This window comes from Pseudomonas sp. F9001 (assembly GCF_013385435.1).
Taxonomy (GTDB): domain Bacteria; phylum Pseudomonadota; class Gammaproteobacteria; order Pseudomonadales; family Pseudomonadaceae; genus Aquipseudomonas.
The window spans coordinates 113103-167939 of the sequence record NZ_JACAPX010000004.1 but is presented as its reverse complement, the minus strand read 5'-3'; the positions used below and the strand labels follow the sequence as shown (position 1 = coordinate 167939).

The following is a 54837-nucleotide window of genomic DNA, read 5'->3' as shown; positions in this document are numbered from 1 at the left end:
GGAACCAATCTCAGCCATCACCAAAATAACGGATATTCACCCACCACCGGCCGTGATAAACCGCCGCGCCAAAAACCCATACAACAGATACCCAAACGCCAACACCAGCGTCGCACCAAACACCGCCTCCTCACCACACGCATAAATCGCATACAGCGAATACCCCACGGCAATCAGCAACACCGTGGTATTGCGCGCATACACCACCGCCGCCACCCGCGCCTTGTGCATCATCACCAGCAGCCCAGTCAGCGCAGTGACGTAAGGAATCAAATTGGTCACCACCGCCAGGTTCACCAGCTTGCCGAACTGCGCACTGGCTGTGGGCGAGATGGTCGACAAGGCAATCAAGCTCTGCAACGCCGCGCAGGCAATCAGCCCCAACACCGGCGCGTGGGCGCGGCTGACCCGGCTGAAGAAGCGCGGAAACAGACGCTGGTCCGCCGACATCTTGGCCGTTTGCGCCAGGGTGAATTGCCAGCCCAACAGCGAACCAATACACGCCACTACCGCCAGGGCCATGATGATATCGCCCACCAGCGGCGTGAAGATCTGCGCATACACCAGGGCAAACGGCGCGGAAGACTCGGCCAGTTCGGCGTTAGGCACGATGCCCTGGATCACGCTGGTGGACAGCACATACACCAGCGCCGCGCCGAGGGTGCCCAGCAGGCAGGCCAGCGGCACGGTGCGCTTGGGGTCTTCCACCGCGTCATAGCCCTGGGCCGCGGACTCCATGCCGAGGAAGGCCCAGAGGGTCAGCGGGATACTCGCGCCAATCGCATCCCACAGTTGCAGTTGGTTGGGGTTCCAGGCATCGCTGAACACCTCCGTCTTGAAATAGAACCAGCCGATCACGCTCAAGCCCGCCACGGGAATGATCACGCCCCACACCGTGATCACGCCGATCCGCCCGGTCAGGCGCGGCCCGCCGAAGTTGGCCACGGTGGTCAGCCAGATCAGCCCGAGGGTGCCTATAAACAACGGGATCGGCCCGCTGCCCAGCCACGGGATGAACGACGATAGATAGCCCACCGCCGAAATCGCAATCGCCACATTGGCGATGATCAGCGACAGGAAATACAGGAACGAACACAGGAAGAAACCCGACTTGCCATGGGCCTCTTCGGTGTAGGCCGACATGCCGCCGGTGCGGGTGCAGAAGAGGCCGCACTGGGCAAAGCAGTACGCGATCGCCATCGAACCCACGGCGGTGATCAGCCACGACAGCAGCGAAATCGCACCCAATTGCGCCATGCTGGCGGGCAGCATGATGATGCCCGAGCCCATCATGTTGATCGCCACCAGGGTGGTCAGGCCCATCAGGCTCATCTTTTTGCTTGGCTCGGCCATCGGCAACTCCTTGTCGTGGGGCGTGCGATGGCAGGCTAGCACGTTGTGGTCAGCGTGCCTTCGGGCTCCGGTTTTCTCCGAGGATTCGCGCGGCATCGCGAGCCGGTGGAAGGCCGAACACCCGGGCGTAATCGCGGCTGAACTGGGTGGCGCTTTCATAGCCGACTTCGAAGGCGGCGCTGGTGACGTTCCTGGCGCCGCCCACCATCAGCGTGCGCGCCTGTAGCAGGCGCACGCGCTTCTGGTACTGCAACGGGCTCAGGTTGGTGACGGCCTTGAAGTGGCGGTGAAAGGCCGACACGCTCATTGCGGCTTTCTGTGCCAGGGCTTCGACCCGGATCGGTTCGGCGAAGTCCCGGCGGATCCACTGGATGGCCTGGCTCACCCGGGCCATGGCGGTGTCCGGCGCGGCGATTTCACGCAGCATCCAGCCGTGGGGGCCTTGCAATACGCGGTAGAGGATCTCGCGCTCGTATACCGGCGCGAGGGCTGTGATCGCCTCAGGGTTGCCCATCAGCCGCAGCATGCGCAGCCAGGCGTCCATCAGTTCGGGGGTGACGGCGGCCACCGAAAAACCCGCATCGTGGTCGTAGCGCCCGGCAGGTTTGGGCAAGTCGCTCAGCAGCGTCGCGAGTACCGTCGGGTCGAGGGTCAGGCTGACCGCCAGGTAGGGCTCGCCGGTCACCGCCGGGTGCACGGTGCCCACGGCGGGCAGTTCGATGGACATCACGAAATAGGTCGCAGGGTCGTATCGCAGCGTGCGATCACCCACCGTCATGGATTTGCTGCCCTGCAGGATCAGGTTGATCATCGGGTCGTACACCGCGGCCAGCATGTGCTCGGGAATCGCGCCCTGGACCATGGCCACCCGCGGGATGCCGGTTTCAGTGCGGCGGTTTTCAGCCTTGGCGGCCAGGGTACGCAGTTCGATCAGTTGTGTGTTCATGCCGGGCATGCTGAGCGCCCAGGTGTGCCCTGTGCAAGCAAAAAGCAGAAACAGGCAGGTTTCGAGCAGGAACGGCTGCGTCGGCGCAGGCGCGCAAGCCTACTGTGGTGACTCATTTGAGCAAGCAGTGGAGCCACACATGGGCGTTATCCTCATTACCGGCGGCAGCCGTGGCATTGGTGCCAGTACCGCAGAACTGTGTGCCCGGCAAGGCATGGGCGTGATCCTGACCTACAACAATCATCCAGAGGCCGCCCAAGCGGTTGTGCAGCGAATCGTATCGTCGGGCGGCAAGGCGGTCGCGCTGCCATTGGACGTGGCCGACATCAGTTCCTTCCAAGGTTTTGGCGAGGCGGTAAAGCAGGCGTTATCGGCCACCTGGGGTGTGAGTGGGTTGAATGGCCTGGTGAATAACGCCGGTTATGGACTGTTCAATCCCCTGGAATCGGTCACCGTGGCTCAGTTCGACGGCCTGCTGAATGTGCACCTCAAAGGGCCGTTTTTCCTGACTCAAACCCTGTTGCCGCTGCTGCAAGCCCACGCCTGCATCGTCAACCTGACCAGTGCGACAACTCGCGTCGCCACCGCTGGCGTAGCACCTTACGCAGCCTTCAAGGGCGCGCTGGATGTACTCACCCGTTACATGGCCAAGGAGTTTGGCGAGCGGCATATCCGTGCGAATGCCGTCTCTCCGGGAGCCATCCGTACCGAACTGGGCGGCGGGCTCAATGATGAGTTCGAAGCACTGCTGGCTGCACAAACCGCCCTTGGTCGGGTTGGGGAGCCAGAGGACGTGGCGCGTGTGATCGCCATGTTGCTGTCTGACGAAGGCCGCTGGATCAATGCCCAGACGATCGAGGTCGCGGGCGGCTACATCATCTGAAGAGCGAGGCGACAGCATGCTGGATCATATCTTTTTGTCGGTCAGCGACATTCAACGCTCCATCGGTTTCTACCAGGCCGCACTGGCGCCGCTGGGCATCAACACGCGCCACGACTACGACGGCAAGGACGGCCCGCCGGGCCACCCGGACCTCAAGGGGTTCGGCGCGAACGGGCGGATCTTCTTCTGGTTGCGCGAGGGCGCGGTCGAGGGCAGGGCGGTGCATGTGGGGTTCGTCGCCGGCAGCCGGGTCGAGGTCGATGCGGCTTACCTGGCGGCGATGAACGCGGGCGCCGTCGACAATGGAGCCCCTGGGGTACGATTGCACTATGACCCGAACTACTACGCGGCCAACGTGCTGGACCCTGACGGCTACAGCCTGGAATTTGTCTACAAGAACTGGCAGCACGTCCAATGAAAACCTTAATGATCTACGGCGCCACGGGCTACACCGGACGCATGGCGGCCGAAAACGCCAAGGCACACGGGCTGGACCTGGTGATCGCCGGGCGCAACCGCCAACGGCTGGAACCGCTGGCTGCGCAACTGGGTGTGCCGTACCGAGTATTCAGCCCGGACACCCTGGAAACGGACGCCCTGGATGGCATCGACGTGCTGTTGAACTTCGCGGGGCCGTTTGCGCAGACGGCGGGCGCGCTGATGCAGGCGTGTATTGCAGCAGGCGTCGACTACCTGGACATCACCGCCGAAATCAACGTTTACCGCTTGGCAAGGCAACTGGGCGCGCGTGCAGCTGAGGCAGGCGTCATGCTGTTGCCCGGGGTTGGCTGGGACGTGGTGCCGACGGATTGTCTGGCGATGCATGTGGCGCGCCGTGTTCAGAACCCGCAGTCGCTGAAAGTCGCGCTGCAGGTCGCCGGTCCCATGTCCCGGGGCTCGGCCTTGAGCGTGGGTGAAATCATCGGTGCGGGGCTCCTGGTGCGGGTGGACGGGCAGCTCATCGCTACCCCGGATGCACAACCGCAGTTCATGGATTTTGGCGATGGCCCGGTACTGTGTGCGCCGCTGTCTTTTGGTGATTTGGTGACGGCGTGGCATTCCACGGGCATCCCGAATATCGCCATGTTCGTGCACATCAGCGGCGATGCGTTTCCCGAGGGTGACCTGTCACAACTGCCCGACGGCCCCAGTCTTCAACAGCGTGAGGCCCATCGTGCCCGGGCAGTGGCAGAAGTCACAGGGGCCGATGGCCGGGTGGTGCGCTCGGTGATCGAGACCGTCAACGGCTACACCTACACGCCATTGGCGGCGGTGGAGGCGGCACGCCGGGTGTTGGCCGGTGAACGCCAACCGGGGTTCGCAACGCCGGGGCGAGTGTTGGGTATGGGGTTTGCCGAAACCATCGCGGGTACCACGATTATTGACGTGTAAGCCAATCACCGGACCCTCGTCACCCGCCAGGCGCCTTGAACCTGGCGGCATCACGCCCCGGCGGCAAGCCAAATAGCCGGGCATATTCGCGGCTGAACTGTGAGGCGCTTTCATAACCGACGCTGAATGCAATCGACGCTGCATCCTTGGTGTCGAACAGCAGCAACCAGCGTGCCCTGAGCAGGCGCAGGCGTTTCTGGTACTGAATCGGGGTCATGGTCGTAATGGCTTTGAAGTGCCGATAGAACGCCGCGACGCTCATGTCGGACATGGCGGCCAATGGCTCAACGCGAAAGGGTTGATTGAAATGCTGGCGAATCCACTCGGTCGCGCGGCGGATCTGCGCCAGGCGGCCGTCGGGACGGGCCATGTCCAGTAACGTTGCCCGTAGCGGGCCCTGCAAGACCCGAAACAGAATCTCCCGCTCGATCATCGGCGCCAATACCGCAACTTCGCTGGGCCGGTCCATCAGCCGCAGCATGCGCAGCCAGGCATCGATCAGCTCGGCGGGTGCAGGTACGGCGGCAAAGCAACTGTCGGTCGTGCGCTCGCCGGTTTCGATCTCGTCGGCCAATAGCGTGGCGATCACGTTGTGGTCCAGGGTCAGGCTCAGAGCCAGATAAGGCAGCCCCGGGGCGCAGGGGTGAATCTGGCCGGTGGCGGGTACCTCGACGGGCACCACGAAATAGCTGGCGGGCCCGTAGGTTTGCTCCTGGTCACCTATCCACAAGGTCTTCGAACCTTGCAGGACCAGGTGCAGCATCGGCTGGTAGACCTGATCGGCACAGGCTTCGGCCCGCACCATCGTCACACGCGGCAAGCCGGTATCAGTCCATTGGTTGCCAGCACGCATGACCAGGCTGCGCAGTTCATCGAGTTGATTGTTCATGGCGTTGAACATGAGGCACGCCGCCGGGCAACGCAAGCCAGGCGAGAAGAATAGGCAAGCACGGGAGAAGAACCGGCAACCGCTGCATCCGCTGCGGCCTGAATACTGTAGGCAAGCGGTATCACTTATCCTTTGGAAGGTCACATCATGAAGCTCGACGGAAAAATCGCAGTTGTTACCGGCGCCTCAAAAGGCATCGGCGCAGGTATCGCAAAGGCACTGGGCGCAGCGGGGGCGACGGTGGTGGTCAACTATTCATCCAGCAAAGCCGAGGCCGATGGGGTGGTGGCGAAGATCCAGGCCGACGGCGGCAACGCAATGAGTGTTCGGGCCGACATGAGCCTGGCAGCCGACGTGATTCAACTATTCGACACCATCAGAAGCGAATATGGTCGCCTGGACATCCTGGTCAATAATGCCGGTGTCGCGGTGTTCCAGATGATCGAGGACTTGACCGAAGAGGCGTTCCATCGCCAGTTCAACCTCAATGTACTGGGGTATCTCCTGGCTGCTCGGGAAGCCGTCAAGTTGTTTGGCCAAGGGGGCAGCATCATTAATATCAGCTCGATCCTCAGCACCGATCCCTACCTGGCCTCCAGCGTCTACTCGGCGACCAAAGGCGCGGTGGATACGCTGACCTTCGCCTTGGCGCGTGAACTGGGGCCGAAGGGGATCCGGGTCAATTCGATCCTTCCGGGGCATACAAATACGCCGGCCACCGCCGGCAATTTTGCCGGTGAATTTGGCCAGCAGCTTATCGCGGGCACGCCGCTGGGGCGCTTTGGCGAGCCGGATGATATCGCGCCGGTTGCGGTGTTCCTGGCGTCCGACGACGCCCATTGGGTCACCGGCGAATCCATTCGCGTTTCGGGTGGGGTGCGTGGCGTGGGTTACTGATCAACGCAGGGAGGATCACGCGGCCTGCGGCTGCATCCGCCATTCACCTTCCATATCCTTGACCAACCCACTGGCCAGCAACAGCGGTGCCACGCGCTTGTGCAATTGCGGCTCGACAAACTCTTTCACCGTGTCCAGCCCCAGCGCGCCGCTCAACGGCAGCTCGGCCTTGGTGTAAGACAACCAGGCTTTCTTCAGTATCAGCAGCACGTCGCTGCCGGCGGTGGAGGCGAAGCGGCGGTGGGTTTTTTTACCGTCGAAATCGAAGGTGTGCTGAAACTCGTAGCCGGCCTCGCTGCCCTCGCTGGCGACGCAGCGGATGCAGGTGCAGGGGCCATCGCCGAAAGCGCTGCGCAGGTAGTTGTTGAAGTCCACCACGGGCTTGAGTGACAGGCGTTTGTCCACCTCGAACAGGTCCCCGGTCATTTTTTCGTCAGTGTTCAAGGTCCATTTCCTCGCAGCGGTTTTTTCAAGGGCGGCACGATACCAGCCGAAGGGCGTGGGCGGGTAGTTTTCGGTCGCCTCAGTGGGGACGTCCATTCGCCAATGCCCTTGTTACGGTGATCAGTCCGCCAGCTCATCCACCATCAGGTCGATAAAGCGCCGTACCCGAGGCTCCAGGAAGCGTTTGCTCGGGTACATCGCCAGGATCTCCACGTCCCCGGCGTCCAGGTCGGGCAGCACCTGTACCAGGCGCCCGGCAGCCAGGTCCTCGGCCACCACGAAGTCCGGCAGCAAGGCGATGCCCAGCCCGGACACGGCAGCGTCGCGCAGTGCTTCGCCGCTGTCCAGGCGCAGGCGGCTGCGCCCGTACGCCTTGACCCAGGTGCCGTCCGCTTCGCGAAAGCGCCAGCTTTGCTTGCGCGTGCGGCTGCTGAAATACAGGCAGTCGTGGTGGGCGAGGGCGTCCATGTCCCGGGGCATGCCGTGCTCGGCGAGATAGTCCGGTGCGGCGCACAGCAGCGCCTGATAACGAGCGACCACCCGGGAAACCAGTTGGCGGTCGGTGTTGGCGCTGCCGATGCGGATGGCCAGGTCGAAGCCGTCCTCGACGATATCGGCGGTGCGGTCGCTGAAACTGACTTCCACCTGCACCTCGGGCCAGGCGTGCAGGTATTTCTTCAACAACGGCAGCAACACCTTGCGCCCGAACGCATCGGGCACCGTAAGCCGCAATAAACCGCGCGGTACCCCGGTGGGCTGGCCGATGCGGCTTTGGGCGTTGTCCACTGCGGCGAGGATCTCCAGCCCCTGGTCATACAGCGCGCGGCCTTCGTCGGTAAGGCTCAAGGTGCGGGTGGTGCGGTTCAACAGGCGCACACCAAGGCTGTCCTCCAGGCGCGCCACGGCTTTGCCGGCGGCAGAGCGCGTCAGGCCCATCGCCTGCCCACCGGCGACGAAGCTGGCGCCATCGACCACTGCCATGAAGATCAGCATCTCGTTGAGGTTGGTGCGCAGCATGCAGAGTGGCTCCGGGGATGACATCAGGCACAGGCGCGCAATATAGCAGCGCCGGCGGGCAGTGTTTTTCGTATATCCATAGATCGCGATATTCTTTTTCGCACTGTACGTGGGCCGCTACGCTCGCAACCCTTCTCAACCTCGCGGCAGCGTTCTCATGATAATAAAACGACCCACCCTGACGCTCCTGGCAGCAGCCAGTGCGCTCCTCAGCCTTGGTGCACACGCCGAAGGCAAGATCAGCATCGCCCAGCAATTCGGCATCGGCTACTTGATCCTCGATGTGGTTCGTGACCAGAACCTGATCGAGAAACACGGCAAGGAACAGGGCCTGGACATCAAGGTGGAGTGGAACAGTATCTCCGGCGCCACCGCGATGAACGAGTCGCTGCTGGCCGGCGCGCTGGACGTGGTGTCGGCGGGTGTGCCGCCCATGCTGACGCTGTGGGACCGCACCAAGGGCAAGCAGAACGTCAAGGCCATCGCCTCGCTGGGCTCGATGCCCAACTACCTGCTGACCAATAACCGGGATGTGAAGACCCTCAAGGACTTCAGCGAAAAAGACCGCATCGCCGTACCGGCCGCGGGCGTGGGTTTCCAGTCGCGTACCTTGCAGATTGAAACCGCCAAGCAGTTCGGGAACGACAACTACAAGAAGTTCGACGATATCTCCATCAGCCTGGCGCATCCGGACGCCACTGCGGCGCTGATTGCTGGCGGTTCGGAGATCAACGCGCACTTTTCCAGCCCGCCGTTCCAGTACCAGGAGTTGTTGAATCCCAAGGTGCACAAGGTGCTGAGTTCCTACGACATTCTCGGCGGCCCGGCGACGTTCAATGTGCTGTACACCACCGAGAAATTCCACGACGAGAACCCCAAGACCTACAAGGCGTTCTATGACGCGTTGGCCGAGGCCGAGAAAATCATCAAGGCCGACAAGCCGGCAGCGGCCCAGGCTTACATTCGTGTAGAGCAGTCGAAGCTACCGCTGGCGCTGGTGGAGAAGATTGTCCAGGACCCGGAAATCGACTTCACCATCGTGCCGCAGCGTACCTATATCTATGCCGAGAAATTGCAGGAGTTGGGGGTGTTGAAGAACAAGGCGGGGAGCTGGAAGGATTACTTCTTTGAAGAGGCGCACGGCGGGAACGGCAGCTGACTCCATTCTGAATTGAAACGCACACAAAAATGTGGGAGCGGGCTTGCTCGCGAATGCGGTGGGTCAGTCGATACATGTGCTGGCTGAACCACCGCATTCGCGAGCAAGCCCGCTCCCACATTGGATCTGCGGTGTTTTCAGGTTCCCGCAAGGTTGTTCTTGATCCAGTCGTACAAGTGATTCCCCTCGCTCGACAACTCGCTGTTGGCCCGCCGGCACAGGTAGTACTGGCGGCCATCATCGACCTGTAGATCAAACAGCTTCACCAACTCCCCATTTGCCACATGCGGCGCCACCAGTGGCGCGCGCAGCAGTGAGCAGCCCAATCCGGTCAGCGTGGCCGTCAGCGCCAACTGACCATCCTCCAGCAGCAAACCATTCAACGCGGTCCCGTGATGCACGTCGGCGGCCTGGAACCATTGGCTCCAGGTGCCGCGCTCTTCGTCGTGCAACAGCGGTAATTCACTCAGCGCCTCAGGTGTGTCGATCGGCCCGTGTTGCTCCAGGAATGCGCGGCTGCAATACGGCGTCACCGCCCCGGAAATCAGCGGCTCGCTGTGGTACCCCGGCCAGTGCCCGGTGCCGAAGCGGATCGATAAATCGGCAGCGTCGCTGGGGTAGCTGCGGTGGTTGGCGTAGGTGACGTTGATGTCCAGCGCCGGGTGGTCCTTGAGGAACTGTGCCACGCGCGGGATGAACAGGTTGATGCCGAACAGCGGGATCAGGCTGATGGTGACCTGGCGTGTGGCGCTTTTTTCCCGCACGTGTTCGGTGGCGCTGCGCAGTACGGCGAAGGCCGAGCGAATTGCGCGGTAGTACTCGCGGCCTTCTTCGGTGAGCACCAGGTTGCGGCCCTGGCGCAAGGTCAGCGGTTGCTGCAGAAAGCTTTCCAGCAGGTGCAATTGATGGCTGACGGCGGAGGGCGACACGTCCAGCTCGCGGGCGGCGGAATTCACTCCGCCGTGGCGGGCAAACGCTTCGAAGGTGCGCACGGCACGCAACGGCGGGTCATTGGCTAGCTGTTCTAAATTATTCATGTGTTGAATTAAATACTAAGTGAGATGGCAAATAAAGAGCCATAAATGCCGTATTTATGGCGGTTATAGCGCTTTATGCGTTTGGCATAACCATATGAATTTCTGATATTTGATAAAAACAGAATAGATGCTTAGTGTGCCGCCCTCGTCAGTAGTGAGGTCGATGGTTTCCATGGATGCGTTTATCCAGCAGCTGCTCAATGGTTTGATGACGGGCAGTCTCTACGCGCTAGTGGCCTTGGGTTACACCATGGTCTACGGCATTTTGCGGATCATCAACTTTGCCCATGGCGATGTGTTGATGATTGGCGCTTTGGTGGGCCTCTCGGTGATTCGCCTGTTGCAGGTGACATGGCCGGCGATGCCGCCGGTGCTGGTGCTGCTGGCAGCCACTGTGATTGCCATGGCGTTCTGCGCGGTACTCGCGGTGCTGATTGAACGGGTCGCTTATCGGCGCCTGCGCAATGCGCCGCGCCTGGCGCCATTGATCAGCGGCATAGGGGTGTCGTTGTTGCTGCAAACCGTCGCCATGTTGGTGTGGACGCGTAACCCGCAGATGTTCCCGCAACTGCTGCCGCTGGAACCGATTGAAGTGCTCGCGGGCGCTTCGGCGCATCCGGCGATCACCAACGCTACCGCCCTGACCACCATTGCCGTCGCACTGTCGGTAATGGTCGCGCTGCTGGTGCTGGTGGAACGCACACGCTTTGGTCGGGCCATGCGCGCCGTGGCCGAGAACCCGCAGGTGGCGAGCCTGATGGGCATCAACCCGAATCGCATCATCGTGCTGACCTTTGCCATTGGCGGCGCCCTGGCGGCATTGGCCGGAATCATGATGGCGAGCAACTACGGCAGCGCGCATTTCTACATGGGTTTCCTGCCGGGCATCAAGGCGTTCACCGCAGCCGTATTGGGCGGCATCGGCAACCTCAAGGGCGCGATGCTTGGCGGCCTGCTGCTGGGGTTGATCGAGGCCCTGGGTACCGGCTACCTGGGCGCTGCCACCCAGGGTGTGTTCGGCAGCAATTACCAGGATGTGTTTGCCTTTATCGTGTTGATCGCGGTGCTGGTGTTTCGTCCTTCGGGGCTGTTGGGCGAACGACTGGCGACCCGCGCATGAGTGTCCTGAATACCTCCCGCCAGCGCGCCAGCTTCGGCCTTGTGTTGTTCGCCGTGGCGCTGGTGCTGGCGCCTTGGATTGTCGGGCATGCCGGTGGCAACACTTGGGTGCGCACCCTCGATTTCGCGTTGCTGTACATCATGCTGGCCCTGGGCCTGAACATCGTCGTGGGTTACGCCGGGCTGCTGGACATGGGTTTTATCGCGTTCTACGCAGTGGGCGCGTACCTCGCCGCATTGCTGTCATCGCCGCATCTGTTGCAGCAATTCCCGGCGCTGATGGCGCTGCTGCCGACGGGCATGCACACCTCGATCTGGTTGATCCTGCCCTTGGCCGCGTTGCTGGCAGCGGGCTTTGGCGTGTTGTTGGGCGCACCGACCTTGCGCCTGCGCGGCGATTACCTGGCCATCGTGACCCTGGGCTTTGGTGAAATCATCCGCATATTGCTGCGCAACCTGGATCGCCCGGTGAACATCACCAACGGGCCCAAAGGTATTTCCCAGGTCGACCCGGTCAACCTGCTGGGGATCAACCTCGGGCGCACCCAGGAGCTGTTCGGCCTGCGCCTGCCTTCGGTCTATCTGTACTACTACCTGTTCGCCGCGCTGGTGGTGCTGATCCTGTTTGCCTGCATTCGCCTGGAGCGTTCGCGCATCGGGCGGGCCTGGGTGGCGATTCGTGAAGATGAGGAAGCGGCCCAGGCCATGGGCGTCAACACCTTGCGCTTGAAGCTGCTGGCGTTTGCCATCGGTGCCGGGTTTGGCGGCGTGAGCGGGGCGTTGTTCGCCTCGTTCCAGGGCTTTGTCTCGCCGGAGTCCTTCACTCTCAATGAGTCCATCGCGGTGCTGGCGATGGTGGTGCTCGGCGGCATGGGCCATATCCCGGGGGTGATTCTCGGCTGCGTATTGCTGGCGGCGTTGCCCGAAGCCTTGCGCGCGAGCATGGGCCCGTTGCAGCAGGCGCTGTTCGGCCAGGTGCTGGTGGACCCGGAAATCATTCGTCAGTTGTTCTACGGGCTCGCGCTGATCCTGGCGATGCTCTATCGACCGGCAGGCCTGTGGCCGAAAGGAGTGGCGCGATGAATCAGCCGCTGTTGCAGATTGACCAGGTGAACAAGCGCTTCGGCGGCGTGGCGGCGCTCACCGACGTGAGCCTGAGCATCCAGCCTGGGGAGATCTATGGCTTGATCGGCCCCAATGGCGCCGGTAAAACCACCTTCTTCAACGTGATGACCGGCCTGTATACCCCGGATTCCGGGCGCTTCCGGCTCGACGGCGAGGACTACAAGCCGGCCAGCGTGCACCAGGTGGCCCAGGCTGGCATCGCCCGGACCTTCCAGAATATCCGCCTGTTCAACACCATGAGCGCGCTGGAAAACGTCATGGTCGGCCGCCATGTGCGCACCCGCAATGGCGTGTGGGCCGCCTTGAGTCGCCATCGTCGAGCCCGGGAAGAAGAAGCGCAAACCCGCGCCCATGCCCATCGCCTGTTGGCGTATGTCGGGCTGGCGGGGTTCGCCAATTACCGCGCCGACAGCCTCTCCTACGGCCACCAACGCCGCCTGGAAATCGCCCGGGCCCTGGCCACTGAACCACGTTTGCTGGCCCTCGACGAGCCGGCCGCCGGGATGAACGCTGCCGAGAAAGTGCAACTGCGCGGCCTGCTGGAAAAGATCCGCGACGACGGCCACACGCTGCTGCTGATCGAGCATGACGTGAAGCTGGTGATGGGGGTGTGCGACCGCATCAGCGTGCTCGATTACGGCCAGGTGATCGCCGTGGGCGCGCCTGCCGAGGTGCGCCGCGACCCGGCGGTGATCCAGGCCTATCTGGGAGCCAGCGCCCATGTCTGAACCTTTATTGAAAGTCGACGGCTTGCAGGTGCGCTACGGCGCCATCGAAGCGGTCAAGTCCCTGGATTTACACATCGGCGAAGGCGAGCGAGTGACGTTGATCGGCGCCAACGGTGCCGGCAAGACCTCCAGCCTCAAGGCCCTGACCGGATTGCTGCCGGCAGCGGCGGGGCAGATTCACTTCGCCGGGCGTTCGATCCTCGGCCAGGCGCCGGACCAATTGCTGCGCCAGGGCATTGCGATGGTACCGGAAGGGCGCGGGATCTTTGCACGCATGAGCGTCCTGGAAAACCTCCAGGCCGGGGCCTTCCTGCGTCGTGACAGCGAGCAGGTGAACCGCGAGATCCGCCAGTTGTTCGAGCACTTCCCGCGTCTGGAGGAGCGCCTGCAGCAGTCCGCCGGCCTGCTCTCCGGTGGCGAGCAACAGATGCTCGCGCTGGCCCGGGCGCTGCTCTCCAAGCCGCGCTTGCTGGTGCTGGACGAACCGTCCATGGGCCTGGCGCCGATCATGGTGGAGAAGATCTTCCAGGTGATCGACGACGTGTGCCGCCAGGGCATGACCCTGCTGCTGGTGGAGCAGAACGCCCGGCTCGCGCTGCAGGTCACCGACCGTGCCTATGTGATGGACACCGGGCGCATCAGCCTCACTGGCCCGTCCCATGAATTGCTCGACCACCCCGAGGTGCGCAGTGCCTACCTCGGTGAATGAATCAACCCTGACGCTACCGGACGCCCGGCGTGTTCCGACCTGCCCGTAAAGAAACAGGAACCACTGATGAAGACTTTCAAGCACACCCTAGTGATCGGCCTGGCCTTGAGCAGCCTGGCGAGTGCCATGGCCCAGGCCGACCAGACCGTATTGATCGGCCTGGCCGGGCCGTTGACCGGCCCGTCGGCGCGGATCGGCAAGGACCTGGAAAACGGCGCGCAACTGGCCATCGACGCGGCCAACGCCAAGCACCCGAAAATCAACGGCGAGGCGGTGACCTTCAAGCTGCTGTCCGAGGACGACCAGTCCGACCCGCGCACCGCCGTCACCGTGGCCCAGCGCCTGGTGGACGAAGGCGTGGTGGGCGTGGTTGGCCACTGGAACACCGGCACCAGCATTCCGGCGGCGCGGGTTTATCACGATGCAGGTATCGCGCAAGTCGCCCCGGTTGCTACCGGGCACGCGTATACCCAGCAGGGCTTCGACACCAGCTTCCGGATCATGGGCCATGACGACGATGGCGGCCAGGTGGCCGGCGACTATGCTTTGAACACCCTCAAGGCCCGGCGCATTGCGGTGATCGACGACCGCACCGCATTCGGCCAGGGCCTGGCGGACCAGTTCGTCAAATCCATCGAGGCCGGTGGCGCCAAGGTGGTGTCTCGTGAATACGTCGACGACAAGACCATCGATTTCAGCGCAGTGCTGACCAATATCCGCAGCCAGAACCCGGACCTGATTTTCTTTGGTGGCGTCGATTCCCAGGCCGCGCCTTTGGCCAGGCGTATCAAGCAACTGGGCATCAAGGCACCACTGATGGGGGCCGGTGGATTTGTCAGCCAGACCTTCCTGCAACTGGCGCAGAACGAAGGCGAGGGCGTGATTGCCCTGGAGCCGGGCCTGGCGGTGGCACAGATGCCGGGTGGCAAGGCGTTCGAGCAGGCTTACAAGGATCGCTACAAGGCGCCGATCGAACTGCACGCGCCGTTTGCCTATGACGGTGTCGGGGTGTTGGTGGCGGCGATCGAGAAGGCCGACTCGGTGGACCCGCAAAAGTACCTGCCGGTGCTGCGCGCCATCAGCTACCAGGGCGTGACCGGGACCATTGCGTTTGATACCGAGGGCAATTTGAAGAAGCCGTCGTTCACCGTGTATCAGGTCAAGGGCAATCAGTGGCAGCCAGTGAGTGTGGCGGGCGGCAAGTAAACGAATTCTGTGGAGCTGACGGAGGCACACAATGAGCAAGCTGGAAGGTGAACTGGGCATCCTGGCCCGGCGGCGGATCGAAGCCGAAATCATCAAGCCGATCTACGAGATCCTGGTGCGCGAGCAGGGCAAGGCCTTTGCGGCGGCGGTGATCGGCGAGGCGGTGGGCAATGCGGCGATTCAGGCCGGCAAGCACTTTGCCGAACTGGAAGAGCAGGGCGCCGACCTCAAGAGCTTCGTCGAGTTGCAAGTGCTCTGGGAAAAGGACGATGCGCTGAAGGTCGAGATCATCGCCAGCGACGCCGAGCACTACGACTATGACGTGAAGCGCTGCCGCTATGCCGAGATGTACCACGAGATGGGCCTGGGCGAGATCGGTCACCTGCTGTCCTGCAACCGCGACGAACTGTTTATCGTCGGCTACAACCCGGACATCAAGCTGACCCGCACCCAGACCATCATGGGCGGTGCCCATTACTGTGACTTCCGCTACCGGGCCAAAGCCCAGGAGCCGCGTTCATGAACGACTTGGCGCGGGTCAATGGCGAGCGCCTGTGGGGCTCGCTGATGGAAATGGCGCAGATCGGCGGCACCGAAAAGGGCGGCGTCTCGCGCCTGGCCCTCACGGATGAGGACCGCCGCGGTCGCGACCTGTTTGTGCAATGGTGCGAGGCGGCCGGTTGCAGCATTCGGGTGGATGCCATGGGCAATATCTTTGCCCGTCGCGCCGGGCGCCAGGATCACCTGGCCCCGGTGTTGACCGGTTCCCATGGCGATTCCCAGCCGGCGGGCGGCAAGTACGACGGTATCTACGGCGTGCTGGCCGGGCTGGAGGTGGTGCGCACCTTGAATGACCTGGGGATTGAAACCGAGCGGCCAATCGAAGTGGTGAACTGGACCAACGAAGAAGGCTCGCGGTTTGCGCCGGCGATGATTTCCTCGGGGGTGTATGCCGGGGTGTTTGACCTGGAGTACGGCCTGTCCCGGGAAGACAAGGCCGGGATCACCATCGGCCAGGCATTGCAGCAGATTGGCTATGCCGGTGCGCATCCGGTGGGTGGCCAGGCGGTGCATGCGGCGTTTGAGCTGCATATCGAACAGGGGCCGATTCTTGAGGCACAGGGCCTGACCATCGGTGTGGTCACCGGCGCCCAGGGCCAGCGCTGGTATGAAGTGGAACTGAGCGGGCGCAGCGCTCATGCCGGGACGACGCCGATGGATCACCGGCTCGATGCATTGCTCGGATTTGCCCGGGTGGTGGAGGCGGTGAACCAGATCGGCCTGGAACAGGGCGCCGAAGGGCGGGCGACGGTGGGCATGGCGAACATCTTCCCCAATTCACGCAACGTGGTGCCGGGGCGGGTGTTTTTCAGTGTGGAGTTTCGGCATCCGGATGAAGCGGTGCTGGGGTATCAGGATCAGCAACTGCAGGCGGCCGTGGCGCGGATTGCCGAGGGGATTGGTTTGCAGCACAGCGTGAAGCAGATTTTCCAGTACGCGCCGATTGCCTTCGACCCTGAGTGTGTGGAGGTGGTGCGGGCTTCGGCGCAAGCGTTGGGGTATAGCCATCGCGCCATGATTTCCGGGGCCGGGCATGATGCCTGCTACCTGAACCGGGTGGCGCCGACGGCGATGATTTTTGTGCCGTGTGTGGATGGGTTGAGCCATAACGAGGCGGAGGAGATTCATCCGCAGTGGTCGACGGCGGGGGCGGATGTGTTGTTGCAGGCGGTGTTGGCCAAGGCGCAACGCTAACGGGATCAACGCGGGACAAAATGTGGGAGCGGGCTTGCTCGCGAATGCGGTGGGTCAGTCAATACATGTGCTGGCTGAACCACCGCATTCGCGAGCAAGCCCGCTCCCACGGGGGCCCTGTTCTCTTTTTGAGGTCTTTGTTGTCTGATGATCAGAGGAAGAACTCACCGGGTGTGGCGTCGAACTGCTGGCGGAAGGCGTTGATGAAGGCCGAGGTGGATTCGTAGCCGCAGGCCAGCGCCACATCGGTCACGCGTTCGCCTTGTTCCAGGGCGGGCAGGGCGCTCAACAATCGCAGGCGCTGGCGCCACGCACGGAAGGTCAGGCCGGTGTCGCTCAGGAACAGCCGGCTGAGGGTTTTCTCGCTGACCGCCAGTTTCTGGCTCCACTGCCCCAGGGTGGTTTGCTGCTCCGGGTGCAGGTTCAGGCTGCGGTAAATCTGCCGCAAGCGGCTGTCGGCGGGCAGCGGCAACATCAGGTCGACCTGGGGCGCGGCGGCCAGTTGGTCCAGCACCACTTGGGCCAGCCGTCCATCCGGGCCATCCTCGGCGTATTCCACCGGCAATTCGCTGAAGCTGCGAATCAACTCGCGCAACAGGCTGCTCACCGCCAGCACCTGGCAGCGGTCAGCCGCCCAGGCGGTGACGCTGCAATCGAGGTACAGGCTGCGCATCTCGGTATGGGGCGAACTGAACACCCGGTGTGGCATGCCGGCCGGTATCCACACGGCCCGCTGGGGTGGCGCGACGAAGCGTCCTACGCTGGTCTGGATCTCCAGCACCCCGGATATCGCGTAGGACAACTGCACCCACGGGTGACTATGGCGGCGGGTCAGCGCGCGGTTGGGCAGGGATTCGGTGCGGCCATACACCGGCCTGGGCAGGCTGGAAAGCCCGGGCACGCTGCGGCGCACAGTTTTGTCATGTCCTTTTGGCGGCATTTACTGGCTCATTGGCGTTAGTCGGTAATAAGCCGTTACGTTAGAGTCGCGACGATGCTCTTGGCAACCCCTGGAAGATTGGCCTATGACCCGCCCACGCTTTTTACCTGACAACTTCACGCTGACCCTGGTGGCCACGGTGATCCTCGCGTCCCTGCTGCCCGCCAGCGGCCAGACCGCCGTGGCCTTTGGCTGGGTGACCAACCTGGCCATCGCGCTGCTGTTTTTCCTGCACGGCGCGAAACTGTCGCGCCAGGCCATTGTTGCCGGTGCGGGTCATTGGCGCCTGCACCTGCTGGTGTTCAGCCTGACCTTCGTGCTGTTTCCGTTGCTGGGCCTGGCGCTCAAGCCGGTGTTGTCGCCGCTGATCGGTAAAGACCTGTACATGGGCATGCTCTATTTGTGTGCGTTGCCCGCCACCGTGCAGTCGGCGATTGCCTTTACCTCGCTGGCCCGGGGCAATATCCCGGCGGCGATTTGCAGCGCGGCGGCGTCGAGCCTGTTCGGGATCTTCCTGACGCCATTGCTGGTGACGTTGCTGCTGAATGTGCATGGCGATGGCGGCTCCACCGTCGATGCGATCCTGAAAATCAGTGTTCAATTGTTGCTACCGTTCATCGCCGGGCAAATCGCCCGTCGCTGGATCGGCGAGTGGGTAGGGCGTAACAAATCCTGGCTGAAGTTCGTCGACCAGGGTTCGATTTTGCTGGTGGTCTACGGCGCCTTCAGCGAAGCGGTCAACGAGGGCATCTGGCACCAGATTCCGTTGTGGGAACTGGGTGGCCTGGTGGTGGCGTGCTGTGTGTTGCTGGTGCTGGTACTGGTGGCGTCCACGGTGCTGGGCAAGGCTTTTGGCTTCAGCCAGGAAGACCGGATCACCATTCTGTTCTGCGGCTCGAAGAAAAGCCTGGCCACCGGTGTGCCGATGGCCCAGGTGTTGTTTGCCGGGGCGAGCATGGGGGTGCTGATCTTGCCGCTGATGCTGTTTCACCAGATCCAGTTGATGGTCTGCGCGGCGCTGGCCCAGCGCTATGCCAAGCGTCCTGAGTCGATTCCCGAGCTGATGGGGCAAGTCGATCCCTGAATCGTCGTGTTACTATTTTTTGCGCGCGGCTCAAGGCCCGGCATCGGGCCGGCTTGATCTGCGCGCAAACGAGTACGACGACCTGTAAATGAGCATTTCCGCCGCAACACCTCAAGCCAACTGGCAACCGGTCTTCGCTCTCGCGTTGGCCGCTTTCGTTTTCAATACCACCGAATTTGTACCGGTCGGCCTGCTGAGTGCCATCGGCGCGAGCTTCGACATGCCCATCGCCAGCGTCGGCCTGATGCTGACCATCTATGCCTGGATCGTGTCCCTGACCTCGCTGCCGGTGATGCTGCTGACCCGTAACGTCGAGCGGCGCAAGCTGCTGATCGTGCTGTTCGGCATGTTTATCGCCAGCCATATCCTGTCCAGCGTGGCCACCAGCTTTGGCATCCTGATGCTCAGCCGGGTCGGCATTGCCCTGTCCCATGCGTTGTTCTGGTCGATTACTGCCTCCCTCGCGGTGCGTTTGGCGCCGGAGGGCAAGCAGGTGCAGGCCCTTGGGTTGCTGGCTACCGGTACTTCCCTGGCGATGGTTCTGGGTATTCCGCTGGGCCGCTTGCTGGGCGAAGCCATGGGCTGGCGCACCACCTTCCTGGTGATCGGCGCGTTTGCCGCCGGGCTGGTGTTCTGGCTGGCGCGCACCTTGCCGCTGCTGCCGAGCCAGAACTCCGGTTCGCTGCGCAGCTTGCCACTGTTGTTCAAGCGCCCGGCGCTGGTGGCGTTGTATGTGCTGACGGCGATGGTGGTGACGGCGCAGTTCACTGCCTACAGTTATGTTGAGCCGTTTGTTGAAGGTGTTGCCGGTATGAGTGGCAATACGGTGACCCTGATCCTGCTGGTGTTTGGCGGCGCGGGGATCATTGGCTCGTTGTTGTTCAGCCTGGTGCATCGCTTTAGCCCCCATCGTTTCCTGATCAGCGCGGTGACCATCCTGGCGCTGTGCCTGGCGTTGTTGCTGCCGTTGAGTGGCGAGGTGTCGTACCTGGTGACCCTGAGTGTGTTCTGGGGCATGGCCATCATGGGTTTTGGCCTGGCGTTGCAATCGAAGGTGCTGGTGCTGGCGCCGGATGCCACGGATGTGGCGATGGCGATGTTTTCCGGGATCTACAACATCGGTATTGGCGGTGGGGCGTTGATGGGCAGTTGGGTGGGCAGCCACTTTGGTTTTGCCTGGATCGGCGCGGCGGGCGGGTTGCTGGCAGCGGTGGCGTTGATTGGGTATTGCCTGGCGATTTATCGGTTTGGGCAGGGTGTGGCGCGTAGCCCTCTGTAGGAGGTAATTTTCATGGCAGTTCGTTTGATTAAACCGGCGGTATTTGCAGTGCTCGCCGGGTTTTCCGTGTTGTGGCTCAGCCCTGCAAGCCTGGCGGCCAGTTTTGACTGTGACCGGGCGAAGGCGCCTGACGAGAAAACCATCTGTGCCACGCGCTCCCTCAATGATCAGGACGTGACCATGGCGCTGCTTTATGACCTCAACCGGCACTTCATGGCCATGGGCGGGCGCGGTTCGTTGATGGATGATCAGGCTGTGTGGCTAAAAAAACGCCATACGTGCGGGGCTCAGGTCAGTTGCCTGACCCAGGCCTATACGCAGCGTATTGCGATGTTGCGTAGCTTTATCGATGAGCGGGTGATGACGAAGGGGCCGTTCTGAAGCAGTTACAGATCTTGTAATAGTTTTGCATTGTAGGAAATTCTTGTTTCGCCTGTACGATTCAAGTCCTTTTCCCACAACAGGACCTACATGAACACCCTCTCGGAGCCTCCCAGTCGTCTTTCCCCAAGACATGCACTGTCGCCGTTCCCGCTGATCGCCTGCCTCCAGGCCAGGCACCCCGTCTTCCGATTGCCTACCCTTACCCGGTCCCTCGACCGTGCGTTGCCGTGCCCGGCATTCTGAAAAACTTGAAGAGACACTGAAAAATGGAATGGTTAGCGGATCCAACGGCCTGGCTCGGCCTGTTGACTTTGATTGTGCTGGAGCTGGTGCTGGGCATCGACAACCTGGTGTTTATCGCGATCCTGGCGGACAAGCTGCCGCCGGAGCAGCGTGACCGTGCGCGTCTGATCGGTTTGTCCCTGGCGTTGCTGATGCGTCTGGGCCTGTTGGCAAGTATTTCCTGGTTGGTGACCCTGACCCAACCGCTGTTCGAGGTGTTCGACAAGAGTTTCTCGGGCCGTGACTTGATCATGCTGTTTGGTGGTGTGTTCCTGTTGTTCAAGGCCACCATGGAATTGCATGAGCGCCTTGAAGGGCATGTGGCTCAGCGCACTGGCAACGTGGCTTATGCGATGTTCTGGCCGATCGTTGCGCAGATTGTGGTGCTGGATGCGGTGTTCTCCCTGGATGCAGTGATTACTGCCGTGGGCATGGTGGATGAGCTGGCGGTGATGATGATCGCGGTGATCATTTCCATCGGCCTGATGATCGTTGCCAGCAAGCCGCTGACCCGTTTCGTCAACGCCCACCCGACGGTGATCATGCTGTGCCTGGGCTTCCTGATGATGATCGGTTTTGCCCTGACCGCAGAGGGCCTGGGCTTCCACATTCCCAAAGGCTATCTGTACGCGGCCATCGGCTTCTCGATCCTGATCGAGCTGTTCAACCAGATCGCCCGGTCGCGCCGCAAGAAGTCGGCCCAGGGCACGCTGCCGAGGCGTGAGCGTACGGCCCACGCGGTGATGCGTTTGCTCGGCGGGCGTAATCTGGCAGTGGAGGAGGTGGGTGAAGAGGTCGCCGACCTGCTGGACAACCCCGATGCCAACGGCGGGCCGCTGTTCGACCGGCGCGAGCGGGTGATGATCAGTGGCGTGCTGCAACTGGCTGAACGCCCGATCCGTACGCTGATGACGCCTCGGGCGAAGGTGGACTCTATAGATCTGTCGGACGATCCCGACACTATCCGCCTGAAACTGATGCATTCGTCTTACTCGCGTCTGCCCTTGATCCGCGACGGTAATGTCGACGAGCCATTGGGCTTTGTGCACAAGAAGGAGTTGCTCAAGGAATACCTGGCCGGTAACGAGCCGAACCTGGAGCACCTGGCGCGCCGGGCGGTCAACTTGCTGGAGAGTTTTTCGATTCTCAATGCCCTGGAGCAGATGCGTCAGGAGTCGACTCACATTGCCTTCGTGATCAACGAATTTGGCGACTTTATCGGGGTGTTGAGCATGACCGACATCCTCGAGTCCATCGCCGGTGAGTTGCCGGATGCGAGTGAGGTCGAAGGCCCGGATATCGTCGAGGAGGAGGGTGGTTTTCGCGTCAATGGCGCCTTGAACCTCAACCTGATCCGCCAGCGCACCGGCTTCAAGGCTGTGGCGACGGAGGATTACCAGACCCTGGCCGGGCTGGTGATGAGCCTGCTGGATCGACTGCCGGTGGTCGGTGACAGCCTGGAACATGAAGGCTGGCGCCTGACCGTGGCGGCGGTGGAGGAGCGGCGGGTCACGCAGGTGTTGCTGGCCCCTCTTTAACGGGTGAATTTCATTCGACGCTGGGCTGGCCTTTGGATAGCATCGCCGCTCACTGAACCGTTAAGGAAGGGTTACCCGAATGACTTTGGACGTGCTTAAGATTTCTGCATTCTGTGACGGCAACCAGGGCGGTAACCCTGCAGGTGTTTGGATCGGTGACAGCCTGCCGGAAGCTGCAGAAATGCAGCGTATCGCCCACGAAGTCGGGTTTTCGGAAACCGTATTCGCCTGCCCGCAGGATGACGGCTGGCGCGTGCGGTACTTCGCGCCGGAGTCCGAAGTTGCGTTTTGCGGGCATGCCACCATCGCCCTCGGTGCGGCCTTGAGCCTGGCGCTGGGCGATGGCGAATTCCACCTGGCGTTGAACAACGGCGATATTTCCGTCAGCGGCCGCAGCGAAGGCGACCTGATCGAGGCCGCGCTGCAATCCCCGCCAACCCGCAGCGCACCGGCCAACGATGCCCTGGTGGACGCGGGCCTGACCCTGTTCGGTTACACCCGCAATGACCTGGACCCGAGCATTCCGCCGGCGATCATCCATGCCGGCATTTCCCATCTGGTGCTGGCGCTCGCCAGCCGCGCCAAACTCAGCCAGATGCACTATGAACTGGAAGCCGGTCGCCGCTACATGACCGACGCCGGGCTGGGTACCGTGGTGCTGGTGTTTGCCGAAAGCCCGACACTGTTCCACACCCGCAACCCGTTTGCGGTGGGCGGCGTGTACGAAGACCCGGCCACGGGTGCCGCGACCGCTGCCTTTGCCGGCTACCTGCGGGACCTGGGCTGGCCGCACAACGGGCGCATCGACATCATTCAAGGCGAGGACATGGGCAGCCGTTCGCGCTTGCAGGCGCAGATCACCGATGAAAAGGGTGCCTCGATTCGGGTTTCGGGTACGGCGCGGTTGATGTTGGAGGACTGATTCTGGTCCTGGCGAACGTCTCCCTCAGCGTTTTTTCGTCGAACCCCTCCAGCTTATTGATCATCTTGCCATTCTGGAAAACCAGCAGGGTAGGCGTGCCGGTAACCTCGGGATGCCTAGGGGTTCGGGCAGTGTCGAGCACCAGGCTCTTCACGGAACTGGCGTATTTCCCGGCAATCCGTTCAAACAGTGGCCCGGCTTCCCCGCAGGCCGGGCAGTGCTGCGAAACAAACAGCATGAACACCGTTCTATGCGTCTTGAGCAACTGCTGATACTGCTCGGCATCGGCAATCACCGCCGTTGCAATTCCCATGATGATCTCCTTGAGCGAAAGGCCTGGCCCACGCTAATCCCGGCGATCAAAACCGTCTACTGTCAAAACTAACAGGTACCCACCTCCAACTGGCCCATTGTGGCGAGGGAGCTTGCTCCCGCTGGGCTGCGCAGCAGCCCCAAAGCCTTCAGCGCTCCGCCCGCTCCCGAGCCTTCTTCGCCAACCCCACGCACTGCTTATAGTCACCCTGATCCTTGGCATCCTTCGCCCTGCGATACCCATGATGATTCTGCGTGGTGTAGTTCGTACTGAACGCCGCCTTCAGCCTGACCAGCTCGGCCTTGCATTCGCGCCGGTCATTCTTGGCGAACACCTGGGTGGCAAACGCCAGCGACAACAACATAAGGACAAGACTGATCTTCATCTGAGCGCGTTCCTTGGGGGGGTCGATCATCTGCCAAGACTAGCCCAGCCACGGAATTCTTCCATCCGGCCACTGCACCGCTTTCGTGCACGGTAACGACCCGCCCCCGCACCCAAATGTGGCCTGTCACCCCGGTGTGTAGCCAACGGTAGCAATCTGATTGCAGCGGCTGGCCCAGTGCCTTATCGCTGATAAAAATCTATCCATTTGATTTAAAAAGAAATTAATCTCGAAATATTTTTCTGTTACTGCGTGTGGCACACTTTCTGCTGTCTATTCCGTTGTTACATACTAAGTTCCGGTATAGCGGAATACACAACCCCTGGAGTGCTTGTCATGCATCACCGACCTTCCGTGTTCAAAGCGTGTGTTTTTCTCTTCGCCGCATCGGCTTCCCTCGCCAGCGTAGTGCAGGCGGCGGACAGCAAGCTCGATACAGTGCTCAAGCGTGGGCACCTGATCGTGGGTACAGGCAGTACCAATGCGCCGTGGCACTTCCAGGGAGCGGATGGCAAGTTGCAGGGTTTTGACATCGACATCGGCCACATCGTGGCCAAGGGTCTGTTCAATGACCCGAGCAAAGTCGAATACGTGGTGCAGTCTTCCGATGCCCGGATTCCCAACCTGCTGACCGACAAGGTCGACATGAGCTGCCAGTTCATCACCGTCACGGCTAGCCGTGCGCAGCAGGTGGCCTTCACCCTGCCGTACTACCGCGAAGGTGTGGGCCTGCTGCTGCCGGCCAACAGCAAGTACAAGGAAATCGAAGACCTGCAGGCCGCTGGCGACAGCGTCACCGTGGCCGTGCTGCAAAACGTCTACGCCGAAGAGCTGGTGCACCAGGCATTGCCCAAAGCCAAGGTCGACCAGTACGACAGCGTCGACCTGATGTACCAGGCCGTGAACTCCGGGCGTGCCGACACCGCCGCCACCGACCAGTCCTCGGTCAAGTACCTGATGGTGCAAAACCCGGGCCGCTACCGCAGCCCGAGCTACGCCTGGAGCCCGCAAACCTATGCGTGCGCTGTCAAGCGTGGCGACCAGGACTGGCTGAACTTCGTCAACACCGCCCTGCATGAAGCCATGACCGGTGTGGAATTCCCAATGTACAAGGCCTCGTTCAAGCAATGGTTCGGTGTGGACCTGCCAGAGCCTGCGATCGGTTTCCCGGTTGAGTTCAAGTAATTCGTAAACCCTGGGGCGTCGCTGACGGCGCCCCAATCAGGTACTGCCGACCATGAACTATCAGTTGAACTTTGCCGCTGTGTGGCGCGATTTCCCCAGCTTGCTGGCGGGGCTCGGCCTAGGCCTTGAACTGGCACTGCTGTCCATCGCCATCGGTTGCGTGATCGGCCTGTTGATGGCGTTTGCGATGCTGTCCAAACACCGTGCGCTGCGCATCGTGGCCTCGGTGTATGTGACGGTGATCCGCAACACCCCGATCCTGGTGCTGATCCTGTTGATCTACTTCGCCTTGCCCAGCCTGGGTATCCGGCTGGACAAGATCCCTTCGTTCATCATCACCCTGTCGTTGTACGCCGGTGCCTACCTCACCGAGGTCTTTCGCGCAGGCCTGCTGAACATTCCCAAGGGGTTGCGTGAAGCGGGCCTGGCCATTGGCCTGGGCGAATGGCGTATCCGCGCGTACATCACCGTGCCGGTGATGCTGCGCAACGTGCTGCCGGCGCTGTCGAACAACTTTATCTCGCTGTTCAAGGACACCTCCCTCGCGGCCGCCATCGCGGTGCCGGAGCTGACCTATTACGCCCGCAAGATCAACGTCGAAAGCTACCGGGTGATTGAAACCTGGATGGTCACGACCGCGCTCTACGTGGCTGCCTGTTACCTCATTGCCATGCTGCTCCGTTACCTGGAACAGCGTTTGGCAATTCGCCGCTAAGGAGCGCCCATGTACGAATCCCCCAGCTGGCTGCATGAGTTGTGGATCGCCCGGGAAACCCTCTGGGCGGGGTTCCAGACCAGCGTCTACTGCTCGGCCCTGGCCATTATCTTCGGCACCCTGATCGGCATCGTTGCCGGGTTGATCCTGACCTACGGCAAATTCTGGATGCGCGCACCGTTTCGCCTGTACGTCGACCTGATCCGCGGTACGCCGGTGTTTGTGCTGGTATTGGCGTGCTTCTACATGCTGCCGGCGCTTGGCTGGCAGATCACTGCGTTCCAGGCCGGTGCCGTGGGCCTGACGCTGTTTTGCGGCTCTCACGTTTCGGAAATCGTGCGCGGTGCATTGCAGGCCATTCCCAAGGGGCAACTGGAAGCGGGCAAGGCCATCGGCCTGACCTTCTATCAATCCCTGGGCTACGTGCTGTTACCCCAGGCGCTGCGGCAGATCCTGCCAACCTGGGTCAACTCGTCCACCGAAATCGTCAAGGCTTCCACCTTGCTGTCGGTGATCGGTGTGGCCGAGCTGCTCCTCAGCACCCAACAGGTCATCGCCCGGACGTTCATGACCCTGGAGTTCTACCTGTTTGCAGGCTTTATGTTTTTTGTCATCAACTACGCCATCGAATTGTTGGGGCGTTACATTGAAAAGCGGGTGGCGTTGCCATGAACCAACTCTCTAAAGAAAGCCAGCCACTGCTGAACATTCGCGGCCTGCGTAAACAGTACGGCCCGGTGGAAGTGCTCAAGGGCGTCGACCTGAGCATGCAGCGCGGCAACGTCGTGACGTTGATCGGCTCCAGCGGCTCGGGCAAGACCACGCTGCTGCGTTGCGTCAACCTGCTGGAAGAATTCCAGGGCGGCCAGATCACCCTCGACGGTGAATCCATCGGCTACAGCGAGGTCGGCGGCAAGCGCGTGCGCCACCCGGAGCGGGTGATCTCCCAGCACCGCGCGATGACCGGCATGGCGTTCCAGCAGTTCAACCTGTTCCCGCATTTGACCGCATTGCAGAACGTCACTCTGGGCCTGCTCAAGGTCAAGAAGATGGGCAAGGACGAGGCGGTTGCACTGGCGGAAAAATGGCTGGACCGTGTCGGCCTGCTGGAGCGCCGCAATCACTTCCCGGGCCAACTGTCGGGCGGCCAGCAACAGCGCGTGGCGATTGCCCGGGCGATTGCGATGAACCCGAGCCTGATGCTGTTCGACGAAGTCACCTCGGCCCTGGACCCGGAACTGGTGGGCGAAGTGCTCAGCGTAATCAAGGGTTTGGCGGAAGAGGGCATGACCATGTTGCTGGTCACCCACGAAATGCGCTTTGCCTATGAAGTCTCGGACAAGATCGTCTTCATGAACCAGGGCCGCATTGAAGAACAAGGGCCGCCGAAAGACATTTTCGAACGCCCGCAATCGCCGCGACTGGCGGAATTTCTCAAGAACATTCGTTTTTGAATCATCACTTCAGGAGATCCATTATGAGCATTACTCGTTACGGCACCGGCGCCACTGCAGGCGGCGGCCAGCCTCGTCCTTTCGCCCGCGCGGTGGAAGCGGATGGCTGGTTGTACGTGTCGGGCCAGGTGCCGGCGGTGGACGGTGAAATCATCACGGGCGGGATCGTCGAGCAGACCCACCAGACCATGCGCAACGTGGTGGCGATTCTCGAAGAAGCCGGCTACGCCCTGGAAGACGTGGTGCGCGTGGGTGTATGGCTGGAAGACCCACGGGACTTCTGGAGCTTCAACAAAGTCTTCGGCGAATACTTCAACCCGGAACATGCTCCGGCGCGGGCGTGTGTGCAGGCGAACATGATGGTCGATTGCAAGGTTGAGATCGATTGCGTGGCCTACAAGAAAAAAGGCTAAATGATCGACCGCAACTTGCAGTGATGAAACTCGTTTGTGGCGAGGGAGCTTGCTCCCGCTGGGCTGCGTAGCGGCCCCAAAAAAACGGGAGCGCTTCGCACTCCAGCGGGAGCAAGCTCCCTCGCCACAGAGGACTCATCTACTGCGATTTTAAGCCTTTGACGGGACCCGAAACTGCCATGACCGAAGACACCATCAAACGCCGCGCCAAAGGCCTCGACCGGGCGTTCGATATCCTCGATTTCCTCAAGGAAATCGGCCAGCCCCTGCGCCCGAATGACATCGCCAGCGGCATCGGTAGCCCCAAATCCACGGTCTACGAATTGGTGGCCTCGCTGCTGGAACGGCGCATCCTCGAAACCGTCGGCAAGGACGGTCACGTCTACCTCGGCCGTCAGCTGTACTTCCTCGGCCAGGCCCACCTGCGCCATTTCGACCTGACCCGCGAAGCCGACCACGCCCTGCAGGAAATCGTCAGCCAAACCCACGAAACCGCCCAGATGTGCCTGCTCAATGGCCGCAAATACACCGTGGCCCTGATGCGCGAAGGCGAGCGGCATTTCCGCATTTCCTCAGACATCGGCGAGAACGCGCCGATCCCCTGGACCGCCTCCGGCCGCCTGCTGCTGGGCCACCTGAGCGACCAGCAAATCATCGACCTGATCGACTACGACGACTTCATCCTCCCGGACGGCCAACGCCTGCCTCTGGAAACCTTCCTCGGGCAAATCCGTCAGGCCACTCTCGACGGATTCTTCTCCTTCGACAGTGTCGCCGACACCTTTACCCACTGCTTTGCCGCCCCGGTCCGGGACGCCCAAGGCATCAGCATTGCGACCCTGTGCATCGTCGCCCCACGGGCCGATGCGATCAAAAACTACAACGACTACCGCCGGGTGCTGATCGACAGTGCGAACAACCTGGCCCGTCGCATCAACGAATAGGAAACCCTTATGTCTGCCTTCAATGCCGTTGAAAAAGGCGCCGCCGCCGTCGGTGCACATCTGGTCCGTGACGTCAGCCTGCCGGCCCTGGTGTTGCACCGCGACGCCCTGGAACACAACATCCGCTGGATGCAGGATTTCGTCAGCAACAGCGGTGCGCAATTGGCGCCTCACGGCAAGACCAGCATGATGCCCGCGCTGTTCCAGCGGCAGATCGAGCAGGGCGCATGGGGCATCACCCTGGCCAACGCCGTGCAGACCCGCGCTGCGTACGCCGGTGGGGTTCGCCGGGTGTTGATGGCCAACCAACTGGTGGGCGCGCCGAACATGGCGCTGATCGCCGACCTGCTGGCCGACCCCGAATTCGACTTCCACTGCATGGTCGACCACCCGGACAACGTCGCCGACCTGGGCCTGTTCTTCGCCGCCCGTGGCCTGCGCTTGAACGTGATGATCGAATACGGCGTGGTCGGCGGGCGTTGCGGTTGCCGCACCGAACAACAGGTGCTCGACCTGGCCAAGGCGATCAAGGCCCAGCCTGCGCTGGCCCTCACCGGCATCGAAGGCTACGAAGGGGTGATCCATGGTGAGCACGCCATCAGTGGCATCCGCGAATTCGCCGCCTCCCTGGTACGCCTGGCCGTCGACCTGCAAAACAGCGGCGCCTTCGACCTGGCCAAGCCCATCATTACCGCCTCGGGTTCGGCCTGGTACGACCTGATTGCCGAATCCTTCGAAGCCCAGAACGCCGCCGGCCGCTTCCTCAGCGTATTGCGCCCGGGCAGCTACGTGGCTCACGACCACGGCATCTACAAAGACGCGCAGTGCTGCGTACTCGACCGTCGCAGCGACCTCAACGAAGGCCTGCGCCCGGCGCTGGAAGTCTGGGCCCATGTGCAGTCGCTGCCGGAGCCGGGCTTCGCGGTGATCGCCCTGGGCAAGCGCGACGTCGCCTACGACGCCGGCCTGCCGGTGCCGCTCAAGCGCTACAAGGCTGGCGTGCTGCCAGCCGAGGGTGATGACGTGACCGCGTGCAAGGTCACCGCCGTGATGGACCAGCATGCGTTCATGGTCGTCGCACCGGGGGTTGAGCTGCGCATTGGCGACATCATCTCCTTCGGCACATCCCACCCGTGCCTGACCTTCGACAAGTGGCAAGTGGGTAATCTGGTGGATGAGCAATTGCAGGTGATCGAAAGCCTGCATACCTGCTTCTAGACCGAGTCGCGCCTTTCGCGAGCAAGCCCGCTCCCACATTCGACCGAGTTCCTTCAGTTGAAATGCATTCAAATGTGGGAACGGGCTTGCTCGCGAAGAGGCCCTCCAGTACATCGAGAGACCCCAGGCATGAACACAAAACCGCGCATCGCCCTGATCGGCGAATGCATGATCGAACTGCAACACCGCGCCGACGGCAGCCTGCAACAAAGCTTCGGCGGCGACACCCTGAACGCCGCCGTCTACCTGCGCCGCGAACTGGGTGAACCGAGCACCGTCGACTACGTCACCGCCCTGGGCGATGACAGCTTCAGCGATGCCATGTGCAAGCACTGGGCCGAAGAAGGCCTGGGCCTGGGCATGGTCCAGCGCCTGCCCGGGCGCCTGCCGGGTTTGTACTGCATCCAGACCGATGCCAACGGCGAGCGCAAATTCCTCTACTGGCGCAATGAAGCGGCCGTGCGCGACTGCTTCACCACACCGGCGGCCGAGCCGATCCTGGCAGCGTTGCCGACGTACGACGTGGTGTATTTCAGCGGCATCACCCTGGCGGTGCTGGGAGAAGTGGGCCGTGCGCGCCTGCTGGAAACCCTGGTCGAAACCCGCAAGCGCGGCGGCAAGGTGGTGTTCGACAACAACTACCGGCCACGCCTGTGGGCCAGCATGGACGCCGCACGCGCGGCGTATCACGCGGTGTTGGCCGAGGTGGATATCGCCTTGCTGACCGAGGATGACGAACGGGCGTTGTTCGGCTATGAAGACAGCGAGCAGGTGTTTGCGGCGTACCCGACGATTGCCGAGGTGGCGCTCAAGCGCGGGGCGGATGCGTGTTTGATTCGCTGTGAGGGGGAGCGGTTCGAGGCGCCGGCGTTGGTGGTGGAGAAGGTGGTCGACACCACGGCGGCGGGGGATTCGTTCAGTGCGGCGTACCTGGCCAGTCGGCTCAAGGGCGGTTCGCCGCAGGAAGCAGCCTTGGCCGGGCATCGGCTGGCGAGCCGGGTGATTCAGGTGCCGGGTGCACTTATTCCCCGAGACTAACGCTGATCGTTCCCACGCTCCGCGTGGGAATGCAGCCAGGGACGCTCTGCGTCCCAAGAGCGGACGCAGAGCGTCAGGTGAGGCATTCCCACGCGGAGCGTGGGAACGATCAGCCATCAATCGCGGTAAAACACTTGCACCAGGTGATACCCGAACTTGCTCTTGATCGGCCCATGAACCACCTTCACGGGCTTCTTGAAGATCACCGCATCAATCACCCCCACCATCTGCCCCGGCCGCACTTCACCCAAATCACCGCCGCGCTTGGCGGAAGGGCAGGTGGAGTACTTCTTGGCCAACACATCAAACGCTTCGCCCTTGGCAATACGCTGCTTGAGCTGTTCGGCTTCCTCACTGGTTTTCACCAGAATGTGACGGGCTTGGGCTTTCATTGATCGGTCCTGATGTGAAACGGCGCGCGATTATGCCTGAAGTCAGGCCTCTGAGCTGATCATGCTGCGGATTTTGTTGGCCAGCAGGTCAATCGAAAACGGCTTGGCCACCATGTCCATGCCTTCCTCCAGGAACCCCTGGCGCTCGGCGGCTTTCTCGGCGTAACCGGTCATGAACAGCACCTTCAGGTCCGGCCGGTGTTGCCGGGCGATTTCCGCCAGTTGCCTGCCGTTCATCCCCGGCAAGCCCACATCAGTCACCAGCAAATCCACGCGCAAGTCGGACTCCAGCAACGGCAGCGCCGCCCGTGCATCCGCAGCCTGGTGTGCGGTGTAGCCCAGTTCATCCAGCACATTCACCACCAGCATCCGCACTGCCGGGTCGTCCTCGACCACCACCACGGCTTCGCCTTCCAGCGCTACCGGGGCTTCGCCCTGGGTAGCGGGCGTGGTCCGCTCCAGTGCCGTGCCATGCAGGCGCGGCAGGTACAGGCGCACGCAGGTGCCCTGGCCCGGTTCGCTTTGGATGGTCACGTGGCCGCCGGATTGCTGTGCAAACCCATAGATCATCGACAGCCCAAGGCCGGTACCCTGGCCGATGGGCTTGGTGGTGAAGAACGGGTCGAAGGCCTTGGCGAGGATTTTCGCGGTCATGCCGGCGCCGTTGTCGCTCACGCCGAGCATCACATAGTCGCCGGCCTTGACCGGTTCCAGGGTGGTGATGTCGGTGCCGTCGAGGTAGCTGTTGGCGGTCTCGATGCACAATTGCCCACCGTCGGGCATCGCATCGCGGGCGTTGATCACCAGGTTGAGCAGGGCGTTTTCCAGCTGGCTGGCGTCGGTGTTCACCGGCCACACGTCGGTGCCCAGTTGCACCTTGAGTTCGATGTGCGCGCCCTTGGTGCGGCGGAACAGGTCTTCCAGGGACGCCACCAATTGATTCGGGTCGACCGGCTTGCGGTCCAGGGATTGGCGGCGGGAGAAGGCCAGCAGGCGATGGGTCAGCGCAGCGGCGCGATGAGCCGAGGATACGGCGGCGTCGGTGAAACGGCCGATCTCGTCGCTGCGCCCGGCGGCGATATAGCGTTGCATCAGGTCCAGGCTGCCGATGATCCCGGTGAGCATGTTGTTGAAGTCATGGGCGATGCCGCCGGTGAGCTGGCCGACCGCTTCCATCTTCTGGGCATGGCGCAGGGCGTCTTCGGCACGCTCGCGCTCGAACATCTCGTTTTGCAGGCGCTGGTTGGCTTCGGCCAGGGCCTGGGTGCGCTGGCTGACGCGCTCTTCGAGGTTTTCGTTGAGGTGGCGCAGGGCTTCTTCGGTCAGTTTGCGCTCGGTCTCGTCGATTACAAAAATATAGAAACCGTTGACTGAGCCGTCAGCGCTGAAACGCGGCAGGTACTTCATCAGCGCGTGGCGTGGCCGCCCGTCATGGTGCGGGGTGACGGTGACAAAACTGCAGGCCTTGCCCTTGAGTGCCGCCTCGATCTTGTCGACGCGCCCGGCATAGATTTCGTCGCCCACGACTTCGCGGATGCTCTTGCCGTACAGCTCCTGCGGGGTCATGCCGTACCAGTCCAGGTAGGCACTGTTGTTCAGGCGAAAACGCTGCTCGTGGTCGACATAACCGATCAACACCGGCATGGCGTTGATGATCAGTTGCAGCTCGGTCTGGCTTTGGCGCAGGGCCTGTTCGGTGTGCTTGCGTTCGGTCAGGTCGAGGGCGGCGCCGAGAAAACGCGCCGGTCGGCCATGGTGGTCCTTGTAGCAGCGGCCCCGGGCAAACACCCAGCGCACTTCGCCGTCGGCGCGCTGCAGGCGGTATTCCTCGGCGTACTCGGTGCCGTGGGTGATGCAGTGCTTGATGCTGCGGGCCACCATGCCACGGTCTTCGGGGTGCACGCCTTGCAGGTAGTCGCTGATGGGCAGCAGGTCGGCGTCGCACGGGTCAACACCGTGCAATTGGGCGAAATGGGCGTCGGCGATAAAGCGGTCTTCGCCGATATCCCAGTCCCAGGTGCCCACGGCATCGGTGGCGGCCAGGGCCAACTGCAGGCGCTGCTCGGTGTTGCGCTGGGCCTTGAGGCTGTTCTCGGTGCGCTGCTGCAGTTCCAGGGCGATGCGCCGGCGCTCGTTGGTTTCGATGGCGGTGATCAGGATCCCGGCGACCTCGCCACGTTCGTCGCGGATCGGGCTGTAGGTCAGGTCGAGCCAGATCTCGGTGTCGCGGTCGTTGCGCTGCAGGACGAAACGCTGCTCGGTGAAGGTGCGCACCTGGCCCATGAGGACGGCGCTGTAGATCGGGTCGGTAAACGGCTTGAGCTCAGGCCAGATCAGGTCAGCCGGTTGGCCGAAGGCGGCCGGGTGCTTGTTGCCGGCCAGCATTGCGAAGCCGTCATTGTAGATCTGGGTGAGTTCGGCACCCCACAGCAACAGCATCGGCATCGGTGAATGGATCACGATGTCGACGGCTGTACGGAGACTTTGCGGCCAATCAATGGCGTCACCGAGGGGGCTTCGTGCCCAGTCCAGCCGCGCAATCAGTGCTGCGGCCTCGCTGCCGGTGGGTGATACGTTCATGTAAATGCCCTGCGCGTAACGCTTGAAGAATGACAAAAGCCGATTATCCCGCGACCCGGGGCCGGCTTTCCACCCTCGAAAAATAGCATGCTTGAGGGGTTTGTCTTCAAATGAGTGCTTAAAGGCTAAAACGTTTCATCTTTCTGCCAGCTCCGGGCGATCACGAAATTGCTCCAGCGCCTCGGGGTTGGCCAGTGCGTCGGTGTTCTTGACCGCCTCGCCATGCACCACGTTGCGCACCGCCAGCTCGACGATCTTGCCGCTGATGGTGCGCGGGATATCCGTCACCGCGAGGATCTTCGCCGGCACGTGGCGCGGCGTGGTGTTGGCGCGGATCACTTGGCGGATCTGCTGCTCCAGGCCGTCGTCCAGTTCGATGCCATCGTTGAGGCGCACAAACAGCACCACCCGCACGTCATCCTGCCAGCGTTGGCCGATGGCCAGGCTTTCCAGGACCTGAGGCACTTTTTCCACCTGGCGATAGATCTCTGCGGTGCCGATGCGCACGCCGCCGGGGTTGAGCACGGCGTCCGAGCGGCCATGGATCAGCAAGCTGCCATTGGGTCGCTGTTCGGCGTAGTCGCCCTGGGCCCACACGCCCGGGAACTGGCTGAAATACGAGGCCCGCAGTTTTTCCTGGTGCGGGTCATTCCACAGGCCGATGGGCATTGCCGGGAAGTGCCGGGTGCACACCAGTTCGCCTTTTTCGCCCACCAGCGGGTGGCCCTGGTCGTCCCACACTTCGATAGCCATTGCCAGGCTCTTGCACTGCATCTCGCCACGGCGCACCGGCAGCACCGGGTTGCCGATCACGAAGCAGGACACGATGTCGGTGCCGCCCGACATCGACGACAGGCACACCTCGGGCTTGATCTCGCGGTACACGTAGTCGTAGCTCTGGGGCGACAGCGGCGAGCCGGTAGAAATCAGGCCCTTGAGGCTGCCCAGATCATGGCTCAGCCGCGGTTGCAGCCCGGCTTTCTCCAGGGTGGCAAGGAACTTGGGGCTGGTGCCGAACACGCTGATTTTTTCCTGGTCGATCAGGTCCATCAGGCGTTCCGGCCCGGGGTGAAACGGCGAGCCGTCATACAGCACCGCCGTGGCGCCGATGGCCAGTACCGATACCAGCCAGTTCCACATCATCCAGCCGCAGGTGGTGTAGTAGAACAGGCAGTCGTCCCGCGACAGGTCGGCGTGCAGGCCGTGCTCCTTGAGGTGGGTGAGCAGCACGCCGCCGGTGCCGTGGATGATGCACTTGGGCACGCCGGTGGTGCCGCTGGAATAGAGGATGTACAGCGGCTGATCGAAGGGCACGGCGACGAAATCGGGCTCGCCGCCGGGGCTGTAGAAGTCGTCCCAGAGCGCGACGTGGGCCCGGGTCTGATACTCCTCGGGACGCGCCTGCGGGCGGGCATACGGCACGATGATCAGTTGTTGCAGGGACGGCAGCCGTTCGAGGATTTCATTGAGCTTGCTGCTTTGGTCGATGACCTTGCCGGCGTAGCGGTAACCGGCGCAGGTGATCAGCACCTTGGGTTCGATCTGGCCGAAGCGGTCGATCACGCCCTGGGTGCCGAAGTCCGGCGAGGAGCACGACCAGATGGCGCCGAGGCTGGTGGTGGCGAGCATGCCTACCAGGGTTTGCCAGGTGTTGGGCATGCACGCGGCCACCCGGTCCCCCACGCCCACGCCGGCCGCCCGCAGGCTGCGTTGCAGGCCGCCGACATGGCGGGCCAGTTCGGCGTAGGTCAGTTGCTCGCGCTGGCCGTCTTCGCTGATCGCGACCACGGCGGGGTGATCGTCGCGGCGGCGCAGCAGGTGTTCGGCAAAGTTCAGGGTAGCGCCGGGAAACCACTGGGCGCTGGGCATCTCGGCGTCTTCGATCAGCACCGCGCTGGGCGGCGTGCGGAACTGCACCTCAAAAAACTCGACAATCGACTGCCAGAAGTCCGGGCGCTGGTCGATGCTCCACTGGTGCAGGGCCGGGTAGTCGCTGATCTGCAAGGCATGGCGATCATTGATGAAGCGCCGGAACTGGTCCATCCGGGTGTTGTGGATGCGTTCGGGGGAGGGTTGCCAGAGTATTTCGGACATAAGGAAATCTCTTTTTTATTATCTGATCTATCTAACGACACCGATCAAAATGTGGGAGCGGGCTTGCTCGCGAATGCGGTGGGTCAGTTCCAGATGTGTTAACTGATACACCGCATTCGCGAGCAAGCCCGCTCCCACATTTGAGCTGCGGTGTCTTGGGAATCGTCGTTTACTGGGCCAGCCAGCCGCCGTCGATATTCCACGCCGCGCCCCGCACCTGGCTGCCGGCTTCGCTGCACAGGAACAGCACCAGCTGCCCCAATTGCGGCGGCGTCACGAACTCCAGCGACGGCTGCTTCTCCGCCAGCAAATCCTGCTGCGCCTGCTGCGGGTCAACTCCGCTGGCAATGCGGTCATCAATCTGCTTCTGCACCAGCGGCGTCAGCACCCAGCCCGGGCAGATGGCATTGCAGGTGACATTACTCTGGGCGGTCTCCAGGCCCACCACCTTGGTCAGCCCGATCACCCCGTGCTTGGCAGCGACGTAAGCCGCCTTGCCCACCGAACCCACCAGCCCATGCACCGAGGCGATATTGACGATCCGTCCCCAACCCTTGGCTTTCATGCCCGGCAGGCTCAAACGCGTGCTGTGGAAGACCGACGACAGGTTGATCGCAATGATCGAATCCCAGCGCTCCACCGGGAATTCGTCCACCGGCGCCACATGCTGGATCCCGGCGTTGTTCACCAGAATGTCGATGCCGCCAAACTCGCGCTCGGCGTAGGCGATCATCTCGGCGATCTGCGCCGGGTCGCTGACGTCGGCCGGATGATGCCCGACCTTGCCGCCGAAGGCCTGCACCTGGGCGATCACCGCGCTGGCATCGCCGAAGCCGTTGAGGATCAGGTTGGCGCCGGCCTTGGCCAGGCTCAGGGCGATGCCCAGGCCGATGCCGCTGGTGGAACCGGTGACCAGGGCGGTCTTGCCGTTCAATGTCGTCATATCAACCTCACACAATGCCGGTGGCGTAGAAAGTACCAATCACCACGAACACCGCGAGGGTCTTGATGATCGTGATGCCGAAAATATCTTTATAGGCTTCGCGGTGGGTCAGCCCGGTGACCGCCAGCAGCGTGATCACGGCGCCGTTGTGGGGCAGGGTGTCCATGCCGCCACTGGCCATGGCGGCGACCCGGTGCAGTACTTCAAGAGGGATATTGGCCGCATGGGCCGCTGAAATAAAGCTCTCCGACATGGCCGCCAGCGCAATGCTCATGCCGCCCGAGGCGGAACCGGTGATACCGGCCAGCAGGGTCACGGTAATCGCTTCGTTGACCAATGGGTTGGGAATGCCCTTGAGCCAGTCCGCCAGCACCAGGAAGCCCGGCAGCGAGGCGATCACCGCACCAAAACCGTATTCCGAAGCGGTGTTCATCGCCGCCAGCAATGCCCCGCTGACCGCGCTCTTGCTGCCCTCGGCGAGCTTGCTGCGAATCGCCGAGAAGCCGAATACCAGCACTACGATGATTCCCACCAGCAACGCCGCCTGCACTGCCCAGATTGCCGTGAGCTTGGCGACTTCGGTCTGCACCGGCACGCTCATGCCCGGCAGGCTGAGGGTGTGGGTCTTGCCGTACCACAGCGGAATCCAGTGCGTGAACAGCAGGTTCATGATGCCCACCAGCAGCAGCGGCGACAGGGCGATCCATGGGTTGGGCAGCTTGATGTCTTCGGCGGTTTCCGGCTCGTTGCGCAGCTCGGTCCCATAGCCTTCACCGGCGCGCTGGGCCTTGTTGCGCTGGCGGGCCAGGTACAGCATGCCGGCGCAGAACACGAAGATCGTGCCGATCAGCCCCAGCCACGGCGCGGCCCAGGCGGTGGTGTTGAAAAAGGTGCTGGGGATGATGTTCTGGATCTGCGGCGTGCCGGGCAAGGCGTCCATGGTGAACGAGAACGCGCCGAGGGCGATGGTCGCCGGCAGCAGGCGCTTGGGGATATTGCTTTGGCGGAACATCTCGGCGGCAAACGGGTACACCGCGAACACCACCACGAACAGCGACACGCCGCCGTAGGTCAGCAGGGCGCACACCAGCACGATCACCAGCATCGCCTGGCGGGTGCCGAGCAACTGGATCGCGGCGGCGACGATGGAGCGCGAGAAACCGGAGATTTCAATCAGCTTGCCGAACACCGCGCCGAGCAGGAATACCGGGAAATACAGCTTGAGGAAGCCGACCATTTTCTCCATGAACACCCCGGTGAACGCGGGAGCGACGGCGGAAGGGTCGGTGAGCAGCACGGCGCCGAGGGCGGCGATGGGGGCGAACAGGATGACGCTGTAGCCACGGTAGGCGGCCAGCATCAGCAGCGCCAGGGCCGCTAGGGCAATGATCACACTCATGGTGTGTCTCCATCTGATTGTTATTTTTGTGGGGGTGAGGCGGTGGGGAGGGGCTATAGCGAGATGTGTGCCAAGTTATTAACCTGTTGAAATATATAGAGAAATTCTTGATCTGTGAGAGTGTTCTCAAGTTTTGTCCCGAATTTGAGACTGTTGGAGATCAAATGTGGGAGCGGGCTTGCTCGCGAATGCGGTGTATCAGGCAGTAATTCAGGCACTGACACACCGCATTCGCGAGCAAGCCCGCTCCCACATTGGATTTTCTCTGTATTTGGAATTGTGTCTCTTTTTTGAGACTAGGCGATGCCCAAGGCAACCATTTTCTTGTACAAGGTCGACCGGCCCAGCCCCAGCCGCTTCGCCGCCTCCACCACATTCCCCTCACAGTGCTTCAACGCCGCCCCAATCACCTGCCGATCAAACCGCTCCCGGGCCGCGCTGAAACTCTCGCCCTCAACGGTCTCTACCGAACTCTGCTCAACCGGGCTGAATGTACCAATTGCTGCGCGAATTTCACTGGCATCCAGCACCAGGTCATCACTCAACAGCGCCGCCCGCTCCAGCACATTGCGCAGCTCGCGGATATTCCCCGGCCACACATGCTGCGCCAATAACGCCAAGGCCTCGCGGTCCAGCTCATGCTGGCTGCGCAACTCCTCCAGAATCGCCTCGCTCAACGCCGGCAAATCATCCAGCCGCGCGCGCAACGGCGGCACCTGGATCGGCAGCACATTCAGCCGGTAATACAGGTCCGCCCGAAACTCCCCGCGCTTGATTGCCGCTTCCAGGTCCATGGACGTGGCCGCAATCACCCGCACATCACTGTGGATCATCTCGTTGGAGCCCACCGGCTCGAACTCTTTCTCCTGCAACACCCGCAGCAATTTGCTTTGCAGTGGTAGCGGCATGTCGCCGATCTCATCCAGAAACAGCGTGCCGCCCTGGGCAATCTGCAACTTGCCGGGGCGGCCCTTGCGGTCGGCACCGGTAAATGCGCCGGGCGCGGTGCCGAAGAATTCCGCCTCCAGCAAATCATGCGGGATGGCTGCGCTGTTGATGCTGACGAAAGCTTTATGGGCGCGAGGCGATGCACCATGAATCGCCTGGGCCAGCAGCTCCTTGCCGGTCCCGGTTTCCCCCAGCAGCAACACTGGCGACTCCGCGCTCGCACTGCGCCGCGCCCGACGTTTGACTTCCAGGCTGGCCGCGCTGGTGCCGATAAAGTGCGCGAAGTTGTATTTACTCTGCCGCGACCTCAGCAGCGACCGAGTGGAAGCCAGTTCCTGCTGCATGCTCAGGTAACGCTCGATCAGCGGCGACAGGTTGCGCAGCTCATCAAACAACGCAAACCCGATGGCGCCGATCACCTTGCCGGCGTCGTCATGGATCGGCAGGCGCATCACCACCAGCGGGCCTTTGGGCGTGTCCTGGATATCCAGCAATATCGGCTGGTCGTTACGCACCACCTGGCGCAACAGGCTGTTGGAAATCACCTGCTCGCAGGGTTGCCCGATGGCTTCGTCGGCGCTTTTCAGGCCGAAGCGCTTGGCGTAGCGCTCGTTCATCCAGACGATGTTCGCGTCACCGTCGACAATCACCGTGCCTTCGCTGGACTGCTCGATGATCTCGAACAGCGACTGGATCGCCAGGCCGCGAACGTATTGGTAATCCTTGAGGCTGCCAGTGGTGCTCATGGGTGCGCCGCCGCGAGGAGTTCCCGGGTGTAGGGGTGTTGAGGCGCGGCAAACACTTCATCGCTGGGCCCGCGGTCCACCACCTTGCCGTCCTTGATCACGATCATGTCGTGGGCCAGGGCCCGCACCACCGCCAGGTCATGGCTGATAAACAGGTACGTCAGGCCGTACTTTTCCTGCAGCTCAAGCAGCAGGGCGACCACCTGTTTCTGCACGGTACGGTCCAGCGCCGAGGTGGGTTCGTCCAGCAGGATCAGCGCCGGCTTGAGCACCAGCGCACGGGCGATGGCGATGCGCTGGCGCTGGCCGCCGGAGAATTCATGGGGGTAGCGATGGCGGCTGGCAGGGTCCAGGCCCACATCTTCCAGCACGCGAATCACTTGGGCTTCGCGGTCCTTGAGGCTGCACGGCGCATGCACTTCCAGGCCTTCGCTGATGATCTGCGCCACCGACATCCGCGGGCTGAGGCTGCCGAACGGGTCCTGGAACACCACCTGCATCTGCTTGCGCCACGGCTGCATCTGCTTTTGCGTCAGGCCGTCGAGGGCCTCGCCCTGGAAGCGAATCGTGCCGCTGGAATCCAGCAGCCGCAGAATCGCCTGGCCCAGGGTGGATTTGCCCGAGCCGGACTCGCCGACAATCCCCAGTGTCTTGCCGCGCTGTACCTCCAGGCTGATGCCATCCACCGCTTGCAGGTACTGCTTGCGCCGGAACAGCCCGCCGCCCAGCGGGAACTGCACACTCAGGTTATCCACCTGCAACACCGTCTCCCGCGCCTCGTGATTCAAGACGATGCCTGCCGGTTCAGCATCCAGCAGCAGGCGGCTGTAAGGGTGCTGCGGCGCGCAGAACAGGGTTTCGCAATCCGCCTGTTCGACAATCTCCCCGGCCTTCATCACGCACACCCGCTGGGCAATGCTGCGCACCAGGTTGAGGTCGTGGCTGATCAGCAGCAGCGACATGCCCAGGCGTTGTTGCAGGGACTTGAGCAGCAGCAGGATCTTGCGCTGCACCGTCACATCCAGTGCAGTCGTCGGCTCATCGGCAATCAGCAGTTCCGGTTCACAGGCCAGGGCCATGGCGATCATCACCCGCTGGCGCTGGCCGCCGGAGAGTTGGTGGGGGTAGGCCTTGAGGCGTTCCCGGGGCTTCTGGATGCCCACCAGTTCGAGCAATTCGAGGATCCGCGCCTGGGCCTGTTTGCCGCCCAGGCCCTTGTGCAACAGCAGGGTTTCGCCGATCTGCTTCTCGATGCTGTGCAGCGGATTCAGGGACGTCATCGGCTCCTGGAAGATCATCGCAATCCGGTTGCCCCGCAGTTTTTGCAGGGTGGCGGGCGAGGCGCCGAGCAGTTCCTGGCCGCGATAGCGCACCGAACCGGTGGTTTCGGTGCCGGCTTCGGGCAGCAGTTGCAGGATCGAATGGGCGGTCACCGATTTGCCCGAACCCGACTCGCCCACCAGCGCCAGGCACTCGCCGGGGCGCACGTCCAGGCACAGCTTGCGCACCACGGTCTGGCCGTTGAAGGCGACACTCAGGTCGCGAATCTCGATCAGGTTTTCAGTCATCTCAACGGCCTTCATGAGCGTGGGTCGAAGGCGTCACGCAACGCCTCGCCGATAAACACCAGCAACGACAGGATCAGCGCCAGGGTGAAAAACGCGGTCAGCCCCAGCCACGGTGCTTGCAGGTTCTGCTTGCCCTGGGCGATCAGCTCACCCAATGACGCGCTGCCGGCGGGCATGCCGAAACCGAGGAAATCCAGGGCGCTCAGGGTAGAAATCGCCCCGGTCAAAATGAACGGCAGGTAGCTCAGGGTAGCGGTCATCGCATTCGGCAGGATATGCCGGCGGATGATCTTGCCGTCCCCCAGGCCCAACGCCCGCGCGGCCTTGACGTACTCCAGGTTGCGCCCCCGCAGGAACTCGGCGCGCACCACGTCCACCAGGGCCAGCCAGGAAAACAGTGCCATGATCCCCAGCAGCCACCAGAAATTCGGTTCGACAAACCCTGACAGGATGATCAACAGATACAGCACCGGCAGCCCGGACCACACTTCCAATATTCGTTGCCCGAGCAAGTCGACCCAGCCGCCGTAATAACCTTGCAACGCACCCGCCGCGATGCCGATGGCGGCGCTGATGGCCGTGAGGGCCAGGGCAAACAGGATCGACACCCGGGCGCCGAAGATCACCCGCGCCAGCACGTCGCGGGATTGGTCATCGGTGCCCAGCCAGTTCACGCTGGAGGGCGGGCTGGGGGCAGGGCGGGTCAGCTCATAGTTGGGGGTGTCGTCGCTGAACGGGATTGGCGGGAACAGCATCCAGCCGCCGTCCTTCTTGATCAGGTTCTGCACGTATTCACTGCGGTAATCCGCCTGGAACGGCAGTTGCCCGCCGAACTCCTGCTCGGTGTAGCGCTTGAACACCGGGAAATACAGTTCGTTCTGGTAGCTGAGCACCAGGGGTTTGTCATTGGCGATCAACTCGCCGCCGAGGGTCAGGATAAACAGGCCGATAAACAGCCACAGCGACCACCAGCCGCGGCGGTTTTTCTTGAAGCGTTCAAAGCGCCGACGGGCCACGGGAGAGAGCTTGAGCATCAGGCGTTCCTCGCGGCGAAGTCGATACGCGGGTCCACCAGGGTGTAGCAGAGGTCACCGATGAGTTTTATCAAGAGGCCAAACAGCGTGAAGATAAACAACGAACCGAACACCACCGGATAATCCCGTGAAACTGCAGCTTCGTAGCTCATGCGACCGAGGCCGTCGAGGGAGAAGATCACCTCGATCAGCAGCGAACCGGCAAAGAACACCGCGATAAATGCCTGGGGAATCCCCGAGATCACCAACAGCATGGCATTGCGGAACACATGCCCGTACAGCACCCGACGTTCGCTCAAGCCTTTGGCCCGGGCGGTGACCACGTACTGGCGGGTGATTTCATTGAGGAACGAGTTTTTCGTGAGGATGGTCAAGGTGGCGAAGCCGCCGATCACCAGGGCGCTGACCGGCAGTACCAGGTGCCAGAAGTAATCGGCGATCTTGCCGACGGTGCTCAACTGGTCGAAGTTTTCCGAGACCAGCCCGCGCACCGGGAACCAGTTCAACGAAGTGCCGCCGGCGAACACCACGATCAGGAACATCGCAAACAGGAACGCCGGCATCGCATAGCCAATCACGATCGCCGTGCTGCTCCACACATCAAAACTGCTGCCATGGCGCACCGCCTTGCGAATCCCCAGCGGGATCGACACCAGATAGGTGATCAAGGTGGCCCACAGGCCGAGGGAAATGGTCACCGGCATCTTTTCGAGGATCAGGTCGGTCACGCTTTTGCCACGGAAGAAACTGTTGCCGAAGTCCAACTGGGCGTAGCTCTTGAGCATCAGCCACAGGCGTTCCGGCGCGGGCTTGTCGAAGCCGTATTGTTTTTCGATGTCCTTGATCAGTTTCGGGTCCAGGCCTCGGCTGGCCCTTGAACCGCTGCTGAGGCTTTCGGCAGACGAGCCGCCGACGCCACCGCCGCCGATGCCTTGCAGGTGGGCGATGGCCTGTTCCACCGGCCCGCCGGGCGCGGCCTGCACGATAACGAAATTCACCAGCAGGATAATCACCAGGGTGGGAATGATCAGCAGCAAGCGCCGCACGATATAGGCAAACATCAGCGGGCTCCCGGGCGTTTGGTCAGTTCGGCTTTCATCTGCTCGTTAGTGAGCGGTGTGGGGCTGATTTCCCACCAGGTTTCCAGGGCCTCATCGGTCTTGGCTTCCACGGCCGGGCGGCCGAAGCGGTTCCACCACGCGGCGGAGGTGCCCGGCGGGTAGTAGTTGGGGATCCACAGGTAATTCCATTGCAGCACGCGGTCCAGGGCGTGGGCGTAACTGAGCATCAGCGACTGGGTATCGGCCTTGACCAGGCCGTTGATCAGGCTGTCGACGGCCGGGTCTTTCAGCACCATGTAGTTGTTGGCGCCGGTATCAAACGCGGCGGCCGAACCGAAGTAGTTGTACAGCTCCATCCCCGGCGAGGTGGTAACCGGGAAGCCGGTGACGATCATGTCGTAGTCCCGGGCCATCAGGCGGTTGACGTATTGCGAGGAGTCAATGCGGCGGATGTTGAGGGTGATGCCGATCTGCGCCAGGTTGCGCTTGTACGGCAACAACAGGCGCTCAAGGCCGTTCTGGGCGTTGAGGAAGGTGAACTCCAGCGGCTCGCCCTCGGCATTCACCAGCTTGTCACCGTCGGGCTTCCAGCCGGCCTGTTCCAGCAGGGCCAGGGCTTGCAGCTGCTTGTCGCGGATCATCCCGGTGCCGTCGGTAGTGGGGGCCTTGAACACCTGGGTAAAGACTTCGTCGGGAATCTGCCCGCGCAGGGGTTCCAGAATCGCCAGCTCCTGGGCGTCCGGCAGTTGGGTCGCCGCCAGCGGGCTGTTGGAGAAGAAGCTTTGCTGGCGGATGTACATGTTGCGCATCATCTGCCGGTTGGCCCACTCGAAGTCCCACAGCATAGCCAGGGCCTGGCGCACGCGGCGGTCCTTGAACATCGGTTTTTGCACGTTGAACACGTAGCCCTGGGCCGGCTGCGGTGCCTCCTTGGCCAGGTGCGCGCGTTGCAGGCGGCCATCATCGAGGGCCGGGCCGTTGTAGCCGATGGAGTAGCCGGTGGCAGAGAATTCGCGGTTGAAGTCGTAGGCACCGCCCCGCAGGACCTGGCGCGCCACTTCGGTGTCGCCGAAGTATTCCAGGCTCAGGTGATCGAAGTTGTACAGGCCGCGGCTGATGGGCAGGTCTTTGCCCCACCAGTTCGGGTCACGCTTGAACGTGATGGTGTTGCCGGCATCCACCTTGCTGATGGTGTAGGGGCCGCTGCCGAGGGGAATCTCGTAGCCGCCGCCGTCGGCGAAGTTGCGGGTCTTCCACCAATGTTCGGGGAACACCGGCAGGGTCGCGACATCCAGGGGCAGGGTGCGGTTTTCATTGCTTGCGAAATCGAAGCGCACCTGGCGCGGGCCTTCGACTTCGACGTGTTTGACGTCGGCGAACAGCGTGCGGTAGCGCAGGCTGCCCTGGGTCATCAGCAGGTCAAAGGAGTAACGCACGTCTTCGGCGGTGATCGGTTGGCCATCGGCGAAACGCGCCTTGGGGTTCAGGTAGAAACGCAGGGACAGACCGTCGTCTGACCGCTCCATCTTTTCCGCCACCAGGCCGTAGACCGTGTAGGGTTCGTCCAGCGAACGCAGGGCCAGGGGCGAATACAGCCAGCCGTCGACCTGGCTGACCCCGATGCCTTTGTCGCCATAAGGCAGTACATGGTCGTAGCGCCCGATTTCGATCGCCGAACGCCGCAGGCTGCCGCCCTTGGGGGCATTGGGGTTGGCGTAGTCGAAATGGGTGAAGCCGGGTTGGTATTTGGCCGGCTCGCCGTACACGGTCAATGCCGATTGCGGCGCGGCGATCACGGCGGTGCTGGCCAGCAACAGGGCCAGGGTGGAGCAAAACAGGGTAGAAAAAGCGACTCGCATTATCAGCCTTGGGCGCCGGGTGAAGAGGTAAAGGGATTTGTACGCTATGCACGTACGCCTCGCCAGTCATCACACTGTCACAGATGCACAACGGCCCACCAAAGGGCGGGCCGTTGTTTTAAACATTAGCGCGGACTGGATCAGTCCTGACGGCTGGTTACTTCCAGCAGGTGATAACCGAACTGGGTTTTCACTGGGCCTTGCACGGTGTTGACCGGGGCGCTGAATACGACGGTGTCGAATTCCTTGACCATTTGGCCCGGGCCGAACGAACCGAGGTCGCCGCCTTGACGGCTGGATGGGCAGGACGAGTTGGCTTTGGCAACTTCGGCGAAGTCGGCGCCGCCTTCGATTTGCGCTTTCAGTTCGTTGCACTTGTCTTCGGTGGCAACGAGGATGTGACGGGCGGTGGCTTTGGCCATGAGGGGTATCTCCTTGGGTAAAAATGCTGAGCGTACCGGATTCAGGTGGTTATTTCCTGGCAAAGTTCCCCTGGGTTGCCTGGACGGTCAGGATCGGGCCATTACGCCGCTGTGGGTCAGCCAATCGATAAACAGCGCAAACAGCTCCGCCTGGGAGTTGATTTCAAGCTTGGTATACAAATGCTTGCGGTGCATGCGCACGGTTTCCGGGGAAATGCCCAGCACCTGCGCGGTGGATTTCACCGAGTGCCCACGCAATATCAGATGGGCGATTTCCCGTTCGCGCACGGTCAATACGCCGCTGCCAAAATGCATGAACGCCGCTTCAATCTGCTGATGCACCTGGGTCTGGGTGAAGGCCTCGTCGCTGATCACCTTGCACAGCCCGCCCGTGGTGCCGAAGCGGCGCAGCAGTTCGCGCACGATGGGTTGGGCGGTTCGTTGCAGTGCCAGTTGTTCGTCGCTGAACTGGCCGGCACTCAGCCCCTGGAACATGCACAACGAAATCTTGCTGTTGGGGCACAGGTCGACGATGTAGTAGCTCTCCTGGGCGCCGCCGCTGCGCAGGTAGTAGGTTTTGTAGTACTCGCTGTTGAAGAAATCGTCCGGGGCGATCTGCGCCAGGTGGTAGAAACCTTCGGCCAGGCCCTTGTCTACCGCGAGGCAGAACGGGTCCAGCAGGTAGCCCCGGGAGAAGTAACGGTTGATGATCTCTTCGTAGTGCGGCCGGGGGATGCCTTGCTGGTAGAGCAAGTGTGGCGCCTGGCCCTGGCGCTCCAGGCTGATCATCATCGATTCGATAGGGGTCAGCGCACTGAGGGCGCAGGCCAGGTGTTCGAGAAATGACGCTTCGTCGACGCTGGCGAAGGCGTGGGCCAACGCACCATTCCAGGCGTCAAGCACCTGGAAGGACGGGGCAGGGCAGTGATCGGCATGCTGGTTCATGCCGGCCAGTCTACCCGCCGGCCAGGGCCCCGGCAAAAGCACCGGGGCGCCCAGGCTCATCGGCCTTGATACTCGCCGCTCTGGCGCAGCTCTTCGGCGGTGTCGAGGATGCACTGGCGCAGGATTTCCACCACTTGATCCACCTGGGCATGGGTGATGATCAGCGGCGGCGACATCACATTCAGGTGGCCAATGGGCCGTACCAGCAATCCTTTGGCCTGGGCCCGCAGGTGGATCTTCTCGCCGATGTTCACCGCGTCCCGCAGCAGCGCCTTGGTGTGTTTGTCGGCGACGAACTCAATGCAGGCCATCAGCCGCTGGCAGCGCACATCGCCCACCAGCGGCAGGTTGGCCAGGGTTTGCAGGCGCTGTTCGAGGTACACACCGACGTCTTCGACATGGGCCAGCAGGTTTTCCCGCTCGATGATCTCGATGTTCTTCAGCGCCGCCACACAACTCACCGGGTGGCCGCTGTAGGTGAACCCGTGGGTAAAGCAGCGGCCCTTGCCCGGCTCGCCGATCACTTGCCAGATGCGCTCCGAGAAAATACACGCGCCCAACGGCAGGTAGCCGGACGTCAGGCCCTTGGCGGTGGTGATGATGTCCGGTTGCATGTCGAACACTTCCTGGGAGGCAAAGAATTTTCCCAGCCGGCCGAAGGACGTCACCACTTCATCCGCCACGTAGAGCAGGTCATAACGTTGGCAGACTTCCCACATGCGCCGGTGGTAACCCTTGGGCGGAATGATCACGCCGCCCGAGCCCATGATCGGTTCGGCAAAGAACGCGGCCACTTTGTCGGCGCCGATGGTCAGGATCTTGTCTTCGAACTCATCCACCAGGAAATCGAGGAACTGCGCCTCGCTCATGCCCTGCGGCGCCCGGTAGTAGTTGGGGCATGAAATGTGGTGGAACAAGTCGCTCATGAAATCGAATTCCGGCGCGCGGTCGGCGGCCTTGTTGCCGATGGACATCGTGAGGAACGTCGAGCCGTGATACGCACTGAAGCGCGAGATGATGTGTTTCTTCTCATGCTTGCCGCGACTGTTCTGATAGAACTGCACCAGGCGGTAGGCAGTATCGACGGCGGTGGAGCCGCCGGTGGTCAGGAACACATGATCAAGATCGCCGGGAGCCAGGCTGGCAAGCTTGGCGCACAGTTCGATGGCGGTGACGTTGGCCATGTCGCAGAACGGGTTGGAGTACGCAAGCTGGCGAACCTGGTTGGCGATGGCGTCTGCCATTTCCTCGCGGCCCAGGCCGATATTCGTACACCACATGCCGCCGACCGCATCCAGGTAGCGGTTGCCGGCGGTGTCGTAGATGTAGGCGCCGTCACCCGCCGCGATATTCAGTGAGCCTTGTTCACGGTGTTCGTCGAACATATGAAAACCGTGCATGTAATGGGCCTTGTCGGCGGCGTCCAGTTGGTCGTGGTCGAACTGGGCGAAAAAGTCAGGATTTGGCAGGGTCATGGCGTTTACCTTCAATGGCTGGGTTTCACTTGCCGGTCTTCACGGCATTCCAGGTACGGGTGATCAGGCGCACGGCGGCTTGGGACTGGCTTTTCTGGGTGAACAAGCGTTGCATCGTCGCCGAGTCCGGGTAGATGGCCGGGTTGTCGCGTATATCGGCATTTACGAAGGGCTTGGAGGCCAGGTTGCTGTTGGCGTAGTGAATGGTGTTGCTGACGCCGGCGATAACCTCGGGTTGCAGGAGGAACTCGATGAACTTGTGGGCATTCGCCACATGGGGTGCGTCGGCCGGGATGTAGAAGTTATCGAACCAGATCAGCGAGCCTTCCCTGGGGATGAAGTAACCCAGGTTGACCTTGGCCCCGGCTTCCGCCGCCCGGGCCTGGGACGTGGCGTAGTCGCCGGACCAGGTGGTGGCCATGCACAGCTCGCCATTGGCCAGGCCGTTGATAAAGCCGCTGGAGTCGAATTTGCGGATGTACGGGCGCACGGCCATCAGCACGTCCTGAGCGGCCTTGAGGTCTTTGGGCGCCACGCTGTTGGGGTCCAGGCCGAGGTAGGTCAGGGCCAGCGGGATCATGTCGGTGGGGGAGTCCATGAAGGTGATGCCACAGTCGGCGAAGCGCGAAACGATCTTGGGATCGAAGATCATCGCCAGGGAGCCGATGGGCGCATCCGGCATGCGTTCCTTGATCTTGTCGATGTTGTAGGTCACGCCATTGCTGCCCCAGGTGTAAGGCGCGGAATAGGTCACGCCCGGATCATGGGTTTCCAGGCTTTTCAGCACTTGCGGGTCGAGGTTGTTCCAGTCCGGCAGCAGCGCTTTGTTGAGGGGCTGGAAGGCCTTGGCCTTGATCAGCAGCGGCACCAGGGACGCGTTGAGCACCACCAGGTCATAACCCGAGCGCCCGGACAGCAGCTTGCCCTGCACGGTTTCGTAGGAGTCGTAGGTGTCGTAGATCACCTTGATGCCGGTGGCTTTCTCGAAGTCGGCGAGGGTGTGTTCCCCGATGTAATCGGCCCAGTTGTAAATGCGCAAGGTGTTGCCCGGGTCGTCAGCGGCCTGGCTGACGGACGTTGATGCAAGCAAGACAGCGCTGAACAGGGCGATAACGGCTTTATGCATGGCGAACCCACCTTGATGTTGTGCTTGTTGTCAGGCCGAGGGGCTGATTGCACTTTCAGGCAGGTGGCGGGTGGGGCGCCATACCCCGTTCGGGTAGGAGGCGGTCAGGGCAGTACGATGTAGTCGTTTCGCGTGATGACCGGGCGGTGTACGCCGGGTTCCAGGTGGATGTAGCGCCCGTCTACCAGGTCGATGGGCAGGCAGTCGTCGATATCCAGTACGCCGTCGGTGTGGGATTGCGTCCAGTGCGTGAGCATCTGCTGTTTGCCTTGGGCTGCCGCCTCCCTGGCCGTGCGCGCAACCACCAGCAGGTAGTGGTGTGCCTCGCCAAAGACGTTCGATTCATACCCGCCCAGGTTGATGAAGTACAGGCGCGGCGCCCCGGCGTTCGGCGCCAGGTGGCTGAGCTGGACTTTCCAGCCGTCAACGCCATCCACCGTCATCCAGGAGTCGATATGCACACCTTTCTGGCTGCCAAACCAGCCCTCGCGCAGTTGCGGGTAGGCGGCTTCCAGGGTGTCGGCGACGGCGAACACCACATCATGCACTTCGATTTTCGCCCGGGGGTGCTTACCCCCCAACATGACCACAAACAGCATTGCATGCCCTTTCTATGGCTGGGATGGAAAGGGCCACCTTCCTTCGATTGAACCCTTTTGTCCAGTCGGTGCCACACTGTTAATTCGCAAATTCATCAGGAGGTTGTCATGCGCACCATTGATCTGGCCGGCGTACCCGTCCCTGTCATCGGCCAGGGGACCTGGCGCATGGGCGAGGATCCCGGCAAGCGCAGCGCCGAAGTGGCCGCGTTGCAACTGGGTATCGATGAGGGCATGACCCTGATCGATACCGCTGAAATGTATGGCGAAGGCGGTGCCGAAGAAGTCGTCGGCGAGGCGATTCGCGGCAAGCGCGACCAGGTGTTCCTGGTCAGCAAGGTGTACCCGCACAATGCCAGCCACAAGGGCATTCCACGTGCATGTGAGGCCAGCCTCCAGCGCCTGGGCACCGACTACATTGATCTGTATCTGTTGCATTGGCGTGGGCAATACCCCCTTGAAGAAACGGTAGAAGCCTTCGAGCGCTTGCGTGAGGCAGGCAAGATCGGTCGTTGGGGTGTGTCCAACTTTGATGTGGCAGACCTGCAGGAGCTGGCTTCCCCGGCCTGTGCCACCAATCAGGTGCTCTACAACATCGAGGAGCGCGGCATCGAGTTCGACCTGCTGCCATGGTGGCAGCAACACAATTTACCCTTGATGGCCTACTGTCCCATCGCCCAGGGTGGCGAGCTGTTGGCCAGCCCGACCCTCAAGCAAATTGCCCGTCGCCACGAGGTCACACCCGCCCAGGTTTCCCTGGCCTGGGTCTTGCGCCAGGACGGTGTGATCGCGATTCCCAAGGCTGTTACGCCAGAGCATGTCCGGCTCAATGCCGCAGCGGCGAAGCTGGTGCTTGATGAGCACGACCTGGACGCGATTGACCGGGTTTTTGGGGCGCCGAAGCGCAAGCATCCGCTGGCGATGGTCTAGTGGCCGACAGAAACGGTGCCGTCCATGGCGATGCCGTTTCTGTTTCGGTGGCTGCTTAGCCGGCTACCGGGCTGCGCCAGTCATCAGAGCCAGAGGTACCGGAGACCTCATGGGTCCAGACGATTTTCCGGTAAGTGAAATACACATCCTCCAGGTGCGTGAAGTGTGCGTTGTTCGGGTCCTGGCAGTTGGGCATCCGTGACTGGATGTCCACCAGGATCGCGTCTTCCAACTCGATGGTGAAGTAGTGTTCCTGGGTTCCGGCTGAAGAGGTTCGGTACCACTCAAGGCGGCACTTGACCATTTCCCCGGAGGTCAATGCGCTGAACAGCAATGGCGACGATTTATCGAATACCTTGCTGATCATCAGGGGCTTGTGCACACGCTGGCCGGTGGGCTGGCCGGATTGCGGGTCACGGGGAATGATCACCTGATGCTGGAATGCTTCCACCAGGATCTGGTCTTCATGGCCTTCCTGGTAAATGTTGCCGACCGAGTCCTGGGTGAACGTGCCTGCCGTGATCAAGCCTTGCTTGGTGCCGGTGATGGATAGATACGCGGGTGTTGGCATGACGGTTTTCCTTGCCTGATAAATGAGGTCGTCCCGGCCGACGGACTTGCCGGCCGGGTAATGCTCGATATCAAGAAGCGTGCCGGAAAGTTCGAGCGTCAATGAAAGCAGGGGGGTAAGGTTTTATTGGTTTTCATTTTGAGCGGCATTAAAGGTTTTAATTCGATTTAGTTGTATTTGTTTGCGCAGGGGTGTGCAGTTAGTTGCTCATGTTGATGGGCGTTGTTATTCGCAGAGTTCACCTCATTCATGATGAAGCCTATCGCTTTGGCTGCGCAAATTCTTGCGCGTCGGTGATTTTTCTATTCTTGTAGGAAACTCCTTAACTGCTATTTGGTGGCTTGAACAATGCTTTTTGCATGGATAAGGTTCGTGCTCTTCTCGTAGGGAAGGCAAACTTTAATCAATGTCCTGATGTGCGCTTGAATGGCCATTAGTTCACTGAACATGCTCAGGAAAGTAAAGTGCGGCCCATAATGGTTTACTCAGACAGGCTTTCCGATTATTACCTCGAACTTGCGCAGGCACCCAACTCGAAAACGAGTTATGCGGGGGCCGATATGCGTTTTTCGACCGAGTATGAGGCGCTTGAAACTGAACTGGGCAAGGCGCACTCCATTCACGGAAACAGTCAGCCTGACTGGCAATGGGTCGTGGAAAAAAGCGAGGCGCTGTTACGCCACCAGTCCAAGGACTTGCGGGTCGCTGTCTGGTTGACCTGGGCCTTGCATCAGCGCGAGTCCTTCCCCGGGCTACTCGCAGGCCTCGGATTGCTGCGCTACCTCTGTGAGCATCATTGGGCGGTCGTTTATCCGGGCAAGCTGCGTACCCGCAGTGCCGCCTTTGGCTGGCTGGTCCCGCGCCTCGAGCAGGTGCTTGCACAACCTGTTTCGCTCAAGGATCAGCGGCCCTTGTTCCACTGCATGCTCGAACACCTGGCGCGGCTGGACGAGTTGTGGACCGAACACCTTCTCGAAGATGCGCCACTGTTACTGCCGGTTCGCAGGCAGCTGTCGGACCGATTGCAACAGTCCACCGAAAGCGAACCTCCAGCAGGCGGTAGCACAGGGGTGATCGCCCATATCAAGCAGGTCGCGACTCAGTTGATGGCGCCCGAGCCCATTGTGGAAAACGAAAAGGACGCCCACAAGTTGCTGCGCACGCTGCAGGAACATGCCCGGCCCTTGTCGGCCTGGTGGCAGCGCCAGAATGCCACTGACCTGCGCGCACTGCGTCTGAACCGAACGTTGACCTGGCTGACGATCACCAGTCTTCCGGACTGTGACAGCGAACAGGTAACGCCTTTGCGCGGGCCGGCGCCCGACAAGCTCAAGCGGTACCAGGAGCGCTTTGCCCAAGGGCAGCATACCGACCTGCTGCTGGAGCTTGAGGGCAGCCTGGCCGGAGCACCTTTCTGGTTCGACGGCTTGTACCGGGTGTGGGAGTGCCTGCAGGCACTCCAGGCCGACCTGGCCATGACCGAGCTGGAAGTGCACTTCGCGCTGTTGCTCCAGCGTTTGCCGGGGCTTGCACAGCTGCGCTTCCACGACGGAACACCCTTCGCCGACGACGTCACCCGTGGCTGGATCAACACCCAGGTTGCCCGCCATTTGCAAGCCCCGGTTCCACTCAGGTCGGCACCTGATGCCCCGGCTGCGCCTTGGGACAAAGCGTTGCACGACGTCATGCCCGTGCTGCGCAAGGACGGGTTCAAGGTGGCTGTGCGGTCCCTCAAGCAGGGCATGCAAACCGCAACAGGTGATCGTGCCCGGTTTCATTGGCGGCTTGGCCTGGCCAGGTTGTGTTTGCTGGCAGGCAAGCATGACCTGGCCAAAGTCCAGCTCGATCACCTGGACCACGAGCTGCAGCACTCAGGCCTGCAGCGCTGGGAGCCCGAGTTGGCGGTTGAAGTGCTGCAGCTCTTGCATGGCTGCTGTGACGTATTGCCCCAGAGCCATTCCGTGCGTGAGCGCAAGGAAGATGTCCATCGCAGGCTGTGCCACTTCGATCTCGAAGCGGTACTTGAATAGGCTTTCGAGCCCCCCGAAAAAGGAGAAACACCATGGCGAAAGAAGGTTCGGTAGCCCCCAGGGAACGCATCAATATCACGTTCAAACCCGCCGTTGGCACTGCGCAGGAAGAGGTCGAGCTGCCGTTGAAATTGCTGGTGCTTGGTGACTTCACCCAGCGTGAAGACCTGCGCAAGCTCGAAGACCGCAAGCCCGTCGGCATCGACAAGAACAGCCTCGACGAGGTGCTGGCCAAGCAGGCCTTGGGCCTGGCCTTGAGCGTCCCCAACCGGCTGCAGGATTCAGCCGAACCTGACGAGTTGGCGATCCGGGTCAGGATCAATTCGATGAAGGACTTCAATCCTGCACAGCTGGTTGAGCAGATACCCGAGCTGAAAAAGCTCATGGACCTGCGCGATGCACTTGTGGCGCTCAAGGGGCCGCTGGGCAACACGCCGAGCTTTCGAAAGGCCATTGAAAATGCCCTCGCCGATGACGATTCGCGCAAGCGGGTATTGGCTGAATTGGGGCTGGACAGCTCCGCCGTATAACTCTCTCAGTTAAAAGGACACTGACACCATGACTACCAGCCAAAGCCCGTCGCATGCGCCCATCACGGATGAGTACAGCATTCTCGACAACATCATTGCCCAGACCCGCCTCAGCGCCGACGACGAGGCCTACAGCATTGCAAAGCGCGGAGTCTCGGCATTTATCGAGGAGCTGATCAAGCCGCAAAACAAGGGCGAGCCGGTCAAGAAGCGCCTGGTTGACCGGATGATTGCCGAGATTGACGCAAGGCTCAGCCAGCAAATGGATGAAATCCTGCACCATCCCGACTTCCAGGCACTGGAGTCTTCCTGGCGTGGCCTGCAGTTGCTGGTTGATCGCACCAATTTTCGTGAAAACATCAAGATCGAACTGCTCAGCGTCTCCCGCCAGGATCTGCTGGATGACTTCGAGGACTCACCGGAGGTGACTCAGTCCGGACTCTACAAGCACATCTACAGTGCCGAATACGGTCAGTTCGGCGGCCAGCCCGTAGGGGCAATCATCGCCAATTATTTCCTTTCCCCCAGTGCTCCCGATGTCAGGCTGATGCAGTATGTTTCCAGCGTGGCCTGCATGGCCCATGCACCGTTCATTGCGGCGGCCGGCCCTGGCTTCTTCGGCCTGGAGAGCTTTACCGGCCTGCCTGACCTCAAGGACCTGAAGGACCATTTTGAAGGGCCGCAGTTTGCCAAATGGCAGAGTTTTCGCCAGAGCGAAGATGCCCGCTACATCGGCCTCACCGTACCGCGCTTTCTATTGCGTACGCCGTACGATCCCGTTGATTGTCCGGTCAAGACGTTCGCCTACCAGGAACATGTGGCCAGCAGCCAC

53 protein-coding genes and 1 pseudogene (1 of these 54 cut by a window edge) are annotated in these 54837 nt (G+C 61.8%); 29 read left to right on the top strand and 25 right to left on the bottom strand.

Features of this window, described 5'->3' with window-relative positions:
• Positions 1-36: 36 nt before the first annotated feature.
• On the bottom strand, positions 37-1353 hold the full coding sequence (potE, locus tag HX818_RS02960; protein ID WP_177008275.1) for a putrescine-ornithine antiporter: 1317 nt from the start codon (positions 1351-1353) through the stop codon (positions 37-39).
• A gap of 49 nt (positions 1354-1402) precedes the next feature.
• Complete coding sequence (locus HX818_RS02955) at positions 1403-2299, bottom strand: AraC family transcriptional regulator (protein WP_174717787.1); 897 nt, start codon at positions 2297-2299, stop codon at positions 1403-1405.
• 139 nt (positions 2300-2438) lie between these two features.
• Here HX818_RS02955 and HX818_RS02950 point away from each other — a divergent pair, with 139 nt between their 5' ends.
• The 3 genes from HX818_RS02950 to HX818_RS02940 are packed head-to-tail and all read left to right on the top strand — an operon-like array spanning position 2439 to position 4574.
• On the top strand, positions 2439-3182 hold the full coding sequence (locus tag HX818_RS02950) for an SDR family NAD(P)-dependent oxidoreductase (RefSeq protein WP_177019464.1): 744 nt from the start codon (positions 2439-2441) through the stop codon (positions 3180-3182).
• Between the two features lie 16 nt (positions 3183-3198).
• On the top strand, positions 3199-3600 hold the full coding sequence (locus HX818_RS02945) for a VOC family protein (RefSeq protein ID WP_177019463.1): 402 nt from the start codon (positions 3199-3201) through the stop codon (positions 3598-3600).
• Positions 3597-4574 (top strand): trans-acting enoyl reductase family protein, encoded by a 978-nt coding sequence (locus tag HX818_RS02940; protein WP_177019462.1) that lies wholly within the window; start codon positions 3597-3599, stop codon positions 4572-4574. The genes HX818_RS02945 and HX818_RS02940 overlap by 4 nt, the downstream gene beginning before the upstream one ends.
• A gap of 19 nt (positions 4575-4593) precedes the next feature.
• Here HX818_RS02940 and HX818_RS02935 read toward each other — a convergent pair whose 3' ends face one another.
• Entirely contained in the window at positions 4594-5463 is an 870-nt protein-coding gene (locus HX818_RS02935) for an AraC family transcriptional regulator (RefSeq protein ID WP_177019461.1), read from the bottom strand.
• Between the two features lie 147 nt (positions 5464-5610).
• Between HX818_RS02935 and HX818_RS02930 the strand changes: the two genes are divergently transcribed.
• Positions 5611-6360: an SDR family NAD(P)-dependent oxidoreductase gene (locus HX818_RS02930; protein ID WP_177019460.1), complete on the top strand. Its 750-nt coding sequence runs from the start codon at positions 5611-5613 to the stop codon at positions 6358-6360.
• Between the two features lie 15 nt (positions 6361-6375).
• Here the strand turns inward: HX818_RS02930 and HX818_RS02925 are convergent, their stop codons facing one another.
• Both HX818_RS02925 and HX818_RS02920 read right to left on the bottom strand, forming a co-directional pair.
• Positions 6376-6804 (bottom strand): hypothetical protein, encoded by a 429-nt coding sequence (locus tag HX818_RS02925; protein WP_177019459.1) that lies wholly within the window; start codon positions 6802-6804, stop codon positions 6376-6378.
• A 120-nt stretch (positions 6805-6924) separates the two neighbouring features.
• Positions 6925-7821 carry a LysR family transcriptional regulator gene (locus HX818_RS02920; protein WP_177019458.1) on the bottom strand — a complete coding sequence of 299 codons (897 nt, stop codon included), beginning with the start codon at positions 7819-7821 and terminating at the stop codon, positions 6925-6927.
• A gap of 157 nt (positions 7822-7978) precedes the next feature.
• Between HX818_RS02920 and HX818_RS02915 the strand changes: the two genes are divergently transcribed.
• Positions 7979-8980, top strand: coding sequence for an ABC transporter substrate-binding protein (locus HX818_RS02915; protein WP_177019457.1), 1002 nt, complete (start codon positions 7979-7981; stop codon positions 8978-8980).
• A gap of 137 nt (positions 8981-9117) precedes the next feature.
• On the opposite strand, the gene HX818_RS02910 is transcribed toward HX818_RS02915, so the two are convergent.
• Positions 9118-10017 (bottom strand): LysR substrate-binding domain-containing protein, encoded by a 900-nt coding sequence (locus tag HX818_RS02910; protein WP_177019456.1) that lies wholly within the window; start codon positions 10015-10017, stop codon positions 9118-9120.
• 172 nt (positions 10018-10189) lie between these two features.
• Here HX818_RS02910 and HX818_RS02905 point away from each other — a divergent pair, with 172 nt between their 5' ends.
• From HX818_RS02905 to HX818_RS02875, 7 genes are all read left to right on the top strand, one after another.
• Entirely contained in the window at positions 10190-11137 is a 948-nt protein-coding gene (locus tag HX818_RS02905) for a branched-chain amino acid ABC transporter permease (protein ID WP_008436930.1), read from the top strand.
• Complete coding sequence (locus tag HX818_RS02900; protein WP_177019455.1) at positions 11134-12219, top strand: ABC transporter ATP-binding protein; 1086 nt, start codon at positions 11134-11136, stop codon at positions 12217-12219. The genes HX818_RS02905 and HX818_RS02900 overlap by 4 nt, the downstream gene beginning before the upstream one ends.
• Positions 12216-12989 (top strand): ABC transporter ATP-binding protein, encoded by a 774-nt coding sequence (locus HX818_RS02895; protein ID WP_177019454.1) that lies wholly within the window; start codon positions 12216-12218, stop codon positions 12987-12989. Before HX818_RS02900 ends, HX818_RS02895 begins: the two co-directional genes overlap by 4 nt.
• The gene (locus tag HX818_RS02890; protein WP_003207970.1) at positions 12982-13698 is read left to right on the top strand and encodes an ABC transporter ATP-binding protein; all 717 of its coding nucleotides are present in this window, start codon (positions 12982-12984) and stop codon (positions 13696-13698) included. Before HX818_RS02895 ends, HX818_RS02890 begins: the two co-directional genes overlap by 8 nt.
• A 66-nt stretch (positions 13699-13764) precedes the next feature.
• Entirely contained in the window at positions 13765-14904 is a 1140-nt protein-coding gene (locus HX818_RS02885) for a branched-chain amino acid ABC transporter substrate-binding protein (protein ID WP_177019453.1), read from the top strand.
• 31 nt (positions 14905-14935) lie between these two features.
• Positions 14936-15427 carry an L-2-amino-thiazoline-4-carboxylic acid hydrolase gene (locus HX818_RS02880; RefSeq protein WP_177008267.1) on the top strand — a complete coding sequence of 164 codons (492 nt, stop codon included), beginning with the start codon at positions 14936-14938 and terminating at the stop codon, positions 15425-15427.
• On the top strand, positions 15424-16659 hold the full coding sequence (locus HX818_RS02875) for a Zn-dependent hydrolase (RefSeq protein WP_177019452.1): 1236 nt from the start codon (positions 15424-15426) through the stop codon (positions 16657-16659). The genes HX818_RS02880 and HX818_RS02875 overlap by 4 nt, the downstream gene beginning before the upstream one ends.
• A 151-nt stretch (positions 16660-16810) precedes the next feature.
• Here HX818_RS02875 and HX818_RS02870 read toward each other — a convergent pair whose 3' ends face one another.
• A complete protein-coding gene (locus tag HX818_RS02870; RefSeq protein ID WP_087694199.1) occupies positions 16811-17599 on the bottom strand; it encodes a helix-turn-helix transcriptional regulator in 789 nt (262 codons plus the stop codon).
• 85 nt (positions 17600-17684) lie between these two features.
• On the opposite strand from HX818_RS02870, the gene HX818_RS02865 reads away from it, so the two are divergent.
• The 5 genes from HX818_RS02865 (at position 17685) to HX818_RS02845 (ending at position 23088) form a co-directional block, all read left to right on the top strand.
• A complete protein-coding gene (locus HX818_RS02865) occupies positions 17685-18683 on the top strand; it encodes a bile acid:sodium symporter family protein (RefSeq protein WP_177019451.1) in 999 nt (332 codons plus the stop codon).
• A gap of 88 nt (positions 18684-18771) precedes the next feature.
• A complete protein-coding gene (locus tag HX818_RS02860; RefSeq protein WP_008436945.1) occupies positions 18772-19962 on the top strand; it encodes a sugar transporter in 1191 nt (396 codons plus the stop codon).
• A gap of 12 nt (positions 19963-19974) precedes the next feature.
• Positions 19975-20343: a lysozyme inhibitor LprI family protein gene (locus tag HX818_RS02855; RefSeq protein WP_177019450.1), complete on the top strand. Its 369-nt coding sequence runs from the start codon at positions 19975-19977 to the stop codon at positions 20341-20343.
• Positions 20344-20612: 269 nt separating this feature from the next.
• Positions 20613-22166, top strand: a complete 1554-nt coding sequence (locus HX818_RS02850) for a TerC family protein (RefSeq protein ID WP_177019449.1) — start codon at positions 20613-20615, stop codon at positions 22164-22166.
• A gap of 79 nt (positions 22167-22245) precedes the next feature.
• The gene (locus tag HX818_RS02845) at positions 22246-23088 is read left to right on the top strand and encodes a PhzF family phenazine biosynthesis protein (RefSeq protein WP_177008263.1); all 843 of its coding nucleotides are present in this window, start codon (positions 22246-22248) and stop codon (positions 23086-23088) included.
• Here the strand turns inward: HX818_RS02845 and HX818_RS02840 are convergent.
• Both HX818_RS02840 and HX818_RS02835 read right to left on the bottom strand, forming a co-directional pair.
• Positions 23024-23401: a co-chaperone YbbN gene (locus tag HX818_RS02840; RefSeq protein ID WP_102369342.1), complete on the bottom strand. Its 378-nt coding sequence runs from the start codon at positions 23399-23401 to the stop codon at positions 23024-23026. The two genes, HX818_RS02845 and HX818_RS02840, sit on opposite strands and share 65 nt — an antisense overlap.
• Before the next feature lie 148 nt (positions 23402-23549).
• The gene (locus tag HX818_RS02835; RefSeq protein ID WP_177008262.1) at positions 23550-23786 is read right to left on the bottom strand and encodes a hypothetical protein; all 237 of its coding nucleotides are present in this window, start codon (positions 23784-23786) and stop codon (positions 23550-23552) included.
• A gap of 336 nt (positions 23787-24122) precedes the next feature.
• Here HX818_RS02835 and HX818_RS02830 point away from each other — a divergent pair, with 336 nt between their 5' ends.
• From HX818_RS02830 to HX818_RS02795, 8 genes are all read left to right on the top strand, one after another.
• Positions 24123-24971 carry a transporter substrate-binding domain-containing protein gene (locus HX818_RS02830; protein WP_003207992.1) on the top strand — a complete coding sequence of 283 codons (849 nt, stop codon included), beginning with the start codon at positions 24123-24125 and terminating at the stop codon, positions 24969-24971.
• Positions 24972-25023: 52 nt separating this feature from the next.
• Positions 25024-25686, top strand: a complete 663-nt coding sequence (locus HX818_RS02825) for an amino acid ABC transporter permease (RefSeq protein WP_003207993.1) — start codon at positions 25024-25026, stop codon at positions 25684-25686.
• Positions 25687-25695: 9 nt separating this feature from the next.
• Positions 25696-26358: an amino acid ABC transporter permease gene (locus HX818_RS02820; protein WP_010173357.1), complete on the top strand. Its 663-nt coding sequence runs from the start codon at positions 25696-25698 to the stop codon at positions 26356-26358.
• Positions 26355-27140, top strand: a complete 786-nt coding sequence (locus HX818_RS02815) for an amino acid ABC transporter ATP-binding protein (protein ID WP_003207998.1) — start codon at positions 26355-26357, stop codon at positions 27138-27140. The genes HX818_RS02820 and HX818_RS02815 overlap by 4 nt, the downstream gene beginning before the upstream one ends.
• 23 nt (positions 27141-27163) lie before the next feature.
• Positions 27164-27553 (top strand): RidA family protein, encoded by a 390-nt coding sequence (locus HX818_RS02810; RefSeq protein WP_003208000.1) that lies wholly within the window; start codon positions 27164-27166, stop codon positions 27551-27553.
• Positions 27554-27732: 179 nt separating this feature from the next.
• Positions 27733-28497 carry an IclR family transcriptional regulator gene (locus HX818_RS02805; RefSeq protein ID WP_003208002.1) on the top strand — a complete coding sequence of 255 codons (765 nt, stop codon included), beginning with the start codon at positions 27733-27735 and terminating at the stop codon, positions 28495-28497.
• A 9-nt stretch (positions 28498-28506) separates the two neighbouring features.
• Entirely contained in the window at positions 28507-29715 is a 1209-nt protein-coding gene (locus HX818_RS02800; RefSeq protein ID WP_102369341.1) for an amino acid deaminase, read from the top strand.
• Positions 29716-29844: 129 nt separating this feature from the next.
• Positions 29845-30753 carry a sugar kinase gene (locus HX818_RS02795; RefSeq protein WP_177019448.1) on the top strand — a complete coding sequence of 303 codons (909 nt, stop codon included), beginning with the start codon at positions 29845-29847 and terminating at the stop codon, positions 30751-30753.
• 116 nt (positions 30754-30869) lie between these two features.
• Here HX818_RS02795 and HX818_RS02790 read toward each other — a convergent pair.
• The 15 genes and pseudogenes from HX818_RS02790 to HX818_RS02720 form a co-directional block, all read right to left on the bottom strand.
• Positions 30870-31160 (bottom strand): annotated as a pseudogene (locus tag HX818_RS02790) (peptidylprolyl isomerase); the annotation flags it as partial.
• Positions 31161-31187: 27 nt separating this feature from the next.
• Positions 31188-33725 carry a PAS domain-containing protein gene (locus HX818_RS02785; RefSeq protein WP_177019447.1) on the bottom strand — a complete coding sequence of 846 codons (2538 nt, stop codon included), beginning with the start codon at positions 33723-33725 and terminating at the stop codon, positions 31188-31190.
• Between the two features lie 135 nt (positions 33726-33860).
• Entirely contained in the window at positions 33861-35819 is a 1959-nt protein-coding gene (locus tag HX818_RS02780) for an acetoacetate--CoA ligase (protein WP_177019446.1), read from the bottom strand.
• Positions 35820-35988: 169 nt separating this feature from the next.
• On the bottom strand, positions 35989-36762 hold the full coding sequence (locus HX818_RS02775) for a 3-hydroxybutyrate dehydrogenase (RefSeq protein WP_177019445.1): 774 nt from the start codon (positions 36760-36762) through the stop codon (positions 35989-35991).
• A 7-nt stretch (positions 36763-36769) separates the two neighbouring features.
• Positions 36770-38161 (bottom strand): GntP family permease, encoded by a 1392-nt coding sequence (locus tag HX818_RS02770; protein ID WP_003208013.1) that lies wholly within the window; start codon positions 38159-38161, stop codon positions 36770-36772.
• Between the two features lie 296 nt (positions 38162-38457).
• The gene (locus tag HX818_RS02765) at positions 38458-39855 is read right to left on the bottom strand and encodes a sigma-54-dependent Fis family transcriptional regulator (RefSeq protein WP_177019444.1); all 1398 of its coding nucleotides are present in this window, start codon (positions 39853-39855) and stop codon (positions 38458-38460) included.
• Positions 39852-41423, bottom strand: coding sequence for an ABC transporter ATP-binding protein (locus HX818_RS02760; RefSeq protein WP_177019443.1), 1572 nt, complete (start codon positions 41421-41423; stop codon positions 39852-39854). Before HX818_RS02760 ends, HX818_RS02765 begins: the two co-directional genes overlap by 4 nt.
• 11 nt (positions 41424-41434) lie before the next feature.
• A complete protein-coding gene (locus HX818_RS02755; RefSeq protein WP_003208019.1) occupies positions 41435-42457 on the bottom strand; it encodes an ABC transporter permease in 1023 nt (340 codons plus the stop codon).
• Entirely contained in the window at positions 42457-43518 is a 1062-nt protein-coding gene (locus HX818_RS02750) for a microcin C ABC transporter permease YejB (RefSeq protein ID WP_003208021.1), read from the bottom strand. Before HX818_RS02750 ends, HX818_RS02755 begins: the two co-directional genes overlap by 1 nt.
• Positions 43518-45377 carry an extracellular solute-binding protein gene (locus HX818_RS02745; protein WP_003208022.1) on the bottom strand — a complete coding sequence of 620 codons (1860 nt, stop codon included), beginning with the start codon at positions 45375-45377 and terminating at the stop codon, positions 43518-43520. The genes HX818_RS02750 and HX818_RS02745 overlap by 1 nt, the downstream gene beginning before the upstream one ends.
• Positions 45378-45517: 140 nt before the next feature.
• Positions 45518-45799, bottom strand: a complete 282-nt coding sequence (locus tag HX818_RS02740; RefSeq protein WP_003208024.1) for a peptidylprolyl isomerase — start codon at positions 45797-45799, stop codon at positions 45518-45520.
• Between the two features lie 87 nt (positions 45800-45886).
• Positions 45887-46744 (bottom strand): response regulator transcription factor, encoded by an 858-nt coding sequence (locus HX818_RS02735; RefSeq protein WP_032899610.1) that lies wholly within the window; start codon positions 46742-46744, stop codon positions 45887-45889.
• 56 nt (positions 46745-46800) lie between these two features.
• On the bottom strand, positions 46801-48219 hold the full coding sequence (locus HX818_RS02730) for an aminotransferase (RefSeq protein WP_177019442.1): 1419 nt from the start codon (positions 48217-48219) through the stop codon (positions 46801-46803).
• 25 nt (positions 48220-48244) lie between these two features.
• Entirely contained in the window at positions 48245-49345 is a 1101-nt protein-coding gene (locus HX818_RS02725; RefSeq protein WP_177019441.1) for a polyamine ABC transporter substrate-binding protein, read from the bottom strand.
• Between the two features lie 104 nt (positions 49346-49449).
• On the bottom strand, positions 49450-49944 hold the full coding sequence (locus HX818_RS02720; protein ID WP_003208031.1) for a DUF1543 domain-containing protein: 495 nt from the start codon (positions 49942-49944) through the stop codon (positions 49450-49452).
• 108 nt (positions 49945-50052) lie between these two features.
• Here HX818_RS02720 and HX818_RS02715 point away from each other — a divergent pair, with 108 nt between their 5' ends.
• Positions 50053-50874 (top strand): aldo/keto reductase, encoded by an 822-nt coding sequence (locus HX818_RS02715; protein ID WP_003208032.1) that lies wholly within the window; start codon positions 50053-50055, stop codon positions 50872-50874.
• Positions 50875-50929: 55 nt separating this feature from the next.
• Here the strand turns inward: HX818_RS02715 and HX818_RS02710 are convergent, their stop codons facing one another.
• Complete coding sequence (locus tag HX818_RS02710) at positions 50930-51445, bottom strand: Hcp family type VI secretion system effector (RefSeq protein WP_003208034.1); 516 nt, start codon at positions 51443-51445, stop codon at positions 50930-50932.
• A 476-nt stretch (positions 51446-51921) separates the two neighbouring features.
• Between HX818_RS02710 and tssA the strand changes: the two genes are divergently transcribed.
• The 3 genes in view from tssA to tssC are tightly spaced (at most 32 nt apart) and all read left to right on the top strand, a layout consistent with a single transcriptional unit that may run on beyond the window.
• Complete coding sequence (gene tssA, locus HX818_RS02705) at positions 51922-53475, top strand: type VI secretion system protein TssA (RefSeq protein ID WP_177019440.1); 1554 nt, start codon at positions 51922-51924, stop codon at positions 53473-53475.
• A gap of 32 nt (positions 53476-53507) precedes the next feature.
• Positions 53508-54005 carry a type VI secretion system contractile sheath small subunit gene (gene tssB / locus HX818_RS02700; RefSeq protein WP_003208038.1) on the top strand — a complete coding sequence of 166 codons (498 nt, stop codon included), beginning with the start codon at positions 53508-53510 and terminating at the stop codon, positions 54003-54005.
• A gap of 28 nt (positions 54006-54033) precedes the next feature.
• Positions 54034-54837 carry the 5' portion of a type VI secretion system contractile sheath large subunit gene (gene tssC, locus HX818_RS02695; protein ID WP_177019439.1) on the top strand. 672 nt of this gene lie beyond the right edge of the window, so only the first 804 of its 1476 coding nucleotides appear in the window; its start codon is at positions 54034-54036; the stop codon falls past the right edge of the window.

What these genes read in the sequence shown, in the direction of transcription:
- potE (WP_177008275.1), bottom strand. Translation starts at nt 1,353, where the DNA reads ATGGCCGAGCCAAGCAAAAAGATGAGCCTGATGGGCCTGACCACCCTG.
- HX818_RS02955 (WP_174717787.1), bottom strand. Translation starts at nt 2,299, where the DNA reads ATGAACACACAACTGATCGAACTGCGTACCCTGGCCGCCAAGGCTGAA.
- HX818_RS02950 (WP_177019464.1), top strand. Translation starts at nt 2,439, where the DNA reads ATGGGCGTTATCCTCATTACCGGCGGCAGCCGTGGCATTGGTGCCAGT.
- HX818_RS02945 (WP_177019463.1), top strand. Translation starts at nt 3,199, where the DNA reads ATGCTGGATCATATCTTTTTGTCGGTCAGCGACATTCAACGCTCCATC.
- HX818_RS02940 (WP_177019462.1), top strand. Translation starts at nt 3,597, where the DNA reads ATGAAAACCTTAATGATCTACGGCGCCACGGGCTACACCGGACGCATG.
- HX818_RS02935 (WP_177019461.1), bottom strand. Translation starts at nt 5,463, where the DNA reads ATGAACAATCAACTCGATGAACTGCGCAGCCTGGTCATGCGTGCTGGC.
- HX818_RS02930 (WP_177019460.1), top strand. Translation starts at nt 5,611, where the DNA reads ATGAAGCTCGACGGAAAAATCGCAGTTGTTACCGGCGCCTCAAAAGGC.
- HX818_RS02920 (WP_177019458.1), bottom strand. Translation starts at nt 7,821, where the DNA reads ATGCTGCGCACCAACCTCAACGAGATGCTGATCTTCATGGCAGTGGTC.
- HX818_RS02915 (WP_177019457.1), top strand. Translation starts at nt 7,979, where the DNA reads ATGATAATAAAACGACCCACCCTGACGCTCCTGGCAGCAGCCAGTGCG.
- HX818_RS02910 (WP_177019456.1), bottom strand. Translation starts at nt 10,017, where the DNA reads ATGAATAATTTAGAACAGCTAGCCAATGACCCGCCGTTGCGTGCCGTG.
- HX818_RS02905 (WP_008436930.1), top strand. Translation starts at nt 10,190, where the DNA reads ATGGATGCGTTTATCCAGCAGCTGCTCAATGGTTTGATGACGGGCAGT.
- HX818_RS02900 (WP_177019455.1), top strand. Translation starts at nt 11,134, where the DNA reads ATGAGTGTCCTGAATACCTCCCGCCAGCGCGCCAGCTTCGGCCTTGTG.
- HX818_RS02895 (WP_177019454.1), top strand. Translation starts at nt 12,216, where the DNA reads ATGAATCAGCCGCTGTTGCAGATTGACCAGGTGAACAAGCGCTTCGGC.
- HX818_RS02890 (WP_003207970.1), top strand. Translation starts at nt 12,982, where the DNA reads ATGTCTGAACCTTTATTGAAAGTCGACGGCTTGCAGGTGCGCTACGGC.
- HX818_RS02885 (WP_177019453.1), top strand. Translation starts at nt 13,765, where the DNA reads ATGAAGACTTTCAAGCACACCCTAGTGATCGGCCTGGCCTTGAGCAGC.
- HX818_RS02880 (WP_177008267.1), top strand. Translation starts at nt 14,936, where the DNA reads ATGAGCAAGCTGGAAGGTGAACTGGGCATCCTGGCCCGGCGGCGGATC.
- HX818_RS02875 (WP_177019452.1), top strand. Translation starts at nt 15,424, where the DNA reads ATGAACGACTTGGCGCGGGTCAATGGCGAGCGCCTGTGGGGCTCGCTG.
- HX818_RS02870 (WP_087694199.1), bottom strand. Translation starts at nt 17,599, where the DNA reads ATGCCGCCAAAAGGACATGACAAAACTGTGCGCCGCAGCGTGCCCGGG.
- HX818_RS02865 (WP_177019451.1), top strand. Translation starts at nt 17,685, where the DNA reads ATGACCCGCCCACGCTTTTTACCTGACAACTTCACGCTGACCCTGGTG.
- HX818_RS02860 (WP_008436945.1), top strand. Translation starts at nt 18,772, where the DNA reads ATGAGCATTTCCGCCGCAACACCTCAAGCCAACTGGCAACCGGTCTTC.
- HX818_RS02855 (WP_177019450.1), top strand. Translation starts at nt 19,975, where the DNA reads ATGGCAGTTCGTTTGATTAAACCGGCGGTATTTGCAGTGCTCGCCGGG.
- HX818_RS02850 (WP_177019449.1), top strand. Translation starts at nt 20,613, where the DNA reads ATGGAATGGTTAGCGGATCCAACGGCCTGGCTCGGCCTGTTGACTTTG.
- HX818_RS02845 (WP_177008263.1), top strand. Translation starts at nt 22,246, where the DNA reads ATGACTTTGGACGTGCTTAAGATTTCTGCATTCTGTGACGGCAACCAG.
- HX818_RS02840 (WP_102369342.1), bottom strand. Translation starts at nt 23,401, where the DNA reads ATGGGAATTGCAACGGCGGTGATTGCCGATGCCGAGCAGTATCAGCAG.
- HX818_RS02835 (WP_177008262.1), bottom strand. Translation starts at nt 23,786, where the DNA reads ATGAAGATCAGTCTTGTCCTTATGTTGTTGTCGCTGGCGTTTGCCACC.
- HX818_RS02830 (WP_003207992.1), top strand. Translation starts at nt 24,123, where the DNA reads ATGCATCACCGACCTTCCGTGTTCAAAGCGTGTGTTTTTCTCTTCGCC.
- HX818_RS02825 (WP_003207993.1), top strand. Translation starts at nt 25,024, where the DNA reads ATGAACTATCAGTTGAACTTTGCCGCTGTGTGGCGCGATTTCCCCAGC.
- HX818_RS02820 (WP_010173357.1), top strand. Translation starts at nt 25,696, where the DNA reads ATGTACGAATCCCCCAGCTGGCTGCATGAGTTGTGGATCGCCCGGGAA.
- HX818_RS02815 (WP_003207998.1), top strand. Translation starts at nt 26,355, where the DNA reads ATGAACCAACTCTCTAAAGAAAGCCAGCCACTGCTGAACATTCGCGGC.
- HX818_RS02810 (WP_003208000.1), top strand. Translation starts at nt 27,164, where the DNA reads ATGAGCATTACTCGTTACGGCACCGGCGCCACTGCAGGCGGCGGCCAG.
- HX818_RS02805 (WP_003208002.1), top strand. Translation starts at nt 27,733, where the DNA reads ATGACCGAAGACACCATCAAACGCCGCGCCAAAGGCCTCGACCGGGCG.
- HX818_RS02800 (WP_102369341.1), top strand. Translation starts at nt 28,507, where the DNA reads ATGTCTGCCTTCAATGCCGTTGAAAAAGGCGCCGCCGCCGTCGGTGCA.
- HX818_RS02795 (WP_177019448.1), top strand. Translation starts at nt 29,845, where the DNA reads ATGAACACAAAACCGCGCATCGCCCTGATCGGCGAATGCATGATCGAA.
- HX818_RS02785 (WP_177019447.1), bottom strand. Translation starts at nt 33,725, where the DNA reads ATGAACGTATCACCCACCGGCAGCGAGGCCGCAGCACTGATTGCGCGG.
- HX818_RS02780 (WP_177019446.1), bottom strand. Translation starts at nt 35,819, where the DNA reads ATGTCCGAAATACTCTGGCAACCCTCCCCCGAACGCATCCACAACACC.
- HX818_RS02775 (WP_177019445.1), bottom strand. Translation starts at nt 36,762, where the DNA reads ATGACGACATTGAACGGCAAGACCGCCCTGGTCACCGGTTCCACCAGC.
- HX818_RS02770 (WP_003208013.1), bottom strand. Translation starts at nt 38,161, where the DNA reads ATGAGTGTGATCATTGCCCTAGCGGCCCTGGCGCTGCTGATGCTGGCC.
- HX818_RS02765 (WP_177019444.1), bottom strand. Translation starts at nt 39,855, where the DNA reads ATGAGCACCACTGGCAGCCTCAAGGATTACCAATACGTTCGCGGCCTG.
- HX818_RS02760 (WP_177019443.1), bottom strand. Translation starts at nt 41,423, where the DNA reads ATGACTGAAAACCTGATCGAGATTCGCGACCTGAGTGTCGCCTTCAAC.
- HX818_RS02755 (WP_003208019.1), bottom strand. Translation starts at nt 42,457, where the DNA reads ATGCTCAAGCTCTCTCCCGTGGCCCGTCGGCGCTTTGAACGCTTCAAG.
- HX818_RS02750 (WP_003208021.1), bottom strand. Translation starts at nt 43,518, where the DNA reads ATGTTTGCCTATATCGTGCGGCGCTTGCTGCTGATCATTCCCACCCTG.
- HX818_RS02745 (WP_003208022.1), bottom strand. Translation starts at nt 45,377, where the DNA reads ATGCGAGTCGCTTTTTCTACCCTGTTTTGCTCCACCCTGGCCCTGTTG.
- HX818_RS02740 (WP_003208024.1), bottom strand. Translation starts at nt 45,799, where the DNA reads ATGGCCAAAGCCACCGCCCGTCACATCCTCGTTGCCACCGAAGACAAG.
- HX818_RS02735 (WP_032899610.1), bottom strand. Translation starts at nt 46,744, where the DNA reads ATGAACCAGCATGCCGATCACTGCCCTGCCCCGTCCTTCCAGGTGCTT.
- HX818_RS02730 (WP_177019442.1), bottom strand. Translation starts at nt 48,219, where the DNA reads ATGACCCTGCCAAATCCTGACTTTTTCGCCCAGTTCGACCACGACCAA.
- HX818_RS02725 (WP_177019441.1), bottom strand. Translation starts at nt 49,345, where the DNA reads ATGCATAAAGCCGTTATCGCCCTGTTCAGCGCTGTCTTGCTTGCATCA.
- HX818_RS02720 (WP_003208031.1), bottom strand. Translation starts at nt 49,944, where the DNA reads ATGCTGTTTGTGGTCATGTTGGGGGGTAAGCACCCCCGGGCGAAAATC.
- HX818_RS02715 (WP_003208032.1), top strand. Translation starts at nt 50,053, where the DNA reads ATGCGCACCATTGATCTGGCCGGCGTACCCGTCCCTGTCATCGGCCAG.
- HX818_RS02710 (WP_003208034.1), bottom strand. Translation starts at nt 51,445, where the DNA reads ATGCCAACACCCGCGTATCTATCCATCACCGGCACCAAGCAAGGCTTG.
- tssA (WP_177019440.1), top strand. Translation starts at nt 51,922, where the DNA reads ATGGTTTACTCAGACAGGCTTTCCGATTATTACCTCGAACTTGCGCAG.
- tssB (WP_003208038.1), top strand. Translation starts at nt 53,508, where the DNA reads ATGGCGAAAGAAGGTTCGGTAGCCCCCAGGGAACGCATCAATATCACG.